The organism is Oceanobacillus damuensis (assembly GCF_001618145.1).
Classification (GTDB): Bacteria; Bacillota; Bacilli; order Bacillales; family Amphibacillaceae; genus Oceanobacillus; species Oceanobacillus damuensis.
The window spans coordinates 1-57,671 of sequence record NZ_LQNF01000017.1; the positions used below are offsets into that span (position 1 = coordinate 1).

The window sequence follows — 57,671 nt, forward strand, 5'->3', positions numbered from 1 at the left end:
CGTCACAGCTTATTCAAATTAAATTGTAATTAATTAAGTTACTTCGCATTTTACATAAACTTCGCGGCTTGGTAAAGCGGCAAAAATCACTAAAACCAGCCTTATTTTGTCAGGTTAGCAAGACGTTTATGTACGACTTTCTAAGTTTATCTCAATTAAACGTTTGATTCTCTCCGAAAGTTAATAATATTAAATACTGAATTGGGAATATCATGTAAAGCTGAGCTGAGCATCTTGCTTTGGGTTAAAGATCATAAAGCATCTTTTTTCAAATAAAATATCCCACCATTAATCACATTCACCGTAATAGTTGGATGATATCTGTTTGTTATTTCATTGATTTCTTTCTCCATCTGGGCATTGCCATCATCGCCTGTATAGAAATGCTTTAATGTCTGGATTTCTTCTTCCAGTATTTTCCGTGATTTCTCAGCCCAGTCATGTTCCTGATTATTGATGTAGGTTGAAAGAACCTCCTCAATTCTAAGATAGCCACTTTTAAGCTTAATCAAAGGGGAGAGGGTAAAACAATAATCGGATATCGTTGTCTGCAATTTCAATTCTTCTAAAGAATCCATCAAGTCTACCTTCATTTGCCCATTAACAAGCTGCAATCCGATAGAAAAAATCTCGTCTTTTTTCAGCTGTCCTTGATAACTTATTTTAATATTGGTGACGAGCCACGGGAAAAGAGGGGTTTTATCTGCCTTGTCAACCTTTTGGAACAGTTTCGTAAAACGTTCATTCCTTTTCAGGTTATTCATGATCTGTTGCAGTCTTGGACTTCCGAAATGAATCCACTCGCCCGGAACATTACGCTTTTCTGGATTTGTAATCAGTGTCAGCTGCATTGGGTCACCATCACGCCCGATTTTTTTAATGTAATGCCAGTAAAATGGTCTGTTCATTAACTCCCTATCCATTTGTTCGTTCAATTGTATTTTTAGCATACCATCACTATTTTCGACGATTGTGCAATTTTTTGCAGTGAAATAGCTGCATAAGAATGAATTTAAATCAGTTATTGCCATATAACCTCTCCCCCTTGTCATGACTCATCGTTTCATGATTTATAACCGAAGATAAGTTATTCAATTTAATTCTTACTTCACCAGAAGAAGTCGATTCGTTATATATGGATTCCATTTCGGACTCAATACTTCGTATATTAAGCTCTGCCAGGATATCGTCAAGATTTCCGACAACTTTTTCAAACAGGTTTATCTTTTCATATAACAAGTTGATGATATGTTCTTCAATCGTATTTCTGATGACAAGATTATAAATATGAACATCCTTTTCCTGGCCAAATCGGTGTATACGCCCGATTCTTTGCTCCAGCCGCATAGGATTCCAAGGAAGATCATAATTAATCAAGTGATTGCAAAATTGAAGATTGATTCCTTCACCGCCCGCTTCCGTGGCAATGAGCACCTGTGCATGGTCTTTGAATAGCTGTTTCATCCAATCTTTCTTACCGCGTTTGAACCCACCCCTAAAAGGGACCGATGAAATACCGTGCTGTTTCAGAAACCATTGCAAATAAAATTGAGTAGCACGGTATTCGGTAAAGACGATCACTTTTTCATCACCGAGAGACTTAATTAATTCGACAATTTTCTCTGCTTTTACATGATGCGGCAATTGTTCTATTTTTGACAGTAGTGGTTTGGTTGCCTCGTTAAGCTGTTCTTCTGTAATTTTTGCCAGTGACATGTAGCAAGCTTCTCGGGAAGAACATATTTCTCTTAGATAGGTGATTTTTGAAAACGTCGACAAACCTGATGAAATATTCACCAGATATTCGTATACTTCGCGGCATTCATCAGAAAAATCAAGCCAAATATTTTCTATTATCCGTTTGGATTGAGTAAGCTTCGTTGCCTTTCTTGTATTCCGAATCATAACTTTTTGAATTAACTGCTTTAAATATGGATCTTGTTCCAGCTTATGACGATCTTTACCAAACTTCTCGATAAACGAATCATAGCTTCCTAAATGTCCCGGTTTAAGAATGGTAATTAAATTGAATATTTCAATCAGACGGTTTTGCACAGGTGTAGCCGTCAGCAGCAGGCAATATTTCTTTTTGAGTTCCCTGGCAAACTGGTAGTTCTTCGTTTTATGGTTTTTCAGTTTGTGTGCCTCGTCAATAAGAATGAAATCATACTCCATCTCCAGGATCTCTTCCCGATTAGGAGAACGTTTCGCAGTATCCAGAGAGGATACGATGACCGAATTGTCTTTCCAGCTGTAACTCTTGCGATAAGCTACCGCGGGAATATAAAACTTTTCATTCAACTCATTGACCCACTGATTGACAAGAGAAGCCGGTACAAGAATCAGCGCGTTCTTTACCAATCCTCGAATCATATATTCTTTTAAAATAAGTCCAGCTTCGATCGTTTTCCCTAAACCTACTTCATCAGCAAGAATAGCTCTTCCATTCATTGTTTCAATTGCCTGTTCGGCAACTTCAATCTGATGATCCAGAAATTCCATGTGTGGAAGATATGTTAGGGAACGCAGCCCAGTAAATGAAGGGGTAATCGTTGTAAGTTCAGCATGATAAGCCATTGAAAAAAGCCCCCAGTTGGAAATCGGCTCATCTTTTTCAATGACTGACTCTAGTTCACTTATAAAAGAAGTATCTTTCTGAATATGAATGGAATCCATATGATAATTCCTCTTCCTCTTAATAAAATTTGGGTTTTACTATAATTTTCATTTATATTATGATATAATTCAAATTGAAAATAGATTTTCTCAGTTACTGCTAGATAGTATAACCAAATATTTATTTTTCATCAGCGAATGATTACAGGGGGAGAGCTTACGGAATGTAACGCCGAAGGAGCAAGTTAAGAGCGAATCTCTCAGGCAAACAGACTCTTGTATGACGCTACTCTGGAGAGTGTTTACAGTTTATTGTAAACCACCCACGAAGCAAGTATCTGTACGGTGGAAAGCACTTGGTATGGATATGCAACTTTCTGGTATAAGGACAGAGATTTCTTCCGCAAGGAGAAATCTCTATTTTTGTGCACTTTTTTAGAAAACTTGGCAAATGCCTAATCTCGAACAAAAGCGCAAGCGCCTTGGTCACCTCCGACAAGCTTAAGTAGAAACAACCAGTGGCGATCTTTGCCACAGGTTGTTTCTACTTAAGACCTCGAGGGGGTAGGCGCTGGAGCTGAACGTGGCTGTTTATGTGAGAGAAATTAATTGCTGCCAAAATTTATACTTTCTTATTTTCTAAGAAAAGTGCCTTCGTTACATTTATAAGATAGGAAAGCTTTAAACATTTCTACCTAAAAAAGACAGGAGAGTGGATGGGATGAGTGATCTGAAGCGTACGCCTTTATTTCCTGAATATGAAAAACAGGGGGGCAAAACAATTGATTTTGGTGGATGGGATCTGCCAGTACAGTTTTCCGGCATCAAAAAGGAGCATGAAGCAACCCGAACAAAAGCCGGTCTCTTTGATGTATCCCATATGGGTGAGATTTCCGTTAAAGGACCTAAAAGCCTGGAATTTTTGCAGTATTTACTAACCAATGATGCTTCCAAGTTAGTTCCCACCCGTGCCCAATATACCATCATGTGTTATGAAGACGGTGGTACAGTTGATGATTTAATCGTATATATGCTCGAAGAAGATAACTATCTGCTCGTTGTGAATGCTGCCAACACGGAAAAGGATTATGAATGGCTTATCCAAAACAATCAATATCCGGATGAACAAGTATCAATTACCAACGTTTCTGAACAATACGTTCAATTGGCTTTGCAAGGACCAAACGCAGAAAAGATTTTACAGAAAATTACGGATACTGATTTAAGTGAGATTAAATTTTTCAGGTTCAAAGACGATGTCCGGTTTTCAACTATTACGCATCAAGCAATCGTTTCTCGTACAGGTTATACAGGAGAAGACGGCTTTGAAATTTATATTGATCAATCGGATGGAGGGAAATTGTGGAACTTAATACTGGATGCCGGAAAAGACGATGGTATCGAGCCGATTGGACTTGGTGCAAGAGATACACTTCGCTTTGAGGCAAATCTGGCATTATACGGTCAAGAGTTATCGAAGGATATTACTCCGGTTGAAGCTGGTCTGTCATTTGCCGTAAAGACGAACAAGGCAGTCGATTTTATCGGAAAGAATGTCTTGAAGGAACAGATTGAAAATGGTTCATCAAGAAAGCTTGCAGGAATCGAAATGATCGACAAAGGAATTCCTCGCCATGGGTATTCTGTAATGAAGGATGGAGAAGAGATTGGCTTTGTTACTTCCGGTACACAATCACCGACATTGAATAAAAATGTCGGACTCGTAATAATCGATTCGAAGTTTGCTAAAGAAGGTACAGAATTGGAGATTCAGGTAAGAAAACGAACACTTAAAGCAATTGTAGTGAAAACACCATTTTACAAACGAAGCAAATAGGGGGGTACTTGATAATGGAATTTCGTTATTTACCTATGACAGAGACCGATAAACAGGAAATGTTTGACGCAATTGGAGTAACGTCAACAGAAGAGCTTTTTTCAGACATTCCTGACAGTGTACGATTCAAAGGAGAATTGAATCTGAAGAAACCTGTCAACGAGTATGAGTTAAAGAAGGAACTTACAGCAATGGCAGCTAAAAATGCCAGCCTGAAACAGTATAGCTCATTCCTTGGCGCTGGGGTATATGATCACTTTATTCCATCTGTTGTGGATCATGTCATTTCAAGATCTGAATTCTATACCGCATATACACCATATCAGCCGGAAATATCACAAGGTGAGCTGCAGGCAATATTTGAATTTCAAACCATGATTTCCGAACTGACAGGAATGCCGGTTGCAAACTCTTCCATGTATGATGGAGGAACATCACTTGCAGAGGCAGTCAATTTAAGCGCCGCACAGACGAAAAAGAAGAAAGTTCTTGTATCAAAGGCTGTCCACCCTGAATCGCGGGCAGTAATCGAGACGTATGCAAGAGGGCAAAATGTGGAAATCGTCGAAATTGGATTAGATAATGGACTGACCGATCTAAATCAATTAGAGGAAGAACTGGACGACACGATTGCCGGGGTAGTAATTCAATATCCAAACTTTTTTGGACAAATTGAGCCTCTGAAAAAAGTGGAGGAGCTGATCAGTCAGCAAAAGAAAACAATGTTTATCGTTTCAAGCAATCCATTGGCACTCGGGTTTCTTACTCCACCAGGTGAGTTTGGAGCAGATATCGTTGTTGGTGATACCCAAGTCTTTGGAATTCCAGCACAATTCGGTGGACCGCATTGCGGATACTTTGCCACTACAGAGAAATTGATGCGTAAAGTACCTGGAAGACTCGTTGGTCAGACAAAGGATGAAGATGGGGTCAGAGGTTTTGTTTTGACACTGCAGGCAAGGGAGCAGCATATTCGCCGGGACAAAGCTACCTCAAACATCTGTTCCAACCAGGCATTGAATGCACTGGCCAGTTCTGTGGCAATGAGTTCCATCGGGAAACACGGCCTTAAAAAAATGGCATCGCTAAATATGCAAAAGGCAAGGTACGCAAAATCCCAATTAAAAGAAGCAAAGGTGGAAATTGTTTCCGAAAGTCCGTTTTTCAATGAATTTGTCGTTAAACTCTCTGATTCTGTTTCTAAAATCAATAAGAAGCTTTTTGAGAAGGGAATCATTGGCGGATATGACCTTGCACGCGATTATCCTGAATTGGAAGGACATATGCTTGTTGCGGTAACAGAAATACGTACAAAAGAAGAAATAGATACTTTTGTTAAGGAATTGGGGGATATCAATGGCTAATCAGGATTTTCCATTAATTTTCGAACGAAGTAAAGAAGGAAGAACAAGCTACAGTTTGCCGGATCTGGATGTTGAAGAATTTGATTTGGATGCTGAATTGGATGATGAATATATTCGCAAGACAGCACCTGACCTGCCAGAAGTAAGCGAACTCGATATCATGCGCCATTACACCGGACTGTCGAACAGAAACTATGGTGTTGACTCAGGGTTTTATCCGCTTGGATCCTGTACAATGAAATACAATCCGAAAATCAACGAAGATGTCGCACGTTTGGAAGGTTTCAGTCATATTCACCCATACCAGGATCCAAAGACCGTACAAGGTGCAATGGAAATGCTCTATGATCTGCAAACATCATTGAAGGAAATTACGGGTATGTACGAGGTTTCCCTGCAGTCAGCTGCAGGTGCTCAAGGTGAGTGGACCGCATTAATGATGATTCGGGCATATCATGAGGCAAATGGCGACTTTGAAAGGACGAAAGTTATCGTTCCTGATTCTGCACATGGGACAAACCCAGCTTCTGCGGCCGTGGCAGGATTCGAGGCTGTTACAGTAAAATCAAATGAGCAGGGACTAGTGGATTTGGATGATCTGAAGCGTGTTGTCGGGAAAGATACTGCCGCATTGATGCTGACAAATCCCAATACACTCGGTTTATTTGAAAGGGAAATCTTGGAAATGGCAGATATCGTCCATAGTGCCGGTGGAAAACTCTATTATGATGGAGCCAATCTCAATGCGATTATGGGATACACCCGTCCTGGAGACATGGGCTTTGATGCAGTACATCTCAATCTGCACAAAACATTTACAGGTCCTCATGGTGGCGGTGGTCCAGGATCAGGTCCGGTTGGTGTTTCCAAAGAATTGGAGCCGTTCCTCCCTAAACCGGTTATTGCGAAGAAAGATAACGAATTCGTATTTGAAACTGACAGACCACATTCGATTGGTCGAATAAAACCGTATTACGGCAATTTTGGAATCAACCTGCGTGCCTATACGTATATTCGCACGATGGGTGCAGAAGGATTGAAGAAGGTCAGTGAGTATGCTGTACTGAATGCAAATTATATGATGCGTAAATTGGAGAAGGAGTTTGAATTACCTTATCCGCAACACTGCAAACATGAATTTGTATTGTCTGGAAGCAGGCAGAAGAAATTAGGCGTACGCACGCTTGATATTGCGAAACGTTTGCTGGATTTCAATTATCATCCACCAACAATCTATTTCCCGCTGAACGTTGAGGAAGGCTTGATGATTGAACCTACAGAGACAGAATCCAAGGAAACGCTGGATGGTTTTATCGAGACGATGCTCGAGATTGCCGAAGAAGTCAAAAACAACCCTGAAATCGTTCAGGAGGCACCACATCATACTATTGTAAAACGAATGGATGAGACGACTGCCGCAAGAAAGCCAGTGCTTCGATATTATAAATAAAAAAGGCGCTATAAATATGAAAAGCCCAGGAATTTTCCTGGGCTTTAAACTTAATTTTTTGTTTTTATCTTGCCCGTCCATTTTTTAAATCCACCTTTTAACTGGTGGATATCCTGGTAACCTTTTTTATGCAGTAGCTGTGCTGCTCTCGCTGAGCGAGATCCACCCTGACAATAAAGGTATACGGGTTTATCCTTGCGCAATTCTACAAGGCGCTGGCGCATTTGACTGACAGGAATATTTCTTGCTCCAAGAATATGTCCCCGTTCAAATTCCTGCGGTTCTCTAACATCTATAAGCTGTGCTTTTCGGTACCCTTCCCGGAATTGATCCTCGGTCAGCACCTTTAAGTAATTTCGTTGTCTGTAGTAGCGGAATACACCTACTGCAAGTAAAACGACTAGTGCAATAAATAAAAACTCCATTATAGTTCCCCCGTCTGTCCAAAAATGTACATTATCTATTATATGGCTAGATGATATATTTTTCAAAGTTTTTATTTTGTATGGATCATTTAATGACTAAATCCGTGGAATCGAGCTATTTGTCGAAACCTGTCGATATCGGGCTGGAATGCAACCCATAAAAAAGGTTGTTTCCGCGATAAAATAGAGACTTCGCTTTAAATATCTCTCTTTTCCTTCTATAATCATAGAGTATTGGTTGTTGACAAATCGGAATTCTTTCGTTCCGTACACCATATATAGTATTTCTTTTAAATCTAAGCACTATATATTGTTTTAATGTATTTTATTGTGGTATTGTATATCTATCAGCTAATATAAGATAGATATATATTAAAGGAGAGATCAAATGTCGATTATTGTAGATTCGCAAAATAAGCTGGATGTGGATTCGCTAAATGAGGATATTAAGCTGTTCCCCCCGGTACATCCCATAACAGGAGATATGAAACTTACCCATAAGGGCGTCTCCCGTCTAGTTATGCTGGACCGTTACGCATTCAAGGATACGGAAAAGAAAACATTAAAAGCTGGCGACTTTGTTGTTCTTACAGTAAAGGCAGACCCTAAGTTTCCTGCAAGGGGACTTGGGTTTGTAAAAGAAATTGATTGGAGCGAGAAAAAAGCCAAGGTTTTGGTTGATCCAGAATTTGTTTCGGTACTTGATGATGAAGAGGAAGCAAGCACGGGCATTGTAACACGTTCTCTCGATGTCATTGAGAAGCCTTTAGAGGTTTACTATGAACAAATCGCAAAACGAAATGCAACCGGACTTTCAACTGTAGAAGAAACGGAAGAACAACGGAACAAATGGTTCGATGAATTCAATAAGGAACTGGCCGATTTAAATTTCATTCCCGCGGGAAGGGTATTATACGGAGCAGGTGCAGATACAGATGTCACCTATTTCAATTGTTATGTAATGCCTTATATTAAAGACTCAAGGGAAGGTATTTCCGATCACCGTAAACAGGTAATGGAAATTATGTCCCGTGGTGGTGGTGTCGGAACAAACGGTTCCACATTGCGTCCAAGAAACACACTGGCTAGAGGAGTTAATGGGAAATCATCAGGTTCTGTCTCATGGCTCGATGATATTGCCAAACTGACTCACCTTGTTGAACAAGGCGGTTCAAGACGTGGTAAAATGATGTGCCTCGTCTATAAACAAACCTCGTGAATTGCTGGAAACTCTTTAGATTTCATCAATGAATAATCACCTTAGAAATAATCACTTTGAGGTGGACTGTTCATGAAATCATATGATGCTAAAAAACCACAGGAATGTAAAATATAGATATCTAAACGATTTCGAAACTGTGGAAAGCATCATATATGACTTGTTGGCTACAACGTAACGGGAAACGGTAAGCGTGAATGCAAAAAACAACAGGTGGATAAAGACAATCAGCAGCCAAGCTTCTAGATATAAAGAAGAAGGTTCAACGACCATCGAAAACACGTCAAGTTGACGGAAGTGAGTAGAGTAGAAATCAAGTGATTTCGAAGTGCGAGGACACATAATAATGTGTAAGATATGGTCTGAACTCTAAGGAGACTTAGAGAGTTGATGTAACGGATCAACGTAACAAACTGGCACAAATGATTATGCTAGTGGATTCCCACCCAGACATAATCGAATTTATCATTTCAAAAATGCAAAACCCTAGAATTCTCCGTTATTTGATTGAGAATACAGATGATGAACAAATAAAACGACTTGCTGAAGAAAAATTAAAGTTTACACCTTTAACAGAAACAGAATTCGATTTATACCAAAGTGTCGTAAACTACAAACCAATTCAAGGATTGGGAGGATTTACAGAGGCAGCTATTCGTGAAGCGGATGAGAAACTGCGTACTGGTGGAACGTATTCCGTTCACAATCCTGAATTTTTGACTGGTGCAAACATTTCCGTATGTATTACAAAGGAATTTATGGAAGCAGTCGAAAATGATGAAGTATATGAGCTTCGCTTCCCAGATGTGGAAAATTATACAGCCGAACAAATGCAGGCTTACAATGAAAAATGGCATGAAGTTGGCGATGTTCGAAAATGGGAAGAGATGGGCTACGGTGTTCGTGTCTATCGTCGGATCAAAGCAAAGGAACTATGGAATTTGATTAATGTTTGTGCGACCTATTCTGCAGAGCCAGGCATTTTCTTTATTGATAATGCAAACGATATGACCAATGCCAAAGCATATGGCGATCAGGTAGTTGCAACAAACCCGTGTGGTAAAGTCGCATAGTTTGCCTCACGTAAAACATTGCGGGATGAAGCGGGAAGGCTGAGATGCTAATCCGAACCGAAGGCTGAAGGTAAAATTTCAGTCAGGGGCAACGCATAGGTGGTGAACCTCTTGGAGAATATAATCCACCCACGAGACCGCAACATTACACACACTTAAAATTTTTATGGTATTGGGGGATAGGAATGAATCGCGGATATGCAGGGTTCTATAAAGGTTATTATTTAAGAAGTTCTTATGAATACGCATATGCTAAATTTCTAGACTATCATTCAATAAGTTGGAAATATGAACTAGACCTATTTGATATCGGCTATCGAATATATAAACCAGATTTTTTTCTGTATAACAGTAAAAATGATTTGTATAAAATAGTTGAAATAAAATCAAGAAATGAAATTGAAATGATTAAAGCACAGAAAGCTCTACATGCTATTGAAAATCTCTTTGAAATTAAAACTGAACTGATTTCATACAAGGAATTGTTGAAATTGTATAAAGGACTACCTTTTTCATTAAATTCGATAATAACTGAGTGGATATCCTCTGAAAACACAACTATTAATAAATCTGCTTTTGGAGAGTTAAACGGCCATTACAACAGGTCCCATACATTAGAAACCAGGAGAAGAATTGGCAAAAACACAAAAAAACTATGGGCGTCTGATAGTATAGCCAAGCAAAATATGGTTGAAGGATTAAAAAAATCTGGATTGTCTCAAAAAGGAAAATTAAAAACTCCTAGAGAGACTAGACAATGTATAGAGTGTTCAAAAACATTTATAGTGATGATTTCTTCTACTCAAAAATTTTGTAGCCAAACATGTGCAGGAAATTCTGCTATCAGAAATGCAACTGTTGCTTATGTAAATAAGCGAAATCAGATAAAAGAGGATATAAAAAATTATATTATCCGATGGTCAGAAGAAAACAAAGAGATAGTTTTAGCTGCAACTTTCAATAAGATTAGTCCAACATTAAGTCCGCTACTGAAAGACATTCAAGATCAATTTGGAGTTAAAGATCTAAGAGTTATTTCCAATGCGGTATTCGGTCAAGATAGAGGACGTAAAGAGCTTTTAAAATTTATGAAAAATGTGTGTAATGAAAAGATATGCTGAACTTGCAGGAAGACAACTGTAAGAACTATCGGATAAAAAGCCGATAGGATAACAAATTGGAACAACCACTTGCACCTTATTCAGTCTGTAACCTGGCTGCGGTGAACTTAGCTGAAATGGCTGATAAGGATGCAAAAACAGTTAATTTTGAAAAGCTTAAACAAACGGTTCAGACTGGTGTGAGAATGCAGGATAATGTAATCGACGCAACCCCATACTTCCTGGAAGAGAACAAAAAGCAGGCACTTGGAGAACGACGTGTAGGCTTGGGTGTCATGGGAATGCACGATCTGTTAATCTACTGTGAAACCCCTTATGGATCAAAAGAGGGAAATGAATTGGTGGACAAAGTATTTGAAACCATCGCAACAACTGCTTACCGTACATCCATTGAGATTGCGAAAGAAAAGGGAAGTTTCCCATTCCTGATCGGTAATACAGAAGAAGAAACAGCAGAATTGCGAGAAGCATTCATCAATACAGGATATATGAAAAAAATGCCAGAAGATATCCGACAAGATATCCTTAAATATGGTATCCGAAACTCACACTTATTAACGGTTGCACCGACAGGCAGCACGGGAACAATGGTTGGAGTGAGCACAGGATTGGAACCGTATTTCTCCTTCTCCTATTTCAGAAGTGGAAGACTTGGTAAATTTATCGAAGTAAAAGCAGATATTGTACAGGAATATCTTGATAGAAATCCTGACGCAGATGCGGACAATCTTCCGGAATGGTTCGTTACAGCCATGGATTTGGCACCTGAAGCACATGCAGATACACAATGTGTCATCCAGCGCTGGGTCGACAGTTCCATCTCGAAAACCGTAAACGCACCAAAAGGATATACGGTAAATCAAGTAGAAAGTGTTTATCAACGGCTTTACAATGGCGGAGCAAAAGGTGGAACTGTCTATGTGGATGGAAGCCGTGACTCACAAGTACTGACATTGAAAGCGGAAGAAAATACGGTCGGAGAACAAACAGAATTGTTTACAGACCAGGAAAAACCGAAAGTCGTTTTAATGGATACAATCCAGGAATTAGGAAAAACAAACGTCACAATCGGTTCAGAAGTCGGAGACACCTGCCCAGTGTGCAGAGAGGGAAGTGTGGAAGATATCGGTGGTTGTAATACATGTACAAGCTGTGGAGCACAGTTGAAATGCGGATTATAAGATAGATGGAAAAGGACCATATTCATGTGGTCCTTTTTCTTCTTCCAACATTATGACTTGAGTTAAGCTTGAATTTCCTGTATCCTCAAAGAATAGAAACAGTTTTGCCCTAGACAAAATATTTTTTGAAACGAGGAGATTCCTTATGCCTACACCAAGTATGGAAGATTATATAGAACAAATATATAACCTCATCGAATCCAAAGGATATGCCAGAGTATCCGATATTGCCGAAGAACTTGAAGTACATCCTTCATCTGTAACGAAAATGGTTCAGAAGCTTGATAAAGACAAATATTTAAATTATGAAAAGTACAGGGGCTTTGTTCTTACTGCTAAGGGAAAGAAAATTGGAGAGCGGCTTGTGTTCAGACATGAGCTTCTTGAAGAATTCCTTGAAATCATCGGGGTCGAGAAAGATAATATTTATCAAGATGTAGAAGGAATTGAGCATCACCTTAGCTGGAATTCCATTGATCGGATAGGAGACGTAGTGAACTATTTTAAATCTGATCATGCACGGATCATAGAATTGAAGAAATCAGCGGACGTCAGCGAAAAATAAACCAAGCTAAAACCATACAATTTTTAAACAAATTGTATGGTTTTTCAATTGCATTGGTTCTATTTCTAAAAGCCAGTGCTTACATATAGATTAAATCGATTTGTTGGTCATAAAGTAATTTGTTGTTATTCGCATCAAGAAGGGCCAAATAAGCATAGGGAGCGATCCTGTGAAAATTGATGGGGTATTTTCAGGTGGAGGTGTAAAAGCGTTTGCCTATTTAGGTGTGCTCGAAGTTCTGCAAGAGCAAAACCTGGAACTGGAAAGGGTAGCAGGCACTTCAGCCGGAGCGATCGTAGCCTCATTAATCGCTGCTGGTTACAATATTGATGAAATGAAAGAACTGATAAATGAATTGGATTTATCGGTCTTTCTTGACCCGCCCGTACTCACGAAGATACTGCCTGTTTCCAAATGGCTGTTTCTTTATAGTATGCTTGGCATCAACAAAGGGGCTAAATTGGAAAATTGGCTCGAGAGGATATTGGCGAATAGGGGGATTCACACATTTCACGATCTCAAGCCTGGTTATCTGAAAGTTGTAGTGAGTGACCTTACATTAGGCAAACTAATCGTGATGCCGGATGATCTGGAAAGGGTGTACGGTATTGATCCATCTTATTTTCCAGTGGCGAAAGCAGTTAGAATGAGTGCTGGATTTCCTTTCTTTTTTATGCCTAAGAAAATGCCTGGCAGATATAAAAAGAAAAGCATTATGGTGGACGGTGGATTATTAAGTAATTTTCCTTTATGGATCTTCGATAATGGAACTGATATCAAACAGAGGCCTCTTCTAGGTGTTAAGTTGACAGATGCCACAGACAATGGGATAGGGCCAAGAGACATCAAGAATGCTCTCGACATGTTCCATGCACTATTCACCACAATGAAGCAGGCACATGATGCAAGATACATATCAAAGAATGATAAGCAGAATATTATATTTGTTCCTGTTACACATACAGACGCGGTGAATTTTCATATTTCGGAGAAAGTGAAAACCGAACTGATCCAAAGCGGAAAAGAGAATACGGTGAAATTTTTAAGCAAGTGGAGCAAATAATAAAGACCGTACTTCGTTAAAAAGAAGCCCGGTCTTTTCCTTTTTGTTTATTGCCTTCGATGACCTTTAAATGGGATGCGCGTCTATTTCTCTTTTTCTTTTGTGGGGTTGAAGTTTTAGAATTCGCTGGTGCGGAAAAATTAACTTGCTTCGGTTGCTTATATTTCATCTTTGATTGTTTGACAGCCTGTTTGTATTTCTTCATATCATCAGTATTGGATGGACCCCGCTTCCTCAAAACGAAAAAATAAAGTAAGGCGAATATTGCTGCACCAATCCCAAGCATGAGGAGAATATTGGTGAGGAAGTTTACTGTATTTCCAAGAAGCTGCGAAATCAACCCGACAACGGCCAAACCAATGATCAGATATATGAAAATAGAAAATTTATTGCCTCCCATACGATTTCCTCCTTTCACAGTCTTTTTGTTAATACCCCTATTACTAGGCTATACCACTAATAAGGTCTTTTTACCCGTTTTTCACCAAAATTTTGTATAAAGTTTTCTATTAAAATTGTTTCCATTGACATTGAAAAATATTCATTGTGGATGATTATTCAAAGCAGTTCTTTATTCAACTTCACCCTTATTCTTATTCTACTAAAATAATCTGTACAGAACTACTATTTTACCTCCTGCACCTAGAAACAGTTAGCTGCTGTAATTTCTTTTTAGGTGTTTGGCAATAATAGTGTTGGAGGTGTATTAAAATGACAGCAGAAAAACAAGAAAATGCAGTTCGTTCAGAAGAACAATTATCGATTTTATCACGATCCTTACTCACCGGATTTATCGGAGGAATATTTTGGAGCAGTATTGGCAGCTTGATGTATTATTTTAATTTCAGTGAAGTGGCACCAAGATCATTTATTTTGAAGTCATGGCTCTCGGCTCCATGGACAGACAGATGGCTTGGTTTCGTCATAACGATTCTGTTAGCCGGATTAATCTCAATCGGAGCCGCATTCATTTACTACGGCCTTTTCAAAAAAATTAACTCGATGTGGGTGGGATTATTTTACGGTGCAGCTTTATGGGGTGCTATTATTATACTTATGCAACCTATGTTCCCCAATATACCGGCCTTTAACGAATTATCCTACAATACAATCATTTCTACGTTATGTCTGTTCATTCTTTACGGAACTTTTATCGGTTACTCCATATCTTACGACTATCATGATATGAAGATAAGAGAAATAAAGAAGTCAAAAGAGTAAATAAGATTTATTGAACAGAATAAATTATTCAAATTTATCCATTTATGATACACTTATTCACAGAAAATAATTGAAATTGTTACGGAACAAAGGGGGATTACAAGTAAATGGAGAAACTAAAAAAACTGAGAAATAAACTTAAATTGAATAAATTGGATGCAATATTAATAACGAGTCCAATTAACAGAAGATACATAACCGGTTTTACCGGAACTGCAGGCGCTGCCATTATTTCCCAAACAGATGCAACGTTCATTACTGACTTCAGATATACGGAGCAGGCTGCAGAGCAAGCAACGGATTTCAGTATTGTAGAACATAAACAACTAATAGAAGATGGAATTGCTGATCAAATAAAGGCAATGGGAATCAATCATCTCGGTTTCGAAAAAGACTATGTCACCTATACACAGTTTGAAAACTATAACAAAAAATTCGGTGTTGAACTGATTCCTGTTAGTGGTCTCATCGAAGAGATTCGGCTTATTAAAACAAGTGATGAACTGAATATCATGAAAAAGGCAGCAAAAATCGCTGACGATGCATTTGAACATATTCAGTCATTCATTAAACCCGGTGTCAAAGAAATTGATATTTCCAATGAGCTGGAATTTTTTATGCGCAGACAAGGTGCGATATCTTCCAGTTTTGATACTATCGTGGCATCCGGCTTCCGTTCCGCTTTTCCGCATGGGGTAGCTTCCGAAAAAGAAATCGGGAATGGGGAGCTTGTGACATTGGATTTTGGTGCACTTTATGAAGGCTACTGCTCCGATATTACAAGAACGGTTGCAGTCGGAGAAATTTCAAGCGAATTAAGAGAGATTTATGATATAGTATTAGAGGCAAATCTTCGTGGAGTGAACGGTATTAAACCGGGAATGACCGGTATTGAGGCTGATGCGCTGACAAGAGACTATATTACGGAAAAAGGCTATGGAAAAAACTTTGGTCATTCCACTGGTCACGGATTAGGACTTGAAGTGCATGAAGGTCCTGGATTGTCCTATCGTTCAGATAAAATACTGGAGACTGGCATGGTAGTTACAGTGGAACCCGGCATCTATGTTAACGGTCTTGGCGGATGCAGGATCGAAGACGATATCGTAATAACGGATACAGGCAATGAACGCCTGACGTTTGCTCCAAAAGAATTGATACAGCTTTAAGCTTTCTACATAAGGGAGGAATTATATTGATTTCAGTTAACGATTTTAAAACAGGCTTAACAATTGAAGTGGATAATGACATCTGGCAGGTTTTGGAATTCCAGCATGTAAAACCAGGAAAAGGTGCAGCCTTTGTCCGTTCAAAGCTTCGTAATTTAAGAAGTGGGAACATCCAGGAAAAAACATTCCGTGGTGGCGAAAAAGTGAGCAAGGCACATATTGAAAATAAGAAAATGCAATATTTGTATGCCTCTGGGGATACACATGCATTTATGGATACAAACACTTTTGAACAAATCGAACTCCAATCCAGTCAGATTGAACAACAGTTGAAGTTCATAAAAGAAAACATGGAAGTATCCGTTATCAGTTATGAAGGTGAAATTTTAGGTGTTGACCTGCCGAAGAATGTGGAGCTGGAAGTCGCTGAAACCGAACCTGGCATCAAAGGCGATACTGCGAGCGGCGGTACAAAGCCTGCAACGCTTGAAACAGGCCATACGCTTCAAGTACCATTTTTCATCAACCAGGGTGATGTGCTGATCATCAATACTTCGGACGGAAAATACGTATCCAGAGCCTAATTGAATATTTCAGGTTAAGCAGTCCTATTAAATAGGGCTGTTTTTCTTTGGAAAGATTTTGTATACAACTCTTCCATTCCTCAGAATTCATTTCTTCATTATGAGAAGGTCATAAATTAACCATTACGACATACATTTACTATAAAGCTACTTCCAAAAAGTGAGGAATCAAAATGGACGAGATTATGCGCTTGTTTCCGGCTGGAATTAGACAGGCATTAAAAATGAAAATCGGGGACAGATGGGATTATTTGCAGGAAATCCGAGTTCGTCTGCACCGTCCGTTAGAATTGATTTTTGATGATGGGACGGAATGGCTGCAATCCTCTATTCCAGGTAATGAAGATGGCATTTATGTAATTAATCAGCTTAGTGAGTTTTCATTATATAGGATGGAAGATGAATTAAGAGAGGGTTATATAACGATAGAAGGTGGTCATAGGGTCGGGATTGCCGGCAAGGTCATCACTTCAAACAGCAGGGTGAAGGCGATAAAGAATATCACTTTTTTTAATATACGTATTGCAAAAGAAAAGATAGGATCCGCCTCCTTAATCCTAAGACATGTATTTAAAGAAAAATACTTGAATAGCCTAATCATCGGCCCCCCGCAAACAGGAAAAACCACCTTGATCAGAGACTTGACCCGATTAATTGCAAACGGTTCAGGAAATATTGAAGCAAAAAAAGTAGGTGTCGTTGATGAGAGATCTGAGATAGGGGCATCCATAAAAGGCATACCACAGCATAATCTTGGATTGCGGACAGATGTAATGGACGGCTGTCCAAAAGCGGATGGAATGATGATGCTGATCAGATCGATGTCTCCGGAGGTTATGGTCGTCGATGAAATCGGAAGCAGACAGGATATTGTGGCGCTCATGGAGGCGGTCAATACAGGGGTTACGATTATCTGTACAATACATGGCAGCAATATGGAAGAATTAAAAAGACGCCCTTCATTAAAACCTGTTTTTGAACAACGTATATTTGAACGATTTATCTTATTGGACAGGAAAAAGAGGCCTGGACAAGTCGGAAAGATATTTGATCAGAATGAAAATGAATTACTGCAGAAATCGAGGTGTGGAACAGATGAAGTGGATTGGAGCGCTACTTTTAATAGGCACAGCCACTTTGATCGGGTTTGAATGGAGTAACCGACTGACAAAACGCCCAAAGCATATTCGCCAATTAAAAAGTGCATTGCAAATATTGGAGGCAGAAATTGTTTATAGTCAAGCACCACTGAATGAAGCGTTCCTATCTATCTCCAGAAAGATTCCAGATCCTTTAAAAACCTTTTTTGCCGTACTGGGAAGCGAAATGAAAAAGGAGCAAGTCGATTTTTTCGGTCTTTGGGAAGCGAAAGTGAATGAGTTGCTAAAGAATTCCACCCTGATAGATACAGAAAAAGAGATTTTGAAGCAATTCGGCAGAACGCTCGGGCAGCATGATATTTACCAGCAGCAAAAACAGATAAATCTTGCAATCGTTCACCTTGACAGGGAATTGGAGGATGCTATCGAGAACAATCATAAGTACGGTAAATTGGCAAAAAGCTTAGGAATTTTAAGCGGGATATTTATTGTATTGCTTCTGATCTGAGAAGTATTTAGAAAGAAGAAATTCAAGGAAAAATGTTTGCGCGGATTTGCGCTGTTTTTGGACTAGAGAGAGGGGCATAATCATGTTTACTGATGCATCCATTCTTTTCCAGATAGCTGGAATAGGAATTATTGTGGCAATGATTCATACGATTCTCAAGCAAATGGGAAAGGAAGAAATTGCTCAATTTGCAACACTGATCGGATTTATTATTGTACTGGTAATCGTAATAAATGGACTTTCAGATCTTTTTCAGCAAATTAAATCGGTATTTCTGTTCTAGGAGCTAAAAATTATGGATATCCTTCAGATCGCTACATTAGGGATTGTCGCAAGTATTTTATATATCATTTTAAAAGACATCAACAAGTCATTTGCTTTTTTTCTGATTTTAGTCACTGGTATTATTATTTTCCTAGCTGTCGTAAAACAAATAAGTATTATATTTGAAATGATCCAGACATTGGGACAAAAGGCAAATGTTGAAGGACTTTATATCGAGACAATTCTGAAGATCATCGGGATTGCTTATATAGCGGAATTAGGTGCCAATTTAACAAAAGATGCAGGACTTGGTTCGGTCGCCAAATATATTGAACTGTCAGGGAAAATTTTTATTCTTCTGCTGGCGGTACCTATAATAACTGCCGTCATTGAGGCGATTGTCAGCTTTTTACCTACTGTATAGTTAACGATTGGTTTGATCGATATGGCGGAAGGGAGCAATTGGGGTGAATGAAATTAAAAAATAAAGCTTTTCTGTTTTTTCTTGCATTTGTCATTTTAATAATTGGACAACCTTCCATCTCAGCCTCTGCAGCCCCTGACGAAGTTGAAATACAGGATGCCATACTCCAGGAAATTTCGCTTGATGGTGTAAAAGGATACTGGGACAATCTTGCGAATGATTATGGCGGATTTTTGCCGGACCTTGAGAAAACATCGATCTATGAATTTATTAAAAGCGAAGATTCATTTTCACTGAAAAACACCACCATTGCATTTATAGAGTATATGTTGCACGAATTGATCATGAACGGGAAATTACTCGGATCACTGTTCATGCTTACGTTGTTTTCCGTTTTGCTGCAAACGATGCACACTGCATTCGAATCAAGCGCAGTCAGTAAGATTGCCTACTTTGTCATTTACCTTGTTCTGATATTCATAGCCCTTAACAGTTTCTATTTGGCAGTTTCCTATACACAGGAAGCTATTGAAGCAATGAAGGGATTCATGATTGCACTGCTTCCGCTTGTGCTCGGTATGATGTCAACTTTCGGTAATGTGATATCCGTGTCCTTTTTTCATCCAGTCATTATATTTCTTATAAACTTCAGCGGGATTCTTGTCTCAACCTTTATATTGCCACTATTGTTTTTGTCCGCTCTACTGCTCATTGTGAGCAGTATGAATGATAATTATAAAGTTACACACTTAGCCAACTTGTTTAGATCCGTGGCTTTAGGAACCCTCGGAGTATTTCTTACCATATTTCTCGGTGTGATATCGGTTCAGGGCGCAGCCGCAGCAATCCAGGATGGGATAGCCATGAAAACAGCCAAATTTATTACAGGCAATTTTATACCTGTTGTCGGCAGAACTTTCACCGATGCCGCAGACACTATATTAAGTGCCTCACTCATACTCAAAAATGCTGTAGGAATGGCCGGCTTATTGATTGTACTCTTCATTGTACTGTTTCCGGCGATAAAAATAGCGGCAATTGCCCTCATCTATAAATTGGCCGCAGCTGCACTGCAGCCTATTGGTGGCGGACCGGTGATATCAACTTTAAATACGATCAGCAATTATATCCTATATATACTAGCCTGTCTGCTGGCTGTATCACTGATGTTCTTATTGGCAATCGTTATTATCGTATCTGCCAGTAATATTACAATTCTGATGAGATAGGGTGGGAGCAATGGATGTACTAATACAATGGGTAACACAAATCATATTATTTATTGTGATAGCTGCAATCATTGACTTGTTGGTCCCTGCAGATTCGATGAAGAAGTATATCAAATTAGCCGTGGGATTGATTTTAATACTCATTCTGTTAAAACCTATCTTCCATGTTTTTAATACAGACATGGAGCAGACGATTGAAACCTCTATTAATCAGCTTGAACAGGAATATAAATTGAATGAAACAATAGAAAATCAGATCGAATTTCAAAAAAAAGAAATACAGGACAGTCAACATGCATATATTTTAGAACAAATGGCTGTCCAATTGGAAAGTATTGCCGAGGACCCCTTAAAGGAGGAATATCAAGTAGAAATACAGACGATGGATTTTATATTTGATAATCCTGAAAATATTTCCTTTGAGGAGCTTGCTGAAGTCATTGTTTATATAAATGAAGCACAAAACGGGGAGGGAGCGGTGAATACAGTTGAAGATGTAGTAATCAATTCACAACACCAGCAGAATAATCAGGAAAAGGATACATCAGGAATGGAAGTATTGTTAATGGATGTATGGGAACTGACAGATAAGAAAGTATCTATCTATTGGGAGGGAGGGACATCTTGAAGAATAAAATGGATCATTTCTTTCGACCAAAAACAGATGATGACGGTGTCAAAAAACCATCAAGAAAATTAGGGTATCTTATAATACTGGGCCTGACAGGAGTATTCCTGATCATCATCAGCAATATTTTCTCATCAGAGGATGAGCCCGAAATAATGATGCAGTCTCAAAATGAAGAAGAACATTCATTGCAGGCTGACAATTCAGCAGAGTCATCTGCTTCAGATATAAATGAAATTGAAAGCAGGTTACAGCAGGAACTGGCAGGCATGCTTAATAAAATTCAAGGTTTGACAGAGGCCGAGGTCATGATAAATCTTGATGCAACCAGTGCTAATATTTACAAAGAGAACTTGATGAGGGGGCAACAGACGACAGACGAAACAGATCAAAATGGCGGCACAAGGAAAATCGAGGACCATACAGAGGAAAATCAGGTTGTGGTTATTCGGAAGGGAGATGAGGAAGTCCCTTTGTTAGTTCAGACGAAACAGCCGGAAGTAAGAGGGGTTTTTGTTGTAGCAAAAGGAGCAGATAACCCTTCACTAAAAAATCAGATAGTTGAATCTGTTTCACGTTTACTGGATGTTCCAACCCATAAAATTTCTGTAATGCCAAAAAACTAAGGAGGATTTTACATGTTAAAAAAACAAACGGTATGGCTTTTGACCATGTTAAGTCTAATGATTGTATTGAGTGTCTATTATATAATCTCCCCAACGAGTGAAGATTTAGCTTATATTGATGATGGACAGGCTGAAAGTGAAGAAACTTCGACAATTGGAGAGGAAGGCGAGGATACTCTTGAGACTGAGGTTGACGATATTACCAACCTGGGAAAAGATGAACTTTTTACAACCATAAGGATGGAAATCCAGGATGAAAGAAGTATGAAAAAAGGAAGATTGACCGATATAGTGTCATCAGCATCCACAAATACAGATGAAAAGGAGCAAGCATTAAGAGACATTGACGTATTGGATGAGCTGTCTACAAAAGAGACTATTCTGGAAGAGCAGATTGTTGGGTCCACAGGATACGAAGATGTACTTGTCAGATCTGACGGCAATAAAGTACACGTCCATGTAAAGGCTGATCAACTCTCCGAAACAGAGGTTGTCAATATTATGCAAATGGTAAGGGATGAGTTTGGTGATATTACCGCAGAAGTAAACTTTCAACCAACAGGGGAATAATCAAACAGTGAAATGAAATCATAGAGGAAATTAATCCAGACGCAGTGACGTCTGGATTTTCTGTTACCTAGCATTTGTCATTCGCCTTGAAAATGTATTACTGGTATAATTAGACTGGAACAAATAGTTCTAATTATTAAAATATGACTGCAGACTTGATGTTGTACACCCCTTTATCGTAAACTATTAACAGGTGTTATTAGTACCTAATATAAAACCCTTCCAAATGACTGCACGTATCATGATAAAACATTTCAATTAAGAGAGGTGCCAAAATGCTGAAAGTACAGGAAATACGAGAAATAATAAAACTGATAGACCAATCAAGCATTAACGAATTTACGTATGAAACAAATGGTACAAGTATTTCGCTTAAAAAAGATCAAAATGGAACAGCAGCCAAGCAGCCGGCAGCAACTGCACAACAACAAAACGCAGTTGAACAAATACCGCAGCAGCAAGTTCCAGTGGAACAAGTCCAGACAGAACAAGAGCCGGTTAAGGAAGAAAGTGGAAACAACGCAGACTATGATTATGAGATCGTTTCCCCAATGGTAGGAACCTTTTATACAGCTTCATCACCGGAAAATGACCCATTTGTTTCAACAGGAAGTTCTGTTCAGCCGGATACAGTCGTATGTATTGTAGAAGCAATGAAATTATTCAATGAAATTGAAGCAGAGGTATCCGGAGAAATTGTTGAAATTATAGCTGAAAATGGACAGTTGGTTGAATACGGCCAACCATTATTCAGAGTAAAGAAGAAGTAAGGGGATGGAGCAATTGATTAAAAAACTGTTAGTTGCTAACAGGGGAGAGATTGCAGTCCGGATTATCCGAGCTTGTAAAGAACTCGATATAGAAACTGTGGCGGTCTACTCGGAAGCAGATAAAGAATCATTGCATGTGCAATTGGCTGATGAGGCATACTGCATTGGACCGAAGCTAAGTAAAGACAGTTATTTGAACTTCACAAATATCATAAGTGTGGCTTTGTTGACAGGAGTGGATGCGATCCACCCTGGATATGGATTCTTGGCGGAGAATGCAGACTTTGCTGAAATCTGCAAGGCATGCAATGTTATTTTTGTAGGACCTACCCCTGAAGCAATTCAAAAAATGGGAATTAAAGATGTTGCAAGAGAAACAATGAAACAAGCAAACGTACCTATTGTTCCTGGGTCTGATGGTATCATTGAAAATGAAGAACAGGCAATGGAAGTAGCCAATCAAATTGGCTACCCCGTTATCATAAAAGCAACGGCCGGCGGTGGAGGTAAGGGTATTCGCGTAGCCAGGACAGAAGATGACCTGATCAAAGGAATTCGGGTAACTCAAAAGGAAGCTGAAACAGCGTTTGGAAATCCAGGAGTCTATATTGAAAAATTCATTGAAGATTTCCGACATGTTGAAATCCAAGTATTAGCTGACACTTTTGGCAATACGGTACACTTAGGTGAGAGGGATTGTACGATTCAACGGAGATTGCAAAAACTGGTCGAGGAGACACCTTCACCGGCCCTGACTCCTGAAATACGTGCCAAGATGGGTGAAGCATCTGTTAATGCTGCCAAAGCTGTTAGCTACGTTGGTGCAGGTACAATTGAGTTTATTTTTGATAGAAAAAGCAAGGAATTCTATTTTATGGAAATGAACACTCGAATCCAGGTTGAACATCCGGTAACAGAAATGGTTACAGGTGTCGATCTGATTAAGGAGCAGATTCGTATTGCCAATGGGGAGAAACTCTCGTTTAAGCAGGAGGAAATCGAATTTAACGGATGGGCGATAGAATGCAGAATAAATGCTGAAAACCCATATAAAAACTTCATGCCGTCTGCAGGAGAAATTAAAATGTATCTTCCTCCTGGTGGTTTCGGCGTAAGAGTTGATTCAGCAGCCTACTCAGGATATAAAATCCCGCCTTATTACGATTCGATGATAGCAAAATTAATTACCTATGCTCCTACCAGGGAAGAAGCTGTAAAGCGTATGAAACGTGCGCTTGATGAATTTGTTGTTGAAGGTGTGCACACCACGATTCCGTTCCACCATCAAATTATGGATCATGATGTATTTTTGAAAGGTGACTTCAATACGAATTTCCTGGAAGAAAATCCCATTCTCGAAAAAAAGCATTAAATGTATCCGTAAAGGAGTGATCGCATGAGTGAACAGCCATTACTGGAAGTAAGTGATAACACTGCTTTAGGAAAAGTGGAAATTGCTCCTGAAGTAATAGAAGTCATTGCGGGAATTTCGGCTACAGAAGTAGAAGGTATTTTTGCGATGAGAGGTAATTTTGCTTCTGGTGTTGCAGAGCGTCTAGGCAAGAAGGCTCACAGTAAAGGGGTAAAAGTGGAATTGACTGATGATGGAGTCATCATAGATATCTTCGTCATTCTTAATTTTGGTGTATCCATTCCGCATGTTGCACAGAAGATCCAGACCAATATCAGACAAACACTGGCAACAATGACTGCCATTGAGTTGCAGGAAGTAAATGTCCATGTGGTTGGTATTCACATGGAAGAAAAAGAATACACTGAAACTGAAGAGTAAAGTCATGTTTGCACAGACCGGGTCATTCCCCTTGGTCTGTGCTTTATTCATTTATATCCACAATGGATAGTTTCTAGCAAAGCCAGGTTAATCATGTTATTATTTGTAGGAGCATACTATTGGCAGTTAAAAGGAGTTTTTGATCAATGAAACGACATACAGCAAGAGAAAAAGCATTTCAAATACTTTTCCAGCTTGATATAAATGATAATGAACCGCAACAGGCAATCGAAGCGTTTCTGGAATCGGAAGAGAGTGACGAATTTTTGAAAATGCTTGTAGAAGGTGTTACAGAGCATAGAGAAAAGATTGATTCAATCATATCGGACAATCTTGAAAACTGGACAATCAACCGGATTGCTTCTGTAGAAAGAACAATTCTTAGAATTGCCACGTTTGAATTACATTTCATAGAAGAAGTTCCTAAAAATGTTTCAATCAACGAAGCAGTTGAATTAGGAAATACATATGGTGATGACAAATCAGGAAAGTTTATCAATGGTGTACTATCAAAGATAATCGCATAAGGAGGACGTTTGATTATGACAGCTCAAATAATAAATGGAAAAGAATTATCCGCAGACCTCAAGCAGGAAATGAAAGCGGAAGTTGAAACATTGAAGCAAAAAGGATTGACACCGCATTTGACCGTAATTCTTGTAGGTGATAATCCCGCATCGAAATCCTATGTTAAGGGGAAGGAGAAAGCTGCTGCTGAAACCGGTATTTCCTCATCACTAATTGAATTGCCGGATTCGACATCAGAAAATGATTTGCTGCAATTGATTAAAGAATTGAATGAAGATACGTCTGTTCATGGGATTCTTGTACAACTGCCACTGCCCGAACAGATTAGTGAACAGAAGGTGATCGAGACAATCCACCCTGATAAAGATGTGGATGGTTTTCATCCGATTAATATCGGTAAGATGATGACTGGTGAAGATACTTTCCTTCCTTGTACACCTTACGGGATTATAACAATGATGAAGTCGAAAAACATACCGCTGGAAGGTAAGCATGCAGTTGTTATCGGTCGCAGCAACATTGTCGGAAAACCTGTCGGACAACTTCTGTTAAACGAAAATGCAACAGTTACCTATTGCCACTCAAAAACAAAAAATTTAAAAGAACTTGCAGCAAATGCGGATATTCTTATTGCAGCAATTGGCAGAGCGCACGCGTTAACAGGCGAATATGTTAAGGACGGTGCAGTTGTCATTGACGTGGGGATTAACCGGCAAGCGGATGGAAAACTAACCGGAGATGTTGATTTTGAGAGTGCAAAGGAGAAAGCATCCTTTATTACACCAGTTCCCCGCGGAGTGGGCCCTATGACAATCACAATGCTCCTTAAAAATACCATTAAGGCTGCTAAAGGACTGTCTGCTATTGAATGATAAATATTTGACGGTTACTGCGCTGACGAAGTATATCAAACGAAAAATAGATACCGATCCCCATTTAAGCAATATATGGCTGCGTGGGGAAATATCAAATTTTAAACACCACAGCCGCGGTCATATGTATATGACCCTCAAAGATAATCAGGCAAAAATTCAGGCCGTTATGTTTGCAGGTAACAACAGGAATATGAAATTCAGGCCTGAAAATGGAATGAATGTATTGATTAGAGGGGAAATAAGCGTATATGAGACCTATGGCCAATATCAGTTGTATATTCAGCAAATGGAACCAGATGGTATCGGTGCCTTATACTTGGCCTTTGAGCAATTAAAAGAAAAGTTACATAAGGAAGGTCTTTTTGAAGACAGCTACAAGAAGCAATTACCTCCCTACCCTGAAAATATCGGAATCATAACATCACCTACTGGGGCTGCTGTAAGAGATATCATTACAACAATTAAAAGAAGATATCCCATTGCTTCTCTAACCGTTATACCCGTATTGGTTCAAGGTCCACATGCCGCTGATTCCATAAAAAATGCGATACAAAATGCCAATGATAACGAGAGGTTCGATACGCTCATCGTTGGTCGTGGCGGGGGATCAATCGAAGAACTTTGGAGTTTCAACGAAGAAATTGTTGCAAGAGCCATATTTGAGTCAAAGATACCTGTTATATCAGCTGTTGGACACGAGACAGACGTTACAATAAGTGACTTTGTTGCTGATTTGCGAGCTCCTACACCTACAGGGGCTGCAGAACTCGCAGTTCCATCACAGCAGGAATTGCTGGACAGAGTTGATGCAATCAGGAAAACACTCAGCAGGGATCTGGATCGGGAAATCAGCAATCGCAAGCAATATTTGGCACGTCTATTACAGTCTTATGCATTTCGCTATCCTGAACAGCTAGTGAAACAGAAAGAACAAGAACTGGACAATTACCTGGAAAAGCTTGAACGAAGTATGATAAAAAACAATAAAGATAAAGAAGCACAATTTACACATCTAATCAGAAGGATAAATTCCCAGCACCCAGAAAAACAGCTTGAGCAGGCGAAAATCAATCTCGATAAAGCAATCAAGCAGCAAAACGATTCCATGAAACAGATAATCGAAAGAAAAGCGGTTAAATTGGAAAATAATATGGATAAATTAACGTTGGTCAACCCATTGGAAATAATGAAACGGGGCTTTGCCTTACCTTATACAGCAGAGGGGAAGATTATAAGATCTGTGAAGAAGGTAAGCCAAAAAGACATGATATCTGTTAATTTGAGCGATGGTAACTTAAATTGTCAGGTCTTGACTATTGAGGAGGATCCTACCAATGAAAAATGAACAGATAACTTTTGAAGAGGCAATGGAAAAACTGGAAATGATTGTATCTAAGCTTGAGGAGGGGGATGTACCTCTTGAGAAAGCAATTAACTACTATCAGGACGGTATGAATCTTTCAAAAATATGTGGCGATAAATTGAAAAATGTTCAGGAAAAAATGACCCAGATTATGAATGAACAAGGTGAATTGGAACCATTCGATATACAGGAGGAAGAAGAATAACGTGAAAGCGAATCTTTCGGACTATATAAATAAATATAAAGAAATTATTCAAACGGAATACAATCAACATATACAGGAGTTGGATATACCGGAGCAATTGAAAAAATCGATGCTTTATTCACTGGATGCCGGCGGAAAAAGACTTCGTCCGGTTTTATTAATAGCAAGCTACGAAGGATATGGAAAAAATAATGTTGATAAAGTTCTATCTTCCGCAATCGCTCTGGAAATGATTCACACATATTCTTTAATCCATGATGATTTACCTGCGATGGACGATGATGATTATCGCCGGGGAATGCCAACAAACCATAAGGTATTTGATGAAGCTACAGCTATACTGGCTGGAGATGCATTACTAACCTACAGTTTCGAACTTATTGCGAACGACCCACTGCTTAATGACAAAGAAAAAGTGAATATTATTCAAATGCTCGCTTCCTGCAGTGGTCCAAAAGGGATGGTAGGTGGACAAATTCTGGATATGGAAGCAGAGGATAAACCGGTTTCCCTGGAAGAAATGGAACAAATACATGCTTTAAAAACAGGCGAACTTTTGAAATTCGCCATCCATACTGGGGCATATCTAGGAGAAGCAACCAATGAACAACTCCTCCATTTAAAAGAATTTTCCCATTATCTTGGACTCATTTTCCAGGTGCAGGACGATATTCTAGATGTGACCGGCGAACAGGAAAAGTTGGGAAAACCTGTCGGAAGTGATACAGGGAATATGAAGAGCACATATCCAAAGCTGCTAGGTATTGACGGAGCCATAAAACAAAAGGAAATCTATGTCGAAAAAGCCAAACAGGCATTAGCTGGAGCAGGGGCTGCAGATTCTAATTTAAGGGCTTTAACTGACTATTTCAGTAACAGGGATCACTAAATCGGGAGAGTTAAAAAAGTTCATAGTAAAGGAAATTTCAAATGAGTAAAAAACGACTGGATGAATTATTGGTCGAAAAACAATTTGTTGAAACGATTGATAAAGCAAAACGCGTGATCATGGCAGGATTGGTTTTCTCGGAACAGATGCGACTTGATAAGCCTGGAATGAAAGTGGATGAAAATTCTCCAATAGTCGTTAAAGGCAAATCGATTAAATATGTTGGCCGTGGAGGACTGAAACTTGAAAAAGCATTGAATTATTTCGGCATATCTGCAAAAGATAAAACATTCATCGATATCGGTTCTTCAACTGGTGGGTTTACTGATTGCGCCCTTCAGCACGGTGCACGTTTATGCTATGCAATTGATGTCGGTTATAATCAATTGGATTGGAAACTAAGAAATGACGAGAGAGTAGTTGTCATGGAACGTACAAATTTCCGCCATGTGACTCCAGACATGCTTAAAGACGGAGAGCCAGATTTGGCGTCGATTGATGTTTCATTCATTTCCTTGAAATTGATGTTACCGGTGCTAAAACAGCTTTTGGCAGAGAACAGCGATGTGATTGTTCTCATTAAACCACAATTCGAAGCTAAAAAGGAGCAAGTGGGGAATAAAGGGATTGTCCGGGACAAATCTGTCCATATTGATGTATTAACCCGAATAATTGCATTCGCTGCAAAAGAGGGATACCAATTCATTAATTTAACCTTCTCTCCTATAACTGGAGGTGAAGGAAACATTGAATTCCTGGCACATTTCAGATGGGAAAAGAACGTACAGATCAATGAATTTCACGAAATGGATATAACGCAAACAGTGGAGGATGCCCATCGATTGCTATATCCTTCTGATCAGCAGCTAAACTAGGGAATATTTAAGGGGGTGTACCATGAGTAAAATTCAGCGTCATATCAAGATTCGTGAATTGATAACAGAAAATGTAATTGAAACACAGGATGAACTCGTCGATGAGTTGAAATCTCTAGGCTACAATGTGACGCAGGCTACGGTCTCCAGAGATATCAAAGAACTGCAGCTTGTCAAGGTTCCGACTGTAGCCGGTCAGTACAAATATAGTCTGCCTGCCGACCAGCGATTCAACCCTCTTGAAAAGTTGAAGCGTCTCATCATTGATGCATTTGTGAAAATTGAGCATGCAAGTCATTTTATTGTTTTAAGAACGTTGCCTGGCAACGCCCATGCCGTCGGTGTTCTCATTGATAATCTCGATTGGGAGGAAATAATGGGCACTATTTGCGGAGACGATACTTGCCTGATAATTTGCCGGACACCGGAACAGGCAGTAGAAATCAAAAATCGCTTTATTGGAATGCTGTAAACGATATTTTTTATTTTGAGGTGGTGAAAAACTGTGCTCACAGAATTGTCTATTCGGGATTTTGCAATTATTGATGAAATATCAATCACATTTAATGAAGGTTTGACCGTCTTGAGTGGGGAAACAGGTGCAGGAAAATCCATTATCATTGATGCGATCCAATTGTTGGCTGGCGGCAGGGGTTCTGTAGAATTTGTAAGACACGAAGCCAAGAAAGCCGAAATAGAAGGGTTGTTCATAATCGGCAATCGAAAGCACCCAATCTATACGGTGGCTGGCCAATATGGAATAGAAGTACAAGATGACCAAGTAGTCCTGCAAAGAACCATCACTGCATCAGGTAAAAGCATTTGCAGAGTGAACAGCAAACTGGTAACTCTCGCTATATTAAGGGAATTTGGAAAGACATTGATCGATATCCATAGTCAGCATGAAACACAATCATTAATGAATTCTGATAACCACCTGGATTTTTTGGATATGTATGAACCTAAATTAATATCTAAAACAAAAGAAGAATATACGGAGCTCTACAATAAACTCGATACGCTGAAAAAAAGATACCAGAAGCTGAACGACAATGAACAGGAAATGGCTCATCGACTCGATTTACTCGAATTTCAGATGAGTGAGCTTGAACAGGCCAACCTTACACCAGATGAAGATGACTTGCTGGAGGAAGAGCGAAAATCGCTTGCGAATTTCGAGCGTGTCCATTCAGCTCTTCAAGACGCATACACTGCGTTGTATGGTGAGCAAAGAGGATTGGAATGGGTAAGTCAGGCCCAGATGTCCTTACAGGATAATAGCAAATATGATTCATTTATCGCAGAAAAATCAGAAGAAATTTCCAATCATTATTTCTCCCTGGAAGAACTAGCATATGATCTGCGAAGCCAGATTGACTCACTTCAGTTCGATCCCGGACGCTTAAATGAAATCGAAGCAAGACTGGATGAAATAAACCGCCTGAAGAAAAAATACGGAAATACTGTAAATGAAATCATTTCCTATTCGGCTAAGATTGAAGAAGAAATCGAGCAAATTACAAATAAAGATTCCCATCTAAATACATTGCTTAAACAAATTGAAGAAACGGAAAAAGATGCTTTATTGGAAGCCGAGCAACTGCATAATATACGTAAAAAGGCAGCTGAATCATTAACTAAAGAAATTTACACTGAACTGAAAGGACTTTACTTGGACAAGGCCTCTTTTTCCATTGAATTTGAGAGGGAAGAAATACAATCCCAGCCGAAACTCCATAAAAATGGTTTTGATCAAATTAAATTTCTCATATCCACAAACACTGGTGAGCCTTTGAAAGAATTGACAAAAGTAGCTTCCGGTGGAGAACTCTCAAGGATCATGCTTGCCCTTAAGAAAATTTTCTCGGCACACCATGGAGTCACAAGTGTCATTTTTGACGAAGTCGATACAGGTGTAAGCGGCCGTGTCGCACAAGCAATGGCTGAAAAAATCCATCAAATATCTAATGATTCACAAGTATTGTGCATTACACATCTTCCACAGGTTGCAGCAATGGCTGATACGCACAAATTTATTGAAAAAAATGAAAAGGACAACCGGACTTCCACTCACATAAAAGAACTGAACGAAATTGAACAGATTGAAGAATTGAGCAGAATGATAACAGGAACTAAGTTGACGGAGACCGCAAAAGAGCATGCGAAAGAAATGCTGGAACTTGCTTCTTTATTTAAAACAAATTAATAAGGATAAAATTCTTTAAAAACCGGAAAATAAAGTAACCCCGGTTTTTTTGTTTACCTTTTTTAGCAATTTTAGCAAGCTGAATATTTTTTAAACATGGAGAAACAGATACTTATACCAAATTCATCGTAAAAGGTACAGGAAAAGTTACACATATATCATAGGTTTCTCCAGTTTATTATATACCTGTCCAGGTCAAATTAGGAGTACGGAAACGGAGATATGTTGTGGGTTGGGAGGAGGAGAGTGATTCGATTGAAAAATAAAAAAATGAGGAATGTTAAAATATCGCTGAACAGCATACTTTTCATATTACTGTTCGCCTTTTCGATACTTCACTATGAGACGGGACAGATAAGTTTTGCTTACCAAAGTGACATTTCAGCATTTCAGAATCAATCAAAAATCGAACTTCCAGCAAATGATACCAATATAGATGAAGTGAATGCGATAACTACTCAATCAACCGTTTTACCGATGAAGAAGGTCAGCAACACGAATCTAAGTGAAATCAGAGTCATTCCGGGTGGACAATCCATCGGTGTGAAGTTAAGTACTCTCGGGGTTTTAGTCGTTGGACACCATCTAGTCAACAGCGATGAAGGGATGTCATCTCCGGGGGAAGAAGCAAAAATAAATGTCGGTGATGTTATCGTCAAAATCAATGGTGATCCCATCAGTGACATGAACGACATAAAATCTTACGTTGAAAAGGCTGGTCAAGATCACAATAAAATCGATTTGACCATTAAACGGGGAGAGAAAACAATGAACACTTCTCTTGAACCAGTACTCGATGAAAAAGAAAAAGAGTATAAAATCGGTCTATATATACGTGATTCGGCTGCAGGCATCGGTACAATGACATTTTACGATCCAAAGTCAAAAAAATACGGAGCCCTCGGCCATGTAATTTCAGATATGGATACGAAAAATCCGATCGAAATTAACAATGGAACGATTGTCAATTCTTCTGTAACCTCCATTGAAAAAGGAAATAATGGAGTCCCCGGAGAAAAACAGGCAACATTTTCAATTGAACAAGATAAAATCGGAACCATAACCAAAAATACACCCTACGGTATATTTGGCATTCTAGAGGAAAAATTAAAAAACCATAAATATGACAAGCCACTCCCAGTATCCTTATCACATGAAGTAAAAGAAGGACCTGCAAAAATTCTTACAGTTGTCGAAGATGAGAAAATTGAAGAGTTTGACGTTGAAATAGTTAGCAGTGTTCCCCAAAAGTTTCCTGCAACAAAAGGAATGGTTATTCAAATAACAGATCCGAAGTTATTACAAAGTACCGGAGGGATTGTTCAAGGTATGAGCGGCAGTCCAATTATACAAAACGACAAAATAGTTGGGGCGGTCACACATGTTTTTGTTAATGACCCAACCTCTGGATATGGCGTGCATATTGAGTGGATGTTACAGGATGCAGGGATCATCCAAAAGAAAAACAACGAAAAAGATGCCGCATAAACGAAGCTTGTAGTGGAAAAATCCATTACAAGCATTTTTTTAGTAGTAATTTTTAAAATATTTGTTATACTATATTTATAAGAAATAAAATTCGACAAATCTTATTTTTTATTATCGAAAATCATCGTAAATTAGAGGAAAACAGAGTAAGTTAAAGAATTACAACTTTTTATTAATGTTTTTCTAATAAAAAGAGGATATTTCCATTTTTTGTAGAATAAGTAAGAAGAGGATACCAGCATAAAGGAGGAAACATATTTTGGATAAAATTTCAGTTTGCTTAGTTGATGACAACAGAGAATTAATTCAGTTGATGGGGGAATATTTTGAGGAACAGGATGATATTGAAGTCATAGGAACAGCTTATAACGGGCGGGACTGTATCACAATGCTCGGGCAGAAGGAGCCAGATGTCTTAATATTAGATATCATCATGCCACACATAGATGGTCTGGCGGTTTTAAATACATTACGTACAATGGAATTAAAAAATAAGCCACATGTTATTATGCTTACGGCGTTTGGACAGGAAGAGGTAATGAAAAAGGCTGTGGATCTTGGAGCATCCTATTTCATTCTGAAACCGTTTGACATGGATAATCTGGCTGACCAAGTGAGACAGGTACAAGGTACGGCTTCAATAAGTCCGAGTATGGGTAAATCATCGAAAGTGGAAAGAAAGAAACAGGATTTGGAAGCCAATATCACCAACATCATTCATGAAATCGGAGTTCCCGCTCATATTAAAGGATACATGTATCTAAGGGAAGCGATTACAATGGTGTATAACGATATTGAGCTGCTTGGTTCGATTACAAAGGTGCTTTATCCTGACATTGCAAAAAAATTCAATACAACAGCGTCACGGGTGGAAAGAGCGATTCGCCATGCGATTGAAGTCGCATGGAGCAGAGGGAACATTGATTCTATTTCGGCCTTATTCGGTTATACAATTAATATTTCCAAAGCAAAACCCACAAATTCCGAGTTCATCGCAATGGTTGCCGACCGCCTGCGCCTGGAGCATAAAGTGAGTTAAAAAAAGAAAAAATATTACCTTATCCAGGGGTAATATTTTTTCTTTTTTTTTATGGCTGAATTGTCTAAATGAGAATGTTTTTATTGGCACAGTATATGTGAAATACGACGTAACTGCCTATTTGCGATAAATTTATAGCTGTTAATGGAAGCAAGCAACTTCGGCGACCGCTCGTGGAAATACACTGCGCACATCCTAAGGCGGCTGGTGAGCCCCTTCAAGAATCACGCATTTCAGTGTCTCACCTATGCCTCTCTTCCCGTAGGACAAGGAAAGCTTCGGCAGCGCTACATCGCACGCAGAAAAGAAAATGCAGATGCATTTTCAAGGAGTCTTCGTGTATTTCCCCGTGCTGGTTAGAGGATTGCTTATTATTATTTCATATATAATAGCTAAAATAACATCATACAACCACACCAGACCGGGATTGCTCCGGGCGGTGACTCCTGCGGGAATAGCACATGTCCGAAGACCCCGCAGAGTGGTTTTCTCGAGGAGGCTGAGGCCGTGCCCGCGGAAAGCATCCGCCCGGAGTGTTCCCGGACGGCAGCATAAGCACGTTTTTCGGGAATAAATCTACAGTTACTTCGCATTTTATATCAACTGTGAAATAAGAAGCATAAAAAGCTTTTGAAAACAACTCTTTTAGCAGGTAGGGAAGTATAAACTTACCACCCTGCATAAGTGCAACTAAGGTTGTCACCGAAAGGCTTGGTGACAACCAAGTTTTATAATAGTATGCCTACTCGAAAAAAGACTCATATAAAGCTTGGATGGCATCGTTAATGTCAGATGCATCAATACCAAACATCATGGACACTTCGGAAGAGCCCTGGTTGATCATTTCTATATTTACATTTGCTTTTACAAATGCCGAAGTAGCCTTTTCTGCCACTCCTATTGTATTGACAAGCCCTTCACCGACAACCATGATTACCGCAAGATCCCTATGGATACTGACGGTGTCGACATGTAATTCTTCTTTTATACGATTCACTACGGTATTTTCCTTTTCAGCCGTAAATTGTCTGTCCCTGAATATTACGGACATGTCATCTATTCCGGAGGGCGCATGTTCAAATGAAATACCTTCATCTTCAAAGATACTTAATAATTTACGACCAAAGCCAATCTCGCGGTTCATTAGAAATTTGCTTACATATAAACTGCAAAAACCTGTATCACTCGCAATTCCCACGACACACTTTTCATTTGCTTCCTTTTCTGCAACGATAAGTGTACCAGGTGCTTCGGGATTATTCGTATTTTTGATGCAGACAGGTATCCTTTCCCTGAATGCAGGAATCAATGCTTCATCGTGAAATACAGAAAAACCGGCATAGGAAAGTTCACGCATTTCTTTATATGTTAAGGTAGTAATCTCCTTAGGGTTTTTCACAATTGTAGGGTTGACGGTATAGACGGAATCGACATCTGTAAAGTTCTCATACATTTCTGCTTTAACACCAGCAGCTATAATCGATCCGGTAATGTCAGAGCCACCTCTGGAAAAGGTTACTAACTTATCTTCTTTTGTGTACCCAAAAAAACCAGGGATCACAAGAATTCCATCTTTTTCATGCAAACTGTAAATTTTATCAAAGCTTTCTTTCAGTATTTGTGCATTTCCAGGTTCATCACTAACAATGATCCCTGCGTCTTTCGGATTGATATAAGATGCAGATACATCTTGTGTATTCAGATAAGCACTAAGTATTTTTGCCGAACTATCCTCACCGATTGCTTTGATTGCATCCATTTTACTTTCTAAAGACCCTTCATATGCAAGCGCTGATTTAATATTATGCTCAATTTCAGCATACACGGAATCGGTAATCCCAAGTTCTTCAATAATCTCAGTAAAACGTTCTAAGATAGGTGCTAAATATGCCTCATAAGCATCACCGTTGTGGTAGGCTGTCCCAAGATCAATAAGCATATCTGTCATTTTCACATCGCCGCTGAATCTTTTACCAGGCGCAGAAACGACAATGAACTTCCTTTTGGGGTCGCCTTTGATGATATTTCCAACTTTGATTAACTGTGTTGCATTTGCTACTGAGCTACCCCCAAATTTTGCTACTTTCATTACAAATCCCCCTGAAACAATAAATTTTTTACTAATATACCATATTTAAGCGAAAAATCGTTGAAATATAACAAAAAAGGCGGATATTTTTATCCAACCTTTTTAGTTGCTATTATACTGATTATGATCCTTTGCATGCTTTTGTTTTTTTCTGTCTCTATAAATTATAAATCCCCCAAGAAAAAGAATGCCGAAAATAAACAGCAGGAGACCAAAAATGAACTGAATACTTGAGTAGAAGAAAATCGGATAAAAATCATCAAAAACGGTATCCCGCATTAATTTTATTCCGAAGGCAGCAATGGCACCGGGTATAAATAGTATAAGTAAAGCAATAAATCTTGCCATTCATTATTCCCCTCTGATAATTAAATCTTATAAGTTGACCGTACAGCTAAGTATACCAAATTATTTCAAAAATAGAAACGGACTTATGTTTGCTAATATCTGCATAATTAAGTAAAATAATAGCATGCAAATACATGCAAGGTGGTGATCTATTGAAACGAGTACTTATTGTCGGTGCGGGCAAGGGAGGGAGTGCTGTCTTCCATCTCCTGCAAGAAACAGAGCGCATGCAAATTGCTGCTGTCGTGGACATAAATCAACATGCCAAAGGATTGAAACTTGCTTCACAGGCAAATATACCAATAGGTTCTGACTGGGAAACATGGATAGACAGAAAAATCGATATCGTGATTGAAGCGACAGGAGACGAGCGTGTTTTGGAGGATATTATAGAGAAACGCCCCAGAAAAACGGTAGTTATACCTGGTGCTGTTGCTTATATCATCTCTGAACTACTCTATGAAAAGAACTCTCTTCTCGATCGGCTCAAATACCAGTCGAGGAGTCAGGAACTGATATTAGATCACATTCATGATGGCATGATAGTTATTGACAGAGATGAAACAATCAACTTTATCAACAAAAGTGCAGCAAAAATACTTCATAAAAAAAGAGAACAATTTCAGGGTAAACACATAAAGGAGCTCGTCGATAGCACAAGACTTCCGCATGTCCTGAAGACACAAAGAAAAGAAGTAAATCAAAAGCTTATCTTTGAGAATGGCAAAAAGGTTATTTCGACAAGAATACCAATCATTAATGAAGTCGGTGAACTGATTGGCGCGTTTGCAGTGTTCAAAGACATTACAGAAGTCATGAAGCTTGCTGAAGAAAATACGGATCTCAATGAAATAAAAACAATGCTGGAAGCGATCATAAAGTCTTCTGATGATGCAATCAGCGTTGTTGATGAAAATGGGAACGGACTAATCATCAATCCTGCATATACCCGTGTCACAGGTCTCCATGAAGAGGATGTTATTGGCCTCCCTGCAACTGTAGATATTTCCGAAGGGGAAAGCATGCATATGAAAGTACTCCAAACGAGAAGGGCAGTACGTGGAGCACGCATGAAAGTGGGACCTGCCAAAAAAGAAGTGATCGTTAATGTGGCCCCAATCATCGTTAACGGAATTATCAAGGGAAGTGTCGGAGTACTGCACGATGTTACCGAAATCCAATCACTCACTAAAGAGTTAAAAAGAGCCCGGCAAATTATCCGGAATCTGGAGGCCAGATATACTTTCGATGACATTATAGGAAATTCTCCAGAAATGAAGCTGGCGCTGGAACAGGCTAAAGTTGGAGCAAAAACTCCCGCAACAGTGTTGTTACGAGGAGAGTCGGGCACGGGTAAAGAGTTGTTCGCCCACGCAATACATAATGAGAGTGATAGAAAACACAATAAGTTTATTAGAGTAAATTGTGCTGCCATTGCAGAATCCCTTCTGGAAAGTGAACTTTTCGGTTATGAAGACGGAGCTTTCACTGGTGCAAAACGGGGAGGGAAAAAAGGTTTATTTGAAGAAGCAAACCATGGGAGCATCTTTCTTGACGAAATTAGCGAACTATCGATAAATATGCAAGCAAAATTACTTCGGGTTTTGCAGGAGCATGAGATTGTCAGGGTTGGCGGATCCGAGCCAATATCCATAGACGTACGTATCATTACCGCAACAAATGTCAACCTCGAAAAAGCGATTATGAACAACACGTTTAGAGAGGATTTATATTACCGTTTGAACAAAATGCCTATATTTATTCCATCGGTCAAAGAGAGATTGAGTGACTTACCAGAATTGATTCACCATATTATTCATAAAATCAACGAATCTTATGGCAGGCATGTCCGAACCATTTCAGAAGAGGCATTAACAGAATTAAAAGGCTATACTTGGCCAGGTAATGTTCGCGAATTGGAAAATGTAATCGGTCGTGCAATGATATACATGGATATGAATGAAGAAGTCATCAAAAAGGAATACTTACCAGAGTTACGGGGAACTCCCAAAAAGGAAAACCAAACATCTTACATGGTTTCAGAGCAAAAAACACTTCAGCATGCGGTGGAATCGTTTGAAAAGGATTATATTTACCAAATATATAAAGAAAAAGATTTTAATAAAACGAAAACCGCCAAAGCATTAGGTATTTCCATTCGAAATTTATATTATAAGATGACAAAATATAATCTCGAATAATCTTGCATGCAAATAATTGCATATATGCATTTTATTGCATACCGTCTTTCCTGTTAAACCAGCAATTGGACTCAAAAAGATATTGGCATGGGTTTTGCTATATAATTGTGGGGATTTTAACATTCACTCATCACAGAAGAATGCTTTACCAATGTACCATAGATAGATTAGGAGGAGTTCACATGGAAATCTTTACTTATCTGGAAAATATGATTACGAGCAATTGGTTTTTTGTCAGGACAAAAACTCAGGATTAAAGGCCATCATCGCAATACATGATACGACACTTGGACCTGCGCTTGGTGGGACAAGAATGTGGACGTATGATTCTGAAGAGGACGCGATTGTCGATGCACTTCGTTTAGCAAAAGGGATGACTTACAAAAATGCTGCTGCAGGGTTAAATTTAGGTGGCGGTAAAACTGTAATCATTGGAGACCCGAGAAAAGATAAAAACCCGGAAATGTTCCGTTCATTTGGCAGATATATACAAGGGTTAAACGGAAGATACATCACCGCTGAAGACGTCGGGACAACTGTCCAGGATATGGACACCATCCATTTGGAAACCGAATTTGTCGCAGGAACATCATCTTATAACGGGGCATCCGGAAATCCTTCTCCAGTAACTGCCTACGGTGTATACAAAGGGATGAAGGCATCCGTAAAAGAAGCATTCGGCACAGATTCACTGGAAGGGAAAATCGTTGCAGTTCAAGGGGTCGGAAATGTCGCCTTCGCCCTATGTGAATTTCTCCATAAAGAAGGAGCACAATTAGTAGTTACCGACATTAATAAAGATGCGGTTAAACGGGCCGTGGATGCATTTGGAGCAAAAGCCGTCAATCCGGATGATATCTATGATGTGGAATGTGATGTGTACGCTCCTTGTGCATTGGGAGCGACCATAAATGATGATACCATTCCGAAATTAAAAGCAAAGGTGATTGCAGGTTCGGCAAATAATCAGCTGAAGTCCACTTCTCATGGGGATATCATCCATGAAAGCGGAATAGTGTATGCACCAGATTATGTTATTAATTCAGGTGGAGTAATCAATGTTGCGGATGAACTTACCGGTTATAATGCGGAAAGGGCAATGAAGAAGGTTGAAACAATTTATGACAGCCTTGAAAGAGTATTCGAAATATCCAAGCGTGACAATATTCCGACTTACGTTGCAGCCGACCGTATGGCGGAAGAGAGAATTCAATCGGTACGTAATTCAAGAAGCCAATTCTTGCTTAATGAACGACATATTTTGAGCAGAAAATGATCTAAAATTACTTGTTCGGAGGTTAGTGGGTTGCAGTCAGACTTTAGAACTTTAATTATCAATCCCGGAGCCGAATCAACGCAAATTGGGATGTTTGACGATGTAAGATGCATTTTTCAGAAGGAAATATTTCATCCAGCGGAAGAATTGGAAAAGTATAACCGAATTGCGGATCAATTTCAATTTCGTAAAGATCAAATACTTGAACTTTTGGAATACGAAGGGATCAACATTTCAAGATTGAACGCTGTATGTGGTAAAGGTGGCTTGCTTCTCCCAATCGAAGGTGGAACCTATAAGGTCAATCAATCCATGCTCTATGATTTGAAAACTGAACAATATGGGAAGCACGCCTCAAACCTTGGAGGAATTATCGCACATGCAATAGCATCGGGTCTTAATATAGACGCTTTTATCGTCGATCCGGTTGTAGTAGATGAGCTCGAAAATATAGCAAGATACTCAGGTATTCCTGAACTCCCCAGGAAAAGTATCTTTCACGCCTTAAACCATAAGGCTGCAGCAAGAAAAGCGGCAGCCCGCCTGAATTCTTCCTATGAAGAAATTAATCTGATCGTTATCCATGTAGGAAAAGGGATTACAATAGGTGCACATCAGAAAGGAAAAGTCATTGATGTCAACAATGGTCTTGATGGTGATGGACCATTTACGATGGAGCGTTCCGGAAGCGTGCCGATTGGCGATTTACTGAATCTTTGTTTTTCGGAAGAATATTCTTACGAGGATTTGTTCAAAAAGGTAGTAGGTAATGGTGGAGCGATGGCCTATCTAGGATCAAAAGATATCGACGAAATAGAGAGCAGAATCAGATCAGGGGATAGGCAAGCAGAAAACGTATACGAAGCAATGGCCTATCAAATTTCCAAGGAGATTGGCGCCATGAGTACAGTGCTATTCGGTGACGTCGACGGCATTGTCTTTACAGGGTACCTGGATGAGAAAAATCTGCTCACGGAAATGATTATGAAAAGAATAAACTGGATAGCAGATATAATGATTTATCCCGGAGATGATGAGTTACAAGCTCTAAATGAAGGGGTTTTACGAGTACTGAAAAATGAAGAGGATTATAAATCCTATCCTGTTAATGAGGAGTGAAAATATGTCCAAAGAATATGATCTGGTAATATTGGGCGGAGGTACCGGAGGATATGTCGCAGCTATCAGAGCCTCACAGCTCGGAATGAAAGTGGCAATCGTAGAAAAAGGTGAGCTTGGAGGAACATGTCTTCATCGTGGCTGTATACCTTCAAAAGCTTTACTCCGAAGTGCAGAGGTGTATAGGCAAACATTGAATGCAACAGATTTCGGCATTGAAACAAGTAATACATTATTGGATTTCACGAAAGTGCAGGAAAGAAAACAGCGTATTGTCCATACATTACATCAAGGTGTAGAAGGATTAATGAAAAAAGAAAAAATCGAGATTTTCCAAGGATATGGTCGTATTCTCGGACCAAGTATTTTTTCTCCAATGCCTGGCACCATATCGGTTGAATATGAGAATGGCAAGGAAAACACAATGATCGTTCCAAAAAATGTCTTAATAGCAACCGGTTCCCGCCCAAAATCACTTCCTGGTCTTGACATTGATGGTGAATATGTAATGAGCTCTGATGAAGCATTGCAAATGAAGGAATTACCCCAATCCATTTTAATCATAGGTGGCGGAGTGATAGGAATCGAATGGGCTTCTATGTTGGCAGACTTTGGAGTAGATGTGACTGTACTGGAGTATTTCAATCAGATATTGCCGACAGAAGATAAAGACATAGCAAAAGAGATGGAACGTTTACTTAAGAAAAAAGGGATCACGTTTGTTAAAGGTGCTAAAGTGCTGCCTGAGACAGTAAAGAAAGAATCTGGTGTGGCCATAGAAGCAGAAATTGATGAAGAAAAGCGTACATTCAAAGCAGAAAAGATGCTCGTATCGGTTGGCAGGGATGCAAATACAGCAAATATCGGCATCGAGAATACCGATATCATTCTAAAGAACGGTTCAATTGAAACCAATAGCAATTATCAAACGAAGGAATCACATATTTATGCGATTGGCGACGTGATTGGCGGAATGCAGCTTGCCCATGTAGCCTCCCATGAAGGGATTACAGCTGTAGAGCATATGGCTGACCAGAAACCGCCAAAAATAAACTATGATAATATTCCGACCTGCATCTACTCCAATCCGGAAGCTGCTAGTGTCGGCCTGAGTGAGGATGCAGCTAAAGAAAAAGGCTATCAAATCAAAACAGGAAAATTTTCTTTCAAAGCTATCGGGAAAGCTCTAGTATACGGAGAATCCGACGGTTTCGTCAAAATTGTTGCCGATAATAATACAGATGACTTATTGGGCATCCATATACTTGGCCCACACGCAACAGATATGATTTCAGAAGCTGGTCTTGCAAAAGTGCTTGATGCGACACCTTGGGAAATCACCCAATCCATCCATCCGCACCCAACGCTGACTGAAATTATAGGTGAGGCAGCTTTGGCAGTGGAAGGTAAACAAATCCACGGATAAATAGGAGGGATATTATATGTCAACTTTACGACACACAGATTTAGGCTTATCGGACCAACAGGTTTTGGAAATGTTTAAAACAATGTTCCTGGCAAGAAAACTTGATGAAAGAATGTGGCTTTTGAATCGGTCCGGTAAAATTCCGTTCGTCATTTCATGTCAGGGTCAGGAAGCTGCCCAGATAGGAGCAGCTTTTGCGCTCCATAGAGATAAAGATTATGCAGCTCCCTATTACAGGGATATGGGTGTTGTGCTCGCTTTTGGGATGACGGCAAAAGAACTGATGCTTTCAGCTTTCGCAAAAGCAGAGGACCCTAATTCGGGTGGAAGGCAAATGCCCGGTCATTTTGGACAAAAGAAAAATAGGATTTTAAGTGGCTCATCACCAGTTACAACCCAGGTACCACATGCAGTAGGTGTGGCACTGGCAGCTAAAATGGAAAAAAAGGATTTTGTTTCTTTCGTCACATTAGGTGAAGGCTCTTCAAATCAGGGAGATTTTCATGAAGGGCTCAATTTCGCAGGTGTCCACAAATTGCCAGTAATAACAATGGTGGAAAACAATAAATATGCCATCTCCGTTCCTTATGAAAGACAGGTGGCCAGCAAGAACGTGGCAGACAGGGCACAGGGGTACGGTATGCCTGGAATTACGGTCGATGGAAATGACCCATTAGCGGTTTATAAGGCTGTGAAAGAAGCTAGGAATCGTGCTGTTGCAGGAGAGGGTCCGTCCTTAATAGAGGCGATCACCTATCGACTCACCGCTCATTCCAGTGACGATGATGATCGGACTTACCGTGAGAAAGGCGAAGTGGAGGAAGCCCGAAAAAACGACTCCATCATTACATTTTCCACTTATTTAAAGGAAGCAGGCATTCTAACAGATGAAAAGGAACAGGAAATGAACGAAGAAATCAAGAAAATCGTAAACGAAGCAACTGACTTCGCCGAAAACGCGGCATATGCGGAACCAGAACAGGCGCTTAAATACGTTTATGAAGAGCAATAGGGAGGGGGATATTCATGCCAATAATGTCATATATACAAGCGATAACAACTGCACTTAGAGAAGAAATGCGACGCGATGGCAACGTGTTTGTTTTAGGGGAAGACGTGGGAAAGAAAGGTGGCGTTTTCAGAGCTACCGACGGTTTGTATGAAGAATTTGGAGAGGAACGTGTACTGGACACCCCCCTTGCCGAGTCTGCCATAGCCGGAGTCGGTATTGGTGCTGCCATGTATGGTATGCGACCTGTCGCTGAGATGCAGTTTGCCGATTTTATTATGCCGGCAGTCAACCAGATTATTTCAGAAGCCGCGAAGATGAGATATCGCTCCAATAATGACTGGAGTGCACCAATAACCATTCGTGCTCCATATGGCGGAGGAGTACATGGCGCGCTGTATCATTCACAGTCCGTAGAAGCAATATTTGCAAATCAGCCCGGACTGAAAATAGTCATGCCTTCCACACCATATGATGCAAAGGGATTGCTTAAAGCTGCCATTCGCGATAATGACCCGGTTCTCTTTTTTGAACATAAACGCGCCTACCGTTTGCTGAAAGGCGACGTGCCTTCGGAGGACTATGTTCTGCCGATTGGTAAATCGGATGTTAAACGAGAGGGAGAAGATATTACAGTCATCACGTATGGTTTATGTGTTCATTTTGCATTGCAGGCTGCGGAAAAACTTGCAGAAGATGGAATAGATGCACATATTCTTGACTTACGGACGGTTTACCCGCTTGATCAGGAATCCATCATCGAAGCTGCCAGGAAAACTGGAAAAGTACTGCTTATTACAGAGGATAATAAAGAAGGCAGTATCATCGGTGAAGTTGCAGCAATCATAGCTGAACACTGTCTTTTTGATCTGGATGCTCCGATCCAGAGGCTTGCCGGACCTGATGTTCCATCGATGCCTTATGCACCGCCAATGGAGAAATTTTTCATGATGAATCCGGACAAAGTAGAAAAAGCAATGCGGGATTTAGCGGAATATTAACAAATGGATAAGGAGGTAATGGAAATGCCTACTCAAAAAATTACGATGCCACAGCTGGGGGAGAGTGTGACAGAAGGGACCATAAGTACCTGGCTCGTTAACGTCGGAGATAAGGTCAATAAATATGATCCAATTGCAGAGGTAATGACAGATAAAGTGAATGCAGAGGTACCGTCCTCATTTACTGGTGTGATTAAAGAACTAACAGCAGAAGAAGGGGAAACCGTTGCGGTGGGTGACTTGATTTGCTATATCGCGACTGAAAACGCCGAAAGTGAAGAATCCAATACAGAAATCCAACGTGCTGCATCTGAAGATAAAAATAATTCCGCTGTAAAAGGGAATTCTGATAAAAGTGAATCAATGAAGAAGAGGTATTCTCCTGCAGTGCTTCGTCTTTCCCAGGAAAATAATATAGATTTAAATGAAGTGACCGGTTCTGGCCGGGGAGGCAGAATTACGAGGAAGGATCTTGAAAAAATTATTGCATCTGGTGAGATGCCAAAAGCGGCCACCTTCCAAGAAGCAAACAACCACGCTGCGTCCGGTGTATCCATCGAACAGACGGCGGAATCTTCCCATCCAGAAACCCAAACAGGTGATATTGAAATTCCTGTGAAGGGTGTAAGAAAAGTTATTGCGCAAAATATGGTTAAGTCAACACAGGAGATTCCACATGCCTGGATGACAGTAGAAGTTGATGTGACAGATCTTGTAAGTTATCGAAACAGGATAAAGAATCACTTCAAAGAAACGGAAGGTTTCGGTCTTACATTTTTTTCCTTTTTTATAAAGGCAGTGTCTCAAGCTTTGAAAGAATATCCTCAGCTGAACAGTATGTGGGCAGGAGATAAAATTATCCAGAAGAAAGATATCAATTTATCCATTGCTGTTGCGAAGGAAAACGAGCTGTTTGTTCCTGTTATTAAAAATGCAGATGAAAAAACAATAAAGGCGATTGCACGCGATATCTATAATCTAGCTAAGAAAGCTCGCAGTGGCCAATTGACTTCCGAAGATATGCAGGGTGGAACATTTACCGTAAATAACACCGGGTCTTTCGGTTCCATATCATCCATGGGTGTCATCAATCATCCCCAGGCAGCAATCCTTCAGGTCGAATCGATTGTTAAACGACCAGTCATTATTAATGACATGTTCGCTGCACGGGATATAGTGAATCTATCATTGTCACTGGATCACCGCATACTGGACGGGTTAATTTGCGGGAGATTTCTTTCCCTCGTGAAGGAAATTCTGGAGAGCATGAATGAGGAAACAATCCAATTGTACTAATTTGCTGTTAAAACATTTTCTGTATTGTGTTTACGTTTCAAACATTATAAATTGAAAATTCTCCCCCGACTTGGTAAGCTAAGATTAGAAAGATAATATAATGTAAAGGGATGGATACCATATGGATTTTAATTTGTTCATGCAGGATGTAGTTGACGCTGCACGTAAAGATATAAAAGAAGCAGGTTACGAGGAGCTTAAAAGTCCTGAAGAAGTGGATGCAGCATTGACACGGGAAGGCACTACTCTCGTCATGGTCAATTCGACTTGTGGTTGTGCAGGAGGAATCGCACGTCCGGCAGCCGCCAATTCCATTCACTTTGACAAACGCCCTGATCATCTGGTAACTGTTTTTGCTGGTCAGGATAGTGAAGCAACTGAGAAAGCCCGTGAATATTTTGAAGGATTTCCGCCATCCTCACCTTCTTTTGCACTAATGAAAGACGGAAAAATAGTTACGATGCTTGAAAGACACGATATTGAAGGCCATAGTGCAATGGAAGTGACAAGTAAGCTGCAGCACGTTTTCGAGGAACATTGCAACGAATTGTAGGATTCAAGTACGTTAGATAGCATAACCATGATTTGAGGCTGCCCATTTAAAAATGTCAGCCTCATTTTATACATATTATAAAATTATACAAGGGGATATAGAAGTGAAGATTGGCTATCGGACAATAAAGACTGCAATAGGTACACCGGTTTCCATCTCGATTGCACAATTATTTGGATTGACAAATTACGTATCAGCAGGAATTTTAACTATCTTATGCATTCAGCCATCTAGAAAAAGATCCTTTTATAGTGCCTGGCACCGGTTTCTGGCCTGTATGATAGCAAGCGTTTATGCCCTGGTATTTTTTGAACTTCTTGGTTACCAGCCGCTTGTTCTCGGTCTGATGCTGATCCTGTTTATACCAACGACTGTTTTATTCAAAATTACTCCCGGCATATCCACCAGTTCTGTTGTAACCTTAAATTTATACAGTTCCTCCAATATCACATTCGCCACATTAATTGACCAGTTTTTATTGATTATTGTAGGAATTGGCACAGGGCTGCTGTTAAATTTATATATGCCCAGCCTGGATAAAAATCTTAAAGCGAAGCAGCAGAAACTGGAACATAACTTCAGCGTCATTCTTTACGAGTATTCTCGTTATCTCAGATATAAGGATATCAGCTGGAAGGGGAGCGAAATCACCGAAAGCGAGGATATTCTGCAGGAAGCCATCCGTCTGGTGGAAAGAGACAGGGAAAATCACCTTCTCAGGAATAAACATCCATATCGGGATTACTTCAGAATGCGCGCCACCCAATTAGAGTTGTTCAAGAAAATGCTTCCTCTCGTTACGAATTTGCCAAACACAAATTTAATCTCTGAGAAAATTGCGGATTTCTTTGAAAAATTATCCAACTCCGTTCATCCTGGAAATACAGCTGTAATATTTCTTGATGAATTAAAGGAACTGCGAAAAGAATTTAATCAGGTAGATTTGCCGACCACTCAGGAAGAATTTGAAACAAGAGCGAATCTATTTCAGCTGTTGCATGAAATGGAAGATTATTTATTGATAAAAAAGAAGTTTAAAGACAGTGATGTTAAACATTCTAAAAGTAAAAAACAAATAAAGACTGGTTCCTGAATCGACCAGTCTTTATTGTCAAAGATCATTTTATATTTTATTAAATAAAGAATGCCAACCCATACGTAATGGTAGATAAAAGCATTAAGATAATCATTATATACACAATAATCTTATTTCTGCGTTCGCGTTTCGAGCGTTTTTTCGGAGCAGATTTGTGATTAACATTCGCAGCCAAAACAGGTCCTCCTTTGTACACAATACTTATAGTTCATTCTATCGTGAAAATTAGTTCTGGACAAGTGTTAAAAAAAGATTGAAAATAGAATTAATATAAAAATTTTAAATTAAACAGAGGGGGTAAGAAAAATGAGCGAAAATAAGCTGCATTCATCGGAAAAGGTACAATACGAAACTTCCGTATCCAAAATATTAAAGCGCTTTCCCGAAAGACAGCAGCCATTTACTACTTCTTCCGATATTGAAGTAAAACGCTTATATGATGCAGACAGTGCTGAAAGCAAATCAAGTTATCCAGGTCAGTATCCATATACTCGAGGTATCCAGCCGACGATGTATCGGAGCAGATTCTGGACAATGCGACAATATGCCGGGTTCGGTTCTGCGGCTGAGACAAATAAGCGATTTCGATATTTGCTTGAACAGGGTCAAACAGGTCTGTCGGTTGCTTTTGATCTACCCACTCAAATCGGCTATGATTCGGATGACATAATGTCAGAGGGAGAGGTCGGCAAGGTAGGAGTGGCTATAGATACATTAAAGGATATGGAACGGCTTCTTGACCAAATTCCCCTTGATAAGGTCAGTACTTCGATGACCATCAATGCTCCAGCTTCCGTTTTGCTATGCATGTATATTGCAGTTGGTGAAAAACAGGGCGTCCCATTGGAAAAGCTTACAGGGACAATACAGAACGATATCTTAAAAGAATACATTGCTAGAGGGACCTATATTTTCCCACCGAAGCCATCCATGCGATTAATCACTAATATATTTGAATACTGCCAAAAATTTGTACCTAAATTCAACACAATCAGTATATCGGGGTATCATATCAGGGAAGCCGGTTCAAACGCTGTTCAGGAAGCAGCGTTCACAATAGCTAATGGTATTGCCTATGTCGATGCGGCGATTGAATCCGGCCTTGATGTCGATTCTTTCGCTCCAAGACTCGCATTCTTTTTCAATGCACACAACAACTTTTTTGAGGAAGTGGCAAAATTCCGTGCTTCCAGAAGAATATGGGCAAAAATTATGAAAGAACATTATCAGGCAAAAGATCCAAAGAGCTGGAAACTGAGATTCCATACCCAAACTGGCGGTTCCACACTGACTGCCCAGCAACCCGATAACAATATTGTTCGGGTTACATTGCAGGCTTTAGCTGCAGTCATGGGAGGTACCCAAAGTCTGCACACAAATTCACGTGATGAAGCATTATCATTGCCGACTGAGGATTCTGCGAGAATAGCCTTGCGAACGCAGCAGATCATTGCACATGAGAGTGGAGTTGCTGATACGATTGATCCATTAGGCGGTTCCTATTATGTAGAAGCATTAACAGATGAAATGGAAGAAAAAATAAATGAATATCTGGAGCAAATTAAAGAGATTGGCGGCGCCGTGCAAGCGGTAGAAGAAGGCTACATGCAACGCGAAATACACCAAAATGCTTACGAGATACAAAAACGGATTGAGAAAGAGGAAGAGATTATTGTCGGCCTAAACAAGTTCAAGCTGGATGAAGAAGTAAACCCAGATTTGTTAAAAGTCGATGAGGCACTTGAAAAAGCTCAGATTGAATCATTACAGTCCATTCGTAAAGAACGTGATCAGAAGGCTGTGGACAAGGCACTATCTGCACTAAAAGAAAATGCAAAGACTCCGGATGCCAATTTGATTCCCAATATTTTGGATGCTGTTAGGGTTTATGCATCCGTAGGGGAAATCTGTAATGTTTTACGGGAAGAGTTTGGAGAATATACAGGTCTATAAAGGGGGACAATATGGTGAGAAAAATACGCGTACTTGTAGCGAAACCAGGTTTGGATGGACATGATCGGGGGGCATTGATAATTGCCCAGGCACTCAGAGACCATGGCATGGAAGTCATTTATACAGGATTGCGTCAATCACCCGCACAAATTGCCCAGGCGGCCGTACAGGAGGATGTGGACGTCATTGGACTTTCCTCCTTGTCGGGAGCTCATCGCACATTGTTTCCAAAGGTGCTTGAGGAGCTGAAACACCGTGATGCCATCGACATACCTGTTATAGGTGGTGGCGTCATTCCTAGTGAGGATATTCCTTATCTGATCGATCAGGGAATCAGAAAAATATTTACTAGTGGTTCATCAACGGAAGTTTTGGCCGATTATATTCAGGAACTTATTGACCCTAAAACAAAACCGATTGAAAAACCGAAAAAAATCGCCCATATCGGTATTGCAGTCGAAAATATAGACAATAGCCTGTCCTTTTATACGGACGCATTAGGACTTGAACTCGAAGCTGTGGAGCAGGTGGAAACAGAAGGGGTTAAGGTTGCCTTTATTAACCTTGGCGAGTCAAGGTTGGAGCTGTTGGAACCATTGAATGATACCTCGCCAATCAGAAGATTCCTTGATAAGAAAGGGGAAGGTATTCATCATATCGCATTGGAAGTGGATGACATCAAAACAAGGCTGGAACAACTGATCAAACAAGGCGTAAAGGTAATCAATGAAAAACCGAAACCTGGCGCAAATAATAGCCAAATAGCATTCATTCACCCAAAAGCTGCGAGCGGTGTACTATTCGAAATATGTCAGCACGAAAAGAGTGATAATTAATGGATATGTTCGATAAAATAAATGAATTATACGACAAACGAAGGCAAGTTGAATTAGGCGGCGGCGATAAACGCATTGAAAAGCAGCATGACAAAGGAAAAATGACAGCAAGAGAACGGATTGATTACCTGCTTGATGCAAGGACTTTTGTGGAATTAAATCCTTTTATTGAAACAAGGGTAACCGATTTTGATATGAGCAATAATGGTAATGGGGAAGGGGTTGTCACCGGTTACGGCAAAATCAATGGAAAATCGGTTTATTTATTTGCCCAGGACTTTACCGTATATGGTGGGGCATTAGGGGAAATGCACGGTAAAAAAATTGCTGCTGCCATGGATTTGGCAGCTAAAAATGGTTTTCCTTTTATCGGCTTAAACGATTCAGGAGGAGCAAAAATCCAGGAGGGGGTTTCTTCTTTGGATGGTTATGGTCATGTTTTTTACCGCAATTCCATCTATTCGGGCGTCATCCCTCAGATTTCGGTCATTATGGGACCTAGTGCAGGTGGTGCCGTATACTCACCGGCAATTACCGACTTTGTCATTATGGTCGAAAAAACTTCCCAGATGTTTATTACGGGACCTAAAGTAATCGAAACCGTAACAGGGGAAAAGATTTCCTCCGAAGATCTCGGTGGTGCACATATACATAATTCCAAAAGTGGGAATGCGCACTTTCAGGCAAACTCTGAAGAAGATGCATTGGATACGGTTCGCCAGCTGATTGATTATCTTCCTGCAAACCATAACGAAAAATCCGATAAGTTACCATATAAGCCGGAACCTGAATTACGTCCAGAGCTCGCTGATCTCGTGCCATTCAATGCCATTAAACCTTACGACGTAAAAAATGTAATCGAGCAAGTAGTAGACAGAGATAGTTTTCTGGAAATTCAACGTAAATTCGCCAAAAATATTGTCGTTGGCTTCGCCAGAATAAAAGGTGAAACAATCGGTCTAGTGTGCAATCAGCCAAAATACCTTGCGGGCGGACTGGACATCGACTCCAGCGATAAGGCAGCACGTTTTATCCGCTTCTGTGACTCATTTAATGTACCAATTATTACTTTTGAAGATGTAACTGGATTCTTCCCTGGTGTAAAGCAGGAACATGCGGGTATCATCCGTCATGGTGCAAAAATCCTTTATGCCTATTCAGAAGCCACTGTACCGAAAATAACGGTTATTACAAGAAAAGCATATGGTGGTGCCTATGTAGCGCTTAACAGCAAATCCATCGGTGCCGACCTCGTATACGCCTGGCCGAACGCTGAAATAGCCGTCATGGGGCCTGAGGGTGCTGTAAATATAATTTATGCTAAAGAAATAGCTGAAAGTGACAATCCGGAACAGTTAAGACAAGAGAAAATTGATACATACCGGGAAAAATTCGCAAACCCTTATGTGGCTGCTGGGCTGGGGATGGTCGATGATGTGATCGACCCACGGAAAACAAGGATAAAGTTAATCCAGTCTCTCGAGATGCTGCGCAATAAACAGGAGGAGCGTCCAACGAAAAAACACGGAAACATCCCACTGTAAAAAAGACACAACATATAGTAGCCTATATACGGGAGGTTTTTAAATTGACAAACGTTAACCAGGAAAGATTAGTATCAGAATTTATGGAACTCGTAAAAATCGACTCGGAGACAAAGTTTGAAGCAGAAATTGCTGATGTACTTAAAAAGAAATTTTCAGATTTAGGACTTAACGTATACGAGGATAACAGTAAAGAAAAAACCGGACATGGCGCAGGTAATTTGATATGTACACTTCCAGGTAATCTGGAAGGTGCCGATCCAATTTACTTTACATCCCACATGGACACTGTAGTACCTGGTAAAGGGATAAAACCTTCCGTAAAAGATGGTATCATTACTTCAGATGGAACAACGATCCTGGGTGCTGACGATAAAGCAGGACTTTCCGCTATGCTTGAGGCAATCCGCGTTATAAAAGAGAATGGGATCAAGCATGGAGATATTCAATTTGTAATTACTGCAGGTGAAGAATCCGGATTAGTTGGAGCAAAAGCACTTGACGGGTCACTGATTAACGCTAAATATGGCTACGCACTGGACAGCAACGGAGACGTTGGTGACATTATTGTGGCAGCACCGACACAGGCCAAAGTATTTGCAGTCGTTAAAGGGAAAACGGCACATGCAGGAGTGGAGCCTGAAAAAGGCGTTTCAGCGATTACACTCGCTGCAAAAGCCATTTCCAAAATGCCTCTTGGCAGAATCGATGAAGATACAACAGCTAATATCGGCCGGTTCGAAGGTGGAAAACAGACAAATATCGTCGTCGATCATGTTGAAATCATTGCTGAGGCTAGATCTCTCGTGCCAGAGAAAATGGAAAAACAAACTGAAAAGATGAAAAACGCTTTCGAACAAACGGCAGAAGCGCATGGCGGGTCTGCAGATGTAACGATAAAAGTGATGTATCCGGGATATAGTCAAAAAGAGGGCGATCGGGTTGTTGAGGTTGCACGAAAAGCTGCTGGTGCCATCGGCAGGGAGAGTAAGCTTCTTAAAAGTGGTGGTGGCAGTGACGCAAATGTGATTGCCGGCCTTGGTATCCCTACCGTAAATCTGGCTGTTGGATATGAAGGCATTCACACAAAAGACGAGAAAATTGCGGTAAGCGATCTTGTTAAGGTCACTGAGTTAGTAACTGCAATCATAAAAGAAGCAGCAGGATCATAACCCGAATACCCGCGATAGCGATTGAGCGCTATCGCGGGTATTTCTTTATGTTATAATTGATAAATAAGATACGGAAAGGGTGTAATTTTGATGGGGGCTTCAGAGCGGAAGAAGGGGCGCGTAATTTTCCATATAGATATGAACTGCTTTTATGCATCTGTGGAAATGGCCTATAATCCGAAGCTGAAAGGAAAACCTTTAGCAATAGCGGGAAATCCGGAAGAACGCAAAGGGATTATTGTGACGAGCAGCTATGAGGCAAGAGCAAAAGGAGTCAAGACAACGATGCCGATCTGGCAAGCAAGGAAACTATGTCCTGAACTGATTGTTATGAAGCCTAACTTTAACCGCTATCGTCAGGCTTCCAAAGAAATCTTTAAGATGCTTTCTGAAATTACCCCATATGTCCAGCCAGTTTCGATTGATGAAGGTTATATGGATATTACAGATACTGAAAATCTAGGTAACCCATTGGAAATCGCTCAAAACCTACAGCAAAAAATACTCGATGAATTGGATATACCTTGCAGTATCGGTATCGCCCCAAATAAATTTTTGGCTAAAATGGCATCCGATATGAAAAAACCATTAGGAATTACGGTATTGAGAAAGAGAGAAATCGCAAACATCCTCTGGCCATTACCTGTAGGCGAAATGTATGGAGTAGGGGAAAAGACGGCAAAGAAGTTAAATACAATAAACATTCAGACAATCGGAGATCTGGCAAATAAGGACGTATATGAACTGAAGCAATTACTTGGCATTAATGGCGAAAGATTAAAAAATAGAGCCAACGGGAATGATACGAGACCAGTGGACCCAGATGCCATCTACGACTTTAAAAGCATTGGAAGTTCACAGACACTTCCAGCGGACACAACAGATTGGGATGAATTAAGCAGTTTAATGAATCTATTGGCAGACAATGTCAACAGAAGAATGAAACGAAAGGAAGCAGCTGGAAGAAGTGTCCAAATCACCATTCGATATCACGATCGCAAAACAGTTACAAGGAGTAAAAAACTTCAAAACTATATAGATGATAAATCAGACATTTTACTGATAGCCAAGGAGCTGCTTCAAAAGCATTGGAATGGGGAACCAGTCCGTCTATTGGGTATTACGGTTCAGGATGTCGATGAAAAACGGAACCTTGGGCAGCAGCTCGACATTTTTACTTTCGAAAACGAAGCCAAAAAAGAGAAACTCTATTCGGCAATCGACTCCCTCTCACAGAAATACGGAAAAAATCCCTTTAAACAATTTAATGAATCGGCCAGAAAAGATTCCGATCAGCCAACAACAAGTTTTCAAAAGGATTTCCTGGATGACTACAAACGCTAATGTCCCACACCATAAAACAATGGCATGGGACATTAGCGTTTATTATTATATAGCCTATTTTTGTAAACTTTGTTCATCAGAGTTGATATAAAATGCGAAATAACTTCTATTTGTGATAGAGCTTTGGTACGAATAATGGAAGCGAGATACTTCGGCTACCGCTCTGGGAAATACACTGCGCTTTTCGCGGGCGGCTGGTGAGCCAACTTGCGCTAAAGCGCTGCGTTGTCTCACCGATGCCTCTGCTCCCGCAGAAGTCTCCGTGTATTTCCCAGAGCTGGTTAGAGGTTTATTATGTAAAATAACATCATACAGTCCCATTGTCAGGTGAGCTCTTTTTAACTTTTTATAAGAACTCTGAAAGCTAATCAAATAGCATCGACTGTTCTTGCTTAGAATTCTTTTTCTGAAAAAATTACATACCAGCAGCCCGTATACACGTAGACTCCAGCGGGAGGAAAGGCATAGGTGAGACCCCGCAGTGCGATAGCACGAGGAGGGCTCACCAGCCGCCCGCGGAAAGCGAAGTGTATACGGGCTGCGGCTGCCGAAGTTACTTGTTACCATCTCAGAGCTGTGGAAGTTACTTCGTAGTTTACATAAATTATATCAAAATGTATTATTTCATTAAATTTTTAACTACCGTTGATGCAAGTTTACTGCCAGGGTAGCGGAAAGGCAGGTCAAATTTAGTCGTCTGTTTCATGATGCTTTTCCTATGGGTAAACGTATCAAAACTGTATTTTCCATGGTAAGCTCCCATGCCGCTGTTTCCAACTCCGCCAAAAGGAAGGTGCGGGTTGGCAAGATGGTATAGGGTATCATTGATCGAACCTCCACCGAACGACACATATTCCATAACCTGCTGCTGCATTTTTTCATTTTCTCCAAAATAATAAAGGGCAAGCGGCTTTTCCATTCTTCTGATTTTATACAGAGCGTCTTCGATATTTGTAAATGACAGAACAGGTAAAATCGGGCCGAAAATTTCCTCTTTCATGATTGAATCTTCCCAGGTGATTTTATCAAGGATGGTAGGCTCAATCATAAGTGATTTTCTGCTTGTGGCCCCACCGTGGAGGACAGTACCTTCCAAAAGAAATTTCTCCAGTCGTTCAAAATTCTTCTCATTTATGATTCTTGTATAGTCGTCATTTTCCAGAGGATCTTTCCCATAAAGTGCTATGATATGTTTTTTCATAGCTTTTAACAGTTTGAATTTTGCCTTCTCGTGTACATAGACATAGTCAGGTGCCACACAGGTTTGACCCGCGTTCGTAAATTTACCCCATACGATTCGTTTGGCCGTAAGATTGATATTGGCATCCTCATCAACGATTGCCGGGCTTTTTCCGCCCAGTTCCAGTGTAACTGGAGTCAAATGCTCACTGGCTGCACGCATAACGATTTTCCCTATATGGGAACTGCCAGTGAAGAAAATATAGTCGAATCGCTGTTTCAACAGTATTTCACTCGTTTCTTGCCCACCTTCGATTACAGTGATATATGAACTGTCAAATGTTTGTTTAAACATATCCGCCAGTATTGCCGATGTAGTCGACGCATGTTCTGACGGTTTAATAAGTACGCAATTACCTGCAGAAATTGCACCAATTACAGGAGCAACTGCAAGCTGAAGAGGATAATTCCACGGAGAAATTACAAGTACAACCCCAAGTGGTTCCTTCATAATATAGCTTTTAGATCCCTTATGTGTAATGGGCGATTGCACTTTTTCGGGCTCCATCCATCCCCTGAGATTTTTCAGTGTCAAATCAATTTCAGAATAAAGCAGCCCTAGCTCCGTTGTCAGGGTTTCATGCTTCGATTTATTTAAATCTCTTTTTAATGCACGATAAATCTTATGCTCATTATCTTTAAGCATGTCTCTTAGCTTGAGCAATTGTCTTTTGCGGAATTCGTAGTCAACAGTATTGCCATTCATAAAAAATGTCCGCAAATTGGTAACGATTGTTTCGGTGTACTCCATAAAAATGTCTCCTCTAATTAAGGTTGTCAATTTCAAATTCACGAAAGTCCCTGGCAAGGAATGTTTCTGTGAAAATATTACGCGCTTCTGATAATATCCGTTTTTCATCTTCCTCCTGGTAGCGGGAAGAAATATGCGTTAATATCAGTTTTTTAACTCCACCATTGGAAGCCAGGGTAGCAGCCTGTATGTTAGTCGAGTGAAAATATTCTCTCGCCAGATTCTTCTTGTCATGCATAAATGTGGCTTCATGAATGAGTACATCCGAATTTTCGACGAATGATATATGTTCCTCCCGAGTACGAGTATCTCCTAATATGGTAATGACCCTGCCTCTTTTCTCAGCGCCGATGAAATCTTTACTGTAGAGCTGGGTCCCATCAGAAGAGACTGTCACTTCATTTTCTTTGATCTCACGGTAAATGGGGCCGGGCAAAATACCAATTTCTTTAAGTCTATCGACAAGCAGCTCTCCCGGCTTGTCCTTTTCAACGATCCGATATCCAAAACTTTGAATACCGTGATCGAGTTGTTTTGCATAGACAGTAAAGTTATCTTCATCCAAAATCTTTCCATCGGTTACTTCCACTATTTCCAATGGGTAGGTCAGATAAGTGCCGCTTATTTTAAGACTTGTCGTCACAAACTCCTTTATGCCCACTGGACCATATAAAGTTAAAAGCTCTTCACCACCCTGAAACGAACGGCTGCTCAATAATCCCGGAAGACCGTAAATATGGTCTCCGTGCAGGTGGGTAATAAATATTTTATTTATTTTTCTCGGCTTTATGGAGGTCCTTAAAATTTGGTGCTGAGTGGCTTCTCCACAATCAAATAACCATACACTATTTATTTCCTGTAGAAGTGTCAATGCAATAGCAGAGACATTTCGCTCTTTCGAAGGAACTCCTGCCCCTGTACCAAGAAATATCAGTTCCATATTATTCCTCCATCTGAAAATCAATTCCTTTAATTCCTATTATAGTATATTTCGATAACGAAGTGCCTTATTTGGCACATCTGTAATTACACCATCACACTCAGCAAAAAAGGAGCGCATAATATGTACAAATTTATTTACAGTATATACACGAATCTTCATATTTTCTTCCTTGCATTTCTGGACAAGTGATTTGCTCAATAGTCGATAA

The 57,671-nt window shown here is 39.9% G+C and carries 53 protein-coding genes, 4 pseudogenes and 1 riboswitch (1 of these 58 running past the window's edge); of the genes and pseudogenes, 47 read left to right on the top strand and 10 right to left on the bottom strand.

Annotation, left to right across the window (positions count from 1 at the left end; translation table 11 throughout):
• Positions 1-251 precede the first annotated feature (251 nt).
• Complete coding sequence (locus A4245_RS11625; protein WP_067728064.1) at positions 252-1,031, bottom strand: YqhG family protein; 780 nt, start codon at positions 1,029-1,031, stop codon at positions 252-254.
• Complete coding sequence (locus A4245_RS11630; protein ID WP_067728066.1) at positions 1,018-2,676, bottom strand: DEAD/DEAH box helicase; 1,659 nt, start codon at positions 2,674-2,676, stop codon at positions 1,018-1,020. Before A4245_RS11630 ends, A4245_RS11625 begins: the two co-directional genes overlap by 14 nt.
• 138 nt (positions 2,677-2,814) lie before the next feature.
• A riboswitch (glycine riboswitch) is annotated at positions 2,815-2,902 on the top strand.
• A 435-nt stretch (positions 2,903-3,337) separates the two neighbouring features.
• On the opposite strand from A4245_RS11630, the gene gcvT reads away from it, so the two are divergent.
• From gcvT to gcvPB, 3 genes are read left to right on the top strand one after another with little or no spacing between them, the layout of a single operon-like run.
• Positions 3,338-4,453 carry a glycine cleavage system aminomethyltransferase GcvT gene (gene gcvT / locus A4245_RS11635; protein WP_067728068.1) on the top strand — a complete coding sequence of 372 codons (1,116 nt, stop codon included), beginning with the start codon at positions 3,338-3,340 and terminating at the stop codon, positions 4,451-4,453.
• A gap of 14 nt (positions 4,454-4,467) precedes the next feature.
• A complete protein-coding gene (gene gcvPA, locus A4245_RS11640; protein WP_067728070.1) occupies positions 4,468-5,817 on the top strand; it encodes an aminomethyl-transferring glycine dehydrogenase subunit GcvPA in 1,350 nt (449 codons plus the stop codon).
• On the top strand, positions 5,810-7,267 hold the full coding sequence (gene gcvPB, locus A4245_RS11645; protein ID WP_067728072.1) for an aminomethyl-transferring glycine dehydrogenase subunit GcvPB: 1,458 nt from the start codon (positions 5,810-5,812) through the stop codon (positions 7,265-7,267). The genes gcvPA and gcvPB overlap by 8 nt, the downstream gene beginning before the upstream one ends.
• Positions 7,268-7,317: 50 nt before the next feature.
• On the opposite strand, the gene A4245_RS11650 is transcribed toward gcvPB, so the two are convergent.
• Positions 7,318-7,692 carry a rhodanese-like domain-containing protein gene (locus A4245_RS11650; RefSeq protein WP_067728074.1) on the bottom strand — a complete coding sequence of 125 codons (375 nt, stop codon included), beginning with the start codon at positions 7,690-7,692 and terminating at the stop codon, positions 7,318-7,320.
• A gap of 388 nt (positions 7,693-8,080) precedes the next feature.
• On the opposite strand from A4245_RS11650, the pseudogene A4245_RS11655 reads away from it, so the two are divergent.
• The 6 genes and pseudogenes from A4245_RS11655 to A4245_RS11680 all read left to right on the top strand — a co-directional run.
• A pseudogene (locus tag A4245_RS11655) lies at positions 8,081-8,893 on the top strand (ribonucleotide reductase N-terminal alpha domain-containing protein); the annotation flags it as partial.
• 434 nt (positions 8,894-9,327) lie between these two features.
• Positions 9,328-9,975 (top strand): annotated as a pseudogene (locus A4245_RS11660) (vitamin B12-dependent ribonucleotide reductase); the annotation flags it as partial.
• Positions 9,976-10,169: 194 nt separating this feature from the next.
• Complete coding sequence (locus A4245_RS11665; RefSeq protein WP_067728077.1) at positions 10,170-11,105, top strand: PDDEXK family nuclease; 936 nt, start codon at positions 10,170-10,172, stop codon at positions 11,103-11,105.
• Positions 11,106-11,164: 59 nt separating this feature from the next.
• Positions 11,165-12,286: pseudogene (locus A4245_RS11670) on the top strand (hypothetical protein); the annotation flags it as partial.
• Between the two features lie 145 nt (positions 12,287-12,431).
• Positions 12,432-12,851, top strand: a complete 420-nt coding sequence (gene mntR, locus A4245_RS11675; RefSeq protein ID WP_067728079.1) for a transcriptional regulator MntR — start codon at positions 12,432-12,434, stop codon at positions 12,849-12,851.
• Positions 12,852-13,020: 169 nt separating this feature from the next.
• The gene (locus A4245_RS11680) at positions 13,021-13,914 is read left to right on the top strand and encodes a patatin-like phospholipase family protein (protein ID WP_067728080.1); all 894 of its coding nucleotides are present in this window, start codon (positions 13,021-13,023) and stop codon (positions 13,912-13,914) included.
• A 16-nt stretch (positions 13,915-13,930) separates the two neighbouring features.
• On the opposite strand, the gene A4245_RS11685 is transcribed toward A4245_RS11680, so the two are convergent.
• Positions 13,931-14,314: an SA1362 family protein gene (locus A4245_RS11685; RefSeq protein ID WP_067728082.1), complete on the bottom strand. Its 384-nt coding sequence runs from the start codon at positions 14,312-14,314 to the stop codon at positions 13,931-13,933.
• A 311-nt stretch (positions 14,315-14,625) separates the two neighbouring features.
• Here A4245_RS11685 and A4245_RS11690 point away from each other — a divergent pair, with 311 nt between their 5' ends.
• The 24 genes from A4245_RS11690 (at position 14,626) to spo0A (ending at position 34,267) form a co-directional block, all read left to right on the top strand.
• Positions 14,626-15,135 carry a YqhR family membrane protein gene (locus A4245_RS11690; RefSeq protein ID WP_067728084.1) on the top strand — a complete coding sequence of 170 codons (510 nt, stop codon included), beginning with the start codon at positions 14,626-14,628 and terminating at the stop codon, positions 15,133-15,135.
• A 107-nt stretch (positions 15,136-15,242) separates the two neighbouring features.
• Positions 15,243-16,304, top strand: coding sequence for a M24 family metallopeptidase (locus A4245_RS11695; protein ID WP_067728086.1), 1,062 nt, complete (start codon positions 15,243-15,245; stop codon positions 16,302-16,304).
• A gap of 26 nt (positions 16,305-16,330) precedes the next feature.
• Positions 16,331-16,888: an elongation factor P gene (efp, locus tag A4245_RS11700; RefSeq protein WP_067728087.1), complete on the top strand. Its 558-nt coding sequence runs from the start codon at positions 16,331-16,333 to the stop codon at positions 16,886-16,888.
• A gap of 173 nt (positions 16,889-17,061) precedes the next feature.
• The gene (gene spoIIIAA / locus A4245_RS11705; RefSeq protein WP_067728089.1) at positions 17,062-18,039 is read left to right on the top strand and encodes a stage III sporulation protein AA; all 978 of its coding nucleotides are present in this window, start codon (positions 17,062-17,064) and stop codon (positions 18,037-18,039) included.
• Complete coding sequence (gene spoIIIAB, locus A4245_RS11710; RefSeq protein ID WP_067728091.1) at positions 17,984-18,496, top strand: stage III sporulation protein SpoIIIAB; 513 nt, start codon at positions 17,984-17,986, stop codon at positions 18,494-18,496. Before spoIIIAA ends, spoIIIAB begins: the two co-directional genes overlap by 56 nt.
• Positions 18,497-18,578: 82 nt before the next feature.
• Positions 18,579-18,779, top strand: coding sequence for a stage III sporulation protein AC (spoIIIAC, locus tag A4245_RS11715; RefSeq protein WP_067728093.1), 201 nt, complete (start codon positions 18,579-18,581; stop codon positions 18,777-18,779).
• Between the two features lie 12 nt (positions 18,780-18,791).
• A complete protein-coding gene (spoIIIAD, locus tag A4245_RS11720) occupies positions 18,792-19,184 on the top strand; it encodes a stage III sporulation protein AD (protein ID WP_067728095.1) in 393 nt (130 codons plus the stop codon).
• A gap of 47 nt (positions 19,185-19,231) precedes the next feature.
• Positions 19,232-20,413, top strand: coding sequence for a stage III sporulation protein AE (gene spoIIIAE, locus A4245_RS11725; RefSeq protein WP_067728097.1), 1,182 nt, complete (start codon positions 19,232-19,234; stop codon positions 20,411-20,413).
• Positions 20,414-20,423: 10 nt separating this feature from the next.
• Positions 20,424-21,041 carry a stage III sporulation protein AF gene (gene spoIIIAF / locus A4245_RS11730; protein ID WP_067728099.1) on the top strand — a complete coding sequence of 206 codons (618 nt, stop codon included), beginning with the start codon at positions 20,424-20,426 and terminating at the stop codon, positions 21,039-21,041.
• Positions 21,038-21,667: a stage III sporulation protein AG gene (spoIIIAG, locus tag A4245_RS11735; RefSeq protein ID WP_067728101.1), complete on the top strand. Its 630-nt coding sequence runs from the start codon at positions 21,038-21,040 to the stop codon at positions 21,665-21,667. Before spoIIIAF ends, spoIIIAG begins: the two co-directional genes overlap by 4 nt.
• A gap of 12 nt (positions 21,668-21,679) precedes the next feature.
• Complete coding sequence (locus A4245_RS11740) at positions 21,680-22,237, top strand: SpoIIIAH-like family protein (protein WP_067728103.1); 558 nt, start codon at positions 21,680-21,682, stop codon at positions 22,235-22,237.
• Positions 22,238-22,512: 275 nt separating this feature from the next.
• Positions 22,513-23,007 carry an acetyl-CoA carboxylase biotin carboxyl carrier protein gene (accB, locus tag A4245_RS11745; RefSeq protein WP_067728105.1) on the top strand — a complete coding sequence of 165 codons (495 nt, stop codon included), beginning with the start codon at positions 22,513-22,515 and terminating at the stop codon, positions 23,005-23,007.
• Between the two features lie 13 nt (positions 23,008-23,020).
• A complete protein-coding gene (gene accC / locus A4245_RS11750; RefSeq protein ID WP_067728222.1) occupies positions 23,021-24,379 on the top strand; it encodes an acetyl-CoA carboxylase biotin carboxylase subunit in 1,359 nt (452 codons plus the stop codon).
• Positions 24,380-24,403: 24 nt separating this feature from the next.
• On the top strand, positions 24,404-24,799 hold the full coding sequence (locus A4245_RS11755) for an Asp23/Gls24 family envelope stress response protein (protein WP_067728107.1): 396 nt from the start codon (positions 24,404-24,406) through the stop codon (positions 24,797-24,799).
• Between the two features lie 146 nt (positions 24,800-24,945).
• Positions 24,946-25,326 carry a transcription antitermination factor NusB gene (gene nusB, locus A4245_RS11760; RefSeq protein ID WP_067728109.1) on the top strand — a complete coding sequence of 127 codons (381 nt, stop codon included), beginning with the start codon at positions 24,946-24,948 and terminating at the stop codon, positions 25,324-25,326.
• A gap of 15 nt (positions 25,327-25,341) precedes the next feature.
• Positions 25,342-26,199 (top strand): bifunctional methylenetetrahydrofolate dehydrogenase/methenyltetrahydrofolate cyclohydrolase FolD, encoded by an 858-nt coding sequence (folD, locus tag A4245_RS11765; RefSeq protein WP_067728111.1) that lies wholly within the window; start codon positions 25,342-25,344, stop codon positions 26,197-26,199.
• Positions 26,192-27,547 (top strand): exodeoxyribonuclease VII large subunit, encoded by a 1,356-nt coding sequence (gene xseA, locus A4245_RS11770; protein ID WP_067728113.1) that lies wholly within the window; start codon positions 26,192-26,194, stop codon positions 27,545-27,547. Before folD ends, xseA begins: the two co-directional genes overlap by 8 nt.
• Complete coding sequence (locus tag A4245_RS11775; RefSeq protein ID WP_067728115.1) at positions 27,537-27,770, top strand: exodeoxyribonuclease VII small subunit; 234 nt, start codon at positions 27,537-27,539, stop codon at positions 27,768-27,770. Before xseA ends, A4245_RS11775 begins: the two co-directional genes overlap by 11 nt.
• Before the next feature lies 1 nt (position 27,771).
• Positions 27,772-28,659: a polyprenyl synthetase family protein gene (locus A4245_RS11780; protein WP_157087713.1), complete on the top strand. Its 888-nt coding sequence runs from the start codon at positions 27,772-27,774 to the stop codon at positions 28,657-28,659.
• Between the two features lie 41 nt (positions 28,660-28,700).
• On the top strand, positions 28,701-29,534 hold the full coding sequence (locus A4245_RS11785) for a TlyA family RNA methyltransferase (protein WP_067728119.1): 834 nt from the start codon (positions 28,701-28,703) through the stop codon (positions 29,532-29,534).
• Between the two features lie 22 nt (positions 29,535-29,556).
• Positions 29,557-30,006, top strand: a complete 450-nt coding sequence (ahrC, locus tag A4245_RS11790; protein WP_067728121.1) for a transcriptional regulator AhrC/ArgR — start codon at positions 29,557-29,559, stop codon at positions 30,004-30,006.
• 33 nt (positions 30,007-30,039) lie between these two features.
• Entirely contained in the window at positions 30,040-31,740 is a 1,701-nt protein-coding gene (recN, locus tag A4245_RS11795; RefSeq protein ID WP_067728123.1) for a DNA repair protein RecN, read from the top strand.
• Positions 31,741-31,995: 255 nt separating this feature from the next.
• Positions 31,996-33,228 carry a SpoIVB peptidase gene (gene spoIVB, locus A4245_RS11800; protein ID WP_234402408.1) on the top strand — a complete coding sequence of 411 codons (1,233 nt, stop codon included), beginning with the start codon at positions 31,996-31,998 and terminating at the stop codon, positions 33,226-33,228.
• A gap of 259 nt (positions 33,229-33,487) precedes the next feature.
• Positions 33,488-34,267, top strand: a complete 780-nt coding sequence (gene spo0A / locus A4245_RS11805) for a sporulation transcription factor Spo0A (RefSeq protein ID WP_067728125.1) — start codon at positions 33,488-33,490, stop codon at positions 34,265-34,267.
• 742 nt (positions 34,268-35,009) lie between these two features.
• Here spo0A and A4245_RS11810 read toward each other — a convergent pair.
• The gene (locus tag A4245_RS11810) at positions 35,010-36,356 is read right to left on the bottom strand and encodes an aspartate kinase (protein WP_067728127.1); all 1,347 of its coding nucleotides are present in this window, start codon (positions 36,354-36,356) and stop codon (positions 35,010-35,012) included.
• A gap of 102 nt (positions 36,357-36,458) precedes the next feature.
• Positions 36,459-36,704 carry a DUF2627 domain-containing protein gene (locus tag A4245_RS11815; protein WP_067728129.1) on the bottom strand — a complete coding sequence of 82 codons (246 nt, stop codon included), beginning with the start codon at positions 36,702-36,704 and terminating at the stop codon, positions 36,459-36,461.
• A 152-nt stretch (positions 36,705-36,856) separates the two neighbouring features.
• Between A4245_RS11815 and A4245_RS11820 the strand changes: the two genes are divergently transcribed.
• From A4245_RS11820 to A4245_RS11860, 9 genes and pseudogenes are all read left to right on the top strand, one after another.
• Positions 36,857-38,905 (top strand): sigma 54-interacting transcriptional regulator, encoded by a 2,049-nt coding sequence (locus A4245_RS11820; RefSeq protein ID WP_067728131.1) that lies wholly within the window; start codon positions 36,857-36,859, stop codon positions 38,903-38,905.
• 182 nt (positions 38,906-39,087) lie between these two features.
• Positions 39,088-40,181, top strand: a pseudogene (locus tag A4245_RS11825) (Leu/Phe/Val dehydrogenase).
• Positions 40,182-40,211: 30 nt separating this feature from the next.
• On the top strand, positions 40,212-41,300 hold the full coding sequence (buk, locus tag A4245_RS11830; RefSeq protein WP_084268780.1) for a butyrate kinase: 1,089 nt from the start codon (positions 40,212-40,214) through the stop codon (positions 41,298-41,300).
• 4 nt (positions 41,301-41,304) lie between these two features.
• Entirely contained in the window at positions 41,305-42,726 is a 1,422-nt protein-coding gene (gene lpdA, locus A4245_RS11835; RefSeq protein WP_067728133.1) for a dihydrolipoyl dehydrogenase, read from the top strand.
• Between the two features lie 16 nt (positions 42,727-42,742).
• Entirely contained in the window at positions 42,743-43,738 is a 996-nt protein-coding gene (locus A4245_RS11840; RefSeq protein WP_067728135.1) for a thiamine pyrophosphate-dependent dehydrogenase E1 component subunit alpha, read from the top strand.
• A 14-nt stretch (positions 43,739-43,752) separates the two neighbouring features.
• Positions 43,753-44,736, top strand: a complete 984-nt coding sequence (locus A4245_RS11845) for an alpha-ketoacid dehydrogenase subunit beta (RefSeq protein ID WP_067728137.1) — start codon at positions 43,753-43,755, stop codon at positions 44,734-44,736.
• A 24-nt stretch (positions 44,737-44,760) separates the two neighbouring features.
• Entirely contained in the window at positions 44,761-46,032 is a 1,272-nt protein-coding gene (locus A4245_RS11850) for a dihydrolipoamide acetyltransferase family protein (protein WP_067728140.1), read from the top strand.
• A gap of 121 nt (positions 46,033-46,153) precedes the next feature.
• Positions 46,154-46,585, top strand: a complete 432-nt coding sequence (locus A4245_RS11855) for a BrxA/BrxB family bacilliredoxin (RefSeq protein WP_067728142.1) — start codon at positions 46,154-46,156, stop codon at positions 46,583-46,585.
• Between the two features lie 103 nt (positions 46,586-46,688).
• Positions 46,689-47,678, top strand: coding sequence for an aromatic acid exporter family protein (locus tag A4245_RS11860; protein ID WP_084268781.1), 990 nt, complete (start codon positions 46,689-46,691; stop codon positions 47,676-47,678).
• 40 nt (positions 47,679-47,718) lie between these two features.
• Here A4245_RS11860 and prli42 read toward each other — a convergent pair whose 3' ends face one another.
• A complete protein-coding gene (gene prli42 / locus A4245_RS20140; RefSeq protein WP_157087715.1) occupies positions 47,719-47,856 on the bottom strand; it encodes a stressosome-associated protein Prli42 in 138 nt (45 codons plus the stop codon).
• Between the two features lie 131 nt (positions 47,857-47,987).
• Between prli42 and A4245_RS11865 the strand changes: the two genes are divergently transcribed.
• From A4245_RS11865 to A4245_RS11885, 5 genes are all read left to right on the top strand, one after another.
• Positions 47,988-49,634, top strand: coding sequence for an acyl-CoA mutase large subunit family protein (locus A4245_RS11865; protein WP_067728147.1), 1,647 nt, complete (start codon positions 47,988-47,990; stop codon positions 49,632-49,634).
• 14 nt (positions 49,635-49,648) lie between these two features.
• Positions 49,649-50,470: a methylmalonyl-CoA epimerase gene (mce, locus tag A4245_RS11870; RefSeq protein ID WP_084268783.1), complete on the top strand. Its 822-nt coding sequence runs from the start codon at positions 49,649-49,651 to the stop codon at positions 50,468-50,470.
• Positions 50,470-52,014, top strand: a complete 1,545-nt coding sequence (locus A4245_RS11875; protein WP_067728151.1) for an acyl-CoA carboxylase subunit beta — start codon at positions 50,470-50,472, stop codon at positions 52,012-52,014. The genes mce and A4245_RS11875 overlap by 1 nt, the downstream gene beginning before the upstream one ends.
• 44 nt (positions 52,015-52,058) lie before the next feature.
• Positions 52,059-53,186: a M20/M25/M40 family metallo-hydrolase gene (locus A4245_RS11880; RefSeq protein WP_084268782.1), complete on the top strand. Its 1,128-nt coding sequence runs from the start codon at positions 52,059-52,061 to the stop codon at positions 53,184-53,186.
• A 90-nt stretch (positions 53,187-53,276) separates the two neighbouring features.
• Positions 53,277-54,530 (top strand): DNA polymerase IV, encoded by a 1,254-nt coding sequence (locus A4245_RS11885; protein WP_067728153.1) that lies wholly within the window; start codon positions 53,277-53,279, stop codon positions 54,528-54,530.
• A gap of 619 nt (positions 54,531-55,149) precedes the next feature.
• On the opposite strand, the gene A4245_RS11890 is transcribed toward A4245_RS11885, so the two are convergent.
• The 3 genes in view from A4245_RS11890 to A4245_RS11900 are tightly spaced (at most 39 nt apart) and all read right to left on the bottom strand, a layout consistent with a single transcriptional unit that may run on beyond the window.
• Positions 55,150-56,520: an aldehyde dehydrogenase gene (locus A4245_RS11890; RefSeq protein WP_067728155.1), complete on the bottom strand. Its 1,371-nt coding sequence runs from the start codon at positions 56,518-56,520 to the stop codon at positions 55,150-55,152.
• 13 nt (positions 56,521-56,533) lie between these two features.
• Positions 56,534-57,460, bottom strand: a complete 927-nt coding sequence (gene rnz / locus A4245_RS11895; RefSeq protein ID WP_067728157.1) for a ribonuclease Z — start codon at positions 57,458-57,460, stop codon at positions 56,534-56,536.
• Between the two features lie 39 nt (positions 57,461-57,499).
• A protein-coding gene (locus A4245_RS11900) for a glycerophosphodiester phosphodiesterase (RefSeq protein ID WP_067728159.1) crosses the window boundary here: on the bottom strand, positions 57,500-57,671 show its 3' portion. It continues 554 nt past the right edge of the window; only the last 172 of its 726 coding nucleotides appear in the window; its start codon lies beyond the right edge, outside the window; the stop codon is at positions 57,500-57,502.

Bases quoted from the DNA above. Each gene is read 5' to 3' on its own strand.
- A4245_RS11625 (WP_067728064.1), bottom strand. From the start codon at position 1,031: ATGGCAATAACTGATTTAAATTCATTCTTATGCAGCTATTTCACTGCA.
- A4245_RS11630 (WP_067728066.1), bottom strand. From the start codon at position 2,676: ATGGATTCCATTCATATTCAGAAAGATACTTCTTTTATAAGTGAACTA.
- gcvT (WP_067728068.1), top strand. From the start codon at position 3,338: ATGAGTGATCTGAAGCGTACGCCTTTATTTCCTGAATATGAAAAACAG.
- gcvPA (WP_067728070.1), top strand. From the start codon at position 4,468: ATGGAATTTCGTTATTTACCTATGACAGAGACCGATAAACAGGAAATG.
- gcvPB (WP_067728072.1), top strand. From the start codon at position 5,810: ATGGCTAATCAGGATTTTCCATTAATTTTCGAACGAAGTAAAGAAGGA.
- A4245_RS11650 (WP_067728074.1), bottom strand. From the start codon at position 7,692: ATGGAGTTTTTATTTATTGCACTAGTCGTTTTACTTGCAGTAGGTGTA.
- A4245_RS11665 (WP_067728077.1), top strand. From the start codon at position 10,170: ATGAATCGCGGATATGCAGGGTTCTATAAAGGTTATTATTTAAGAAGT.
- mntR (WP_067728079.1), top strand. From the start codon at position 12,432: ATGCCTACACCAAGTATGGAAGATTATATAGAACAAATATATAACCTC.
- A4245_RS11685 (WP_067728082.1), bottom strand. From the start codon at position 14,314: ATGGGAGGCAATAAATTTTCTATTTTCATATATCTGATCATTGGTTTG.
- A4245_RS11690 (WP_067728084.1), top strand. From the start codon at position 14,626: ATGACAGCAGAAAAACAAGAAAATGCAGTTCGTTCAGAAGAACAATTA.
- A4245_RS11695 (WP_067728086.1), top strand. From the start codon at position 15,243: ATGGAGAAACTAAAAAAACTGAGAAATAAACTTAAATTGAATAAATTG.
- spoIIIAA (WP_067728089.1), top strand. From the start codon at position 17,062: ATGGACGAGATTATGCGCTTGTTTCCGGCTGGAATTAGACAGGCATTA.
- spoIIIAB (WP_067728091.1), top strand. From the start codon at position 17,984: ATGAAGTGGATTGGAGCGCTACTTTTAATAGGCACAGCCACTTTGATC.
- spoIIIAC (WP_067728093.1), top strand. From the start codon at position 18,579: ATGTTTACTGATGCATCCATTCTTTTCCAGATAGCTGGAATAGGAATT.
- spoIIIAD (WP_067728095.1), top strand. From the start codon at position 18,792: ATGGATATCCTTCAGATCGCTACATTAGGGATTGTCGCAAGTATTTTA.
- spoIIIAE (WP_067728097.1), top strand. From the start codon at position 19,232: ATGAAATTAAAAAATAAAGCTTTTCTGTTTTTTCTTGCATTTGTCATT.
- spoIIIAF (WP_067728099.1), top strand. From the start codon at position 20,424: ATGGATGTACTAATACAATGGGTAACACAAATCATATTATTTATTGTG.
- A4245_RS11740 (WP_067728103.1), top strand. From the start codon at position 21,680: ATGTTAAAAAAACAAACGGTATGGCTTTTGACCATGTTAAGTCTAATG.
- accB (WP_067728105.1), top strand. From the start codon at position 22,513: ATGCTGAAAGTACAGGAAATACGAGAAATAATAAAACTGATAGACCAA.
- A4245_RS11755 (WP_067728107.1), top strand. From the start codon at position 24,404: ATGAGTGAACAGCCATTACTGGAAGTAAGTGATAACACTGCTTTAGGA.
- nusB (WP_067728109.1), top strand. From the start codon at position 24,946: ATGAAACGACATACAGCAAGAGAAAAAGCATTTCAAATACTTTTCCAG.
- folD (WP_067728111.1), top strand. From the start codon at position 25,342: ATGACAGCTCAAATAATAAATGGAAAAGAATTATCCGCAGACCTCAAG.
- A4245_RS11775 (WP_067728115.1), top strand. From the start codon at position 27,537: ATGAAAAATGAACAGATAACTTTTGAAGAGGCAATGGAAAAACTGGAA.
- A4245_RS11785 (WP_067728119.1), top strand. From the start codon at position 28,701: ATGAGTAAAAAACGACTGGATGAATTATTGGTCGAAAAACAATTTGTT.
- ahrC (WP_067728121.1), top strand. From the start codon at position 29,557: ATGAGTAAAATTCAGCGTCATATCAAGATTCGTGAATTGATAACAGAA.
- A4245_RS11810 (WP_067728127.1), bottom strand. From the start codon at position 36,356: ATGAAAGTAGCAAAATTTGGGGGTAGCTCAGTAGCAAATGCAACACAG.
- A4245_RS11815 (WP_067728129.1), bottom strand. From the start codon at position 36,704: ATGGCAAGATTTATTGCTTTACTTATACTATTTATACCCGGTGCCATT.
- lpdA (WP_067728133.1), top strand. From the start codon at position 41,305: ATGTCCAAAGAATATGATCTGGTAATATTGGGCGGAGGTACCGGAGGA.
- A4245_RS11840 (WP_067728135.1), top strand. From the start codon at position 42,743: ATGTCAACTTTACGACACACAGATTTAGGCTTATCGGACCAACAGGTT.
- A4245_RS11845 (WP_067728137.1), top strand. From the start codon at position 43,753: ATGCCAATAATGTCATATATACAAGCGATAACAACTGCACTTAGAGAA.
- A4245_RS11850 (WP_067728140.1), top strand. From the start codon at position 44,761: ATGCCTACTCAAAAAATTACGATGCCACAGCTGGGGGAGAGTGTGACA.
- A4245_RS11855 (WP_067728142.1), top strand. From the start codon at position 46,154: ATGGATTTTAATTTGTTCATGCAGGATGTAGTTGACGCTGCACGTAAA.
- A4245_RS11865 (WP_067728147.1), top strand. From the start codon at position 47,988: ATGAGCGAAAATAAGCTGCATTCATCGGAAAAGGTACAATACGAAACT.
- A4245_RS11875 (WP_067728151.1), top strand. From the start codon at position 50,470: ATGGATATGTTCGATAAAATAAATGAATTATACGACAAACGAAGGCAA.
- A4245_RS11885 (WP_067728153.1), top strand. From the start codon at position 53,277: ATGGGGGCTTCAGAGCGGAAGAAGGGGCGCGTAATTTTCCATATAGAT.
- A4245_RS11890 (WP_067728155.1), bottom strand. From the start codon at position 56,520: ATGGAGTACACCGAAACAATCGTTACCAATTTGCGGACATTTTTTATG.
- rnz (WP_067728157.1), bottom strand. From the start codon at position 57,460: ATGGAACTGATATTTCTTGGTACAGGGGCAGGAGTTCCTTCGAAAGAG.